Raw genomic sequence first — 52,325 nt, 5'->3', positions numbered from 1 at the left:
TCCTCCTACTCGATTTTGTGCAAATTGTCTTGAATTCTTTGAATCTAGAGCATCATCTCCAATACATAGTTCCTAGAGACAAAGTGATGTTTAAGTGCGGCACTGATATGCAGCACAATTAAACAGGCTAGGGCAATACAACTGGCACGATGTAAATAGAAAAAGAAGCCGTTGATTGCAGAATCGGTAATTAGATTATTTACGCTCACTAACCAAAATAAAGAGTACGGTTCTTTTAGCATTAAGTAGCCGGTGCTGAAAACCATAAACATCACAAGATACATCAAAGAGTGTGCAAGCTTGGCAACGCATTTTTGCCCTTCAGGCACAGAGGTTGGCATGCTTGGCGACGAGCGAAAGTGGCTCCAGATATAACGAACCACAAGCAGTGGCGTCGCAACGGTCGCCAATGACATGTTGAGCACTGACAGAAAAGAAAACAGCTCTGGATGACTGGTGACATAGTGCATCACATACCCTGAGATTGTTGCATAGATGATTACAGAAGCCATTACCCGGTGCAGTACACGGCTTACTAAATCGTATCGTGGATTATTCAAATTAACCTCGTTCTGATCGTTATTAATATAAGATTCATCTCGATGCAATAAACCATTTTTCGGTATATTCGCATCGCGAATTAATCATATAGAACAGTATTACGCGGTATTTTTATAATTTAGAAATTAATGATGTTGCTTCAGGTGTTTTATAATTATCAATGATGTTTTAGAGTGTTAATTCCAATATGGACATAGCAAACTTGTCGACTTCCTAGCTTGTATGCCTATTACGAGATACAGTTAGTCTAAAGATAAATATATAAGGAATGTATAATGCTTCGAATCTTATTGATTGCAGTTATCTCGGTGTTCAGCACGATGAGTTTTGCAAGCGAAGAGGTTAAGTACTCGGAACAAGAGTATTTGGATAGACCGCTGATGGAACGCTATATCTTGGATGAGTTGAAGCAGCTTCGAATGGAACAGCAGGATCTTGAAAGACGCTTGACCATTCAGATGACTGACCGGGAACTGACTGTGGCAGACAAGTCTCTGAATTACGCCAATGTAACCGTAACCTACTTCTTCTACATTATTGCTGGTGTGGCCTCTCTTATCGCGCTGGTGGGTTGGCAATCCATCAAAGAGCTTAAACACACAACTCAAGACATGGCTGATAAGCGACTTAATTCTATCGCTCAAGACTATGAGAAGAAGTTTAATGTTCTTGAACGGGATCTTAAGCGCAAGACCAGAATCATTTCCGACAACAACCGCGAAATTGAAATTATCAATGAGATTCATAACCTATGGTTGAGAGCACAGAACGCACAAACGGCAGAGCAAAAAATTGAAATCTACGATGAAATACTGAAGGTTCGTCCTGGAGATTTAGAAGCACTTACTGCCAAAGCTGACGCTGCTATGGATATACAGGAATACCACTGGGCAATGAGTCTTTGTAACCGTGTATTAGAAGTCGATGACCAAAATGCTCATGCCTTGTATCAACGTGCTTGCGCCTATGCTCGATTAGGGGCAGAAGGTCAAGCGATCGATGACTTAGAGCGCGCTATTGAAGCCAGTGGGTCCATGAGAGAGCTGCTAACTGAAGAGCCGGACTTTGAGATGCTGCGAGGCTTAGAACGCTTCGAAGTACTTCGTGAAGAGTAATATGAGGTAAAGATCCGTGTTAACTAAGGTGGTGGGCTTTGCATGCTCACCATACTTTCACACCTATCGCGCTATGGTTTCTTACATTTCATTTATTTTTTTGATTTAATTGTTATGTTATAACACTTTCTAAGTTCCTCGTTATAACCGCTAAGTATTTTATGAAGTTCCTCCGTATTGGTCTGATCGTTACTGCGATCAGCGCATTTTCCCTTGCTGCTTTGCTCTCTTTTCACTCCAAACCAGCACCAGAAATCTCTATCAAAATAACACCTTACCAAGGTTCTCAACCTAATGATAAGGAAGTCATCGACTCGCAAGCGACTCCCAACTCTTTGGTTAAGGTCCATTATTTTGTGAAAGTTGGCGATACCCTCAGTAACATATTCGAGTCATGGAATCTGCCTTATGAAACGGTTCATAAGATCATGGAAGCGGATCTTGAATCTTTGAAACTCGATACGATAAAACCTGGTGACCATCTAGAGTTGCTTTTGGATAGTGCCTCAAAACAGCTTGTGGAGCTGATTTATCACGAGAGTTTGGTTGAGCAAGCAGCCTTTACTCGAAACGATGATGGTAGCTTCACCTATAAATTCCACGAGATCCCAGGCGAATGGAAAGAAAAACTCTATGCGGGTAGTGTTCACGGTAGCTTTTCAACGTCAGCCTACAAAGCGGGGTTAACTACTAACCAGATAGCCAATATCACCCGCACACTAAAAGACAAAGTCAACTTCGCTCGAGAGCTGAGAGCTGGTGATAGCTTCAATGTATTGGTCAAAGAGCAGTACACGGATGATCACCTAACGGGTAAAACAGAAATTCAAGGTATCTCAATTCAATTAAGAAACCGAGAAGTCGCAGCTTTTCTAGCACCAGATGGTCTTTTTTATGACAGAGAGGGAAATAGTCTAGAGCAAGCCTTTGATAGATACCCAGTCGACAGAAAATTCCGAAGAATCACTTCTTCGTTCAATCCGACACGAAGACACCCAGTAACTGGGCGAATCTCACCGCACAATGGTACCGACTTTGCGACACCTGTTGGTTCACCTATCTATTCAACTGGTGATGGTCGAGTGGTGGCACTTCGTGACCACCCGTATGCTGGTAAATATTTGGTGATTGAACACAACAGCATATATACGACGCGTTATCTTCACTTGAGCCGCTTCTTAGTTAAGAAAGGTCAGCAAATTAAGCGAGGTCAGAAAATTGCGCTATCGGGTGCTACTGGTCGTATTACTGGCCCGCACTTGCACTTTGAGGTATTGGTTCGTGGTCGCGCCGTCGATGCGATGAAGGCGAACTTACCAATGGCAAGCTCAATTATGCCTAAAGATAGAAAAGAGTTTTTGGCTCGAATTGCCTCTTTTGATGCCATGATTTCTGAGCCAGAAGATCGTGCGAGTTAGAGATATTCAAGCCTAGTTTGGCAGCGAATACAATAACGCCCCTTAGCTAGCGATTCAGCTAAGGGGCGTTTTTCTAGGTAATCGCATGATTTAGCGAGTGATTCAGTTAAGCAACCACCACTGCCGTGCCACTAGCAGAGACCATCAACATGCCATTACCTGTTCCCAAGACTTCGTAATCAATATCTACGCCTACCACCGCGTTGGCACCCGCTTCAATCGCTTTCTGTTCTAACTCTTTGAACGCGTAGTTACGTGCTTTTTCCAGTTCTTTCTCGTAGGTGCCAGAACGTCCACCCACAAAGTCACGAATTCCTGAAAACATATCTTTGAAAACGTTCACCCCTAGAATGGCTTCTCCGGCAATAACCCCTTTGTAATCGACAATGCGCTTGCCTTCGACTGATTGTGTGGTGGTAATAATCATAATGGCCTCTTGTAAGCTTGCTGAGCTGTCACTCGCTTATTGATTGATAGTTTGGTCTTGCTCTTGAATGTCATCGTTCAGTGCTGTCTCTGAGCGTGTGAATTCATGTCTTAACCATGTTCTCAGTTTTAGCACACTTTCTTGTTTTAATTTGTTTTTTGGGCAAACAAAGTAAAAATCTTGGTGCGGGTTAGCAACCGGTTTACCCAGTTCGACAAGCATCCCGTGGCTGATGTCATCCTTCACAAACAAGCGATGTGTAACCAATACGCCTAGTGAACGAATCGCAGCTTGTACTGCTTGAATGGAGACATCGAATGTCAGGTTGCTATGGAATGTGGGCATTGGGATTTGGTAATTGTCGCACCACACTTGCCAGTCGTGTTGTCGCCTGAGGTTAAAAACGCCAATGGTCGGGTTTTGTTTGACGAGTTGTTCGACGCTCAATCCGGTCTGGTTTTTTAATATCGTAGGGCTACACACCAAGATTAGGTCATCGTCGCCCAGTTTCTCGCTGTAATATTGTTCCCACTCGTTGGGTTTGCCATGTACAAGCGCAACATCGACCCCTTCCTGCTCGATATCGAAAGGGCCAGTTAGCGTCGAAATGCGGATATCAAGTGAGGGAGCGAAGGCTTGGAAGTCGGGAACTCGTGGGATCCACCAGTGCATCGCGAGCGAATTGACCATGTTGAGGGTAATGCGGTGGTCGTTAGGCGTTCTGGCAAGCTCTTCGGTCGCCTCTATCACTTGCTCAAGTGCGGGAGCAACTTTGCGGTAATATCGCTTACCTGCGGCATTAAGAACAACACGACGACCGACTCGTTGAAACAGAGGCTTGTTGACCAGTTGTTCTAACGACTTTATCGCTTGGCTTACCGCAGAGTGACTGACGTACAATACCCGCGCGGCGTCGGTCATGCTGCCAGTCTCAGCAACAGCAATGAAAGCATAAACGGATTTAAGCGGAACGAGTTTTTTCATTGGTAAGTTTTCCTTACAGTTATAGTTAATATTACTCGCTATTTTTCATTACGTCACGCCTCTAAAATAGATGTCATAGGAGGTGATAATTATGTCTGATATTACCAAGGCGACGACTTTCATGTTGTTGTCGACGTTCAGTTTGTCTTTAAGTGGCTTGATGGCCAAGTATCTATCTGAAGTGATGCCCACTTCGTTACTCAGTTTTGTGCGTTTTTTGTTACCCAGTCTGTTTTTATTTCTTTTTCTGACTTTTTACAAAATCAGCAAGCCGACACGAGAAATGTGGAAACCTTTGGTGATGCGAGCGATCTTTATGGTGGCGTGTCAGTGGTGTTTCCTTACTTCACTGCAAACCTTAACGCTGGTTGAAGGGGTTGTGTTATTCAGTACGGGTCCTCTGTTTATTCCGTTGTTAGAAAAGTTAATATTTAGAACCAAGATTCATACAACGACGATCGTGTGTTTAGCTGTCACTTTTGTTGGCGTAGTGATGATGGCGGGGGATTGGTCGCAGTTTGAGTTGGGTTCTGAGTTCTTTAGACCTGCGCTTCTGCTTGGACTTCTCGCGGGGGTATTTAATTCTGGCTCGCAAGTGAGTTTGTACCGAGCGTCTAAAACTAGCCTGACACCCGCAGAGCTAAACGCGTGGACGTTCTTGGTCGCGGCAATCATTGTGATACCGATGGTTGTGTTTACTTCTGTTTCTGCTGTACCAGATGTACTTCAGGGGGATAGTGTGTATGGAGCTTTAACGACTTTGCTGTCGTTTGATGATTTGCGTTGGATTGGACTTGGTGCATTTGGACTCGCACTGTTTACCATCAATACTCAAATTTTCCGATCCAAGGCTTATAAGCTTGCAGACAGCGGTTCCCAGTTGGCACCACTGATTTTTACTAACATGCTGTTTAGCGCCTTATGGCAGGGTTTGTTCTTTGATGATGTGTTTTCTACTCAGCAGATGATTGGCATTAACCTGATTGTTGTGGCGAGCATTACCAACACACTATTAGCGAAGAGACACAGCAAAGAAAAAGCCAAGCAAACGCCTCGAGTCACAGGGGCTGTAGCGACTGTAGTGGACGTTGCGGTATTGGACTCGGCAGCTAAAAGCTAACCATTGAGTTATGGCTTATCCTCTGAATGGTTAATTTAAAACTTAGAACAATGAGCGTATGTATTCTTTTACTCGGTCGATGTGTTCGTGCGGGTCAATCTCGCAGCGTTGGTTCATTTCTAGGAATCGCTCAGCGTATTTATCGTAGATTTTGTTTTCCAAAAACAGTAAATACAACTTGGGATCGATATGACCGCTGGTGGCCATGTCGGTCATGATGTTGAGTGATTCGCTTAAGAGTTTACCTTTCTTATAAGGGCGATCACTAGAGGTGAGCGCTTCAAAGACATCAGCAATTGCCATTGCTCTCGACGGCAGAGGTAACTGGTCTTCGTTTAAGCCTCTTGGGTATCCCTTACCGTCGATACGTTCGTGGTGTCCGCTGGCGATATCCGGAATGTTTTGAAGGTAAGGCGGGTAAGGCAACTTGTTGAGCATGGTGAAGGTTTGGATAATATGATCGTTGATCATGAAACGTTCTTCATCGTTTAGCGTACCACGGCGTACTTTCAAATTGTGCAGTTCACCTTGGTTGTATTTAACTTCTCCGGGCTTAAGTACAAACGCTTCTTGCCATACATCGGCAGGGTTAAAGCCATTGTCCCAAGGTATTTTATGCTCCGGTTTGTCTGCAAGCAGAGGCTCCATGACAGGCAAACCCTTTTCCTGACTTGTTGGCTCAGTTCTCTCTTTCTCAACCGACTCTTTTTGGGTATTAAATCTCTCTTTTTCAGACCAAGACAAACCCAATTGATCATCCAGTGTACGTTTCCATTGGCGTTTGGCTATTTGATCTAAGCGTTCTAGCTGCTCTTCCGTCATAGATTCGCCGCCAAGATTACACTCAGCAACGAAGGCAAACTCCTCATCCAGTTCAGACAGGCTTTGTTCGAGTATTTTGAGTTGTTCTTCTTGTAGTGCACCGTTCGCCATCGCTTTCCAGTAATCGGTTTCCGCTTGCTGTTTCAACAACTCAAAACGCATTCGCACTTCGTGGATTCGGTCGTAAATGGTTTCCAGTTTTGTTGCCTTATCTACCACATATTCAGGCGTGGTCACCTTGCCGCAGTCATGAAGCCAAGCGGCGAGCATCAACTCTTCCCACTGTTTACTGTCCAATGAGAATTGCGGGTAATAGCGGTCATCATCTATGGTTGCTTGAGTTAGCCATTTGGTGAGCTCAGGCACTCGTTGGCAATGCCCGCCCGTATAAGGTGACTTGGTATCAATCGCCGATGCAATCAGCTCAATAAAGGCATTAAGCATGTCTTTTTGTTGCTGCATTTGGTCGATGTTGTCTTTCGCTATTTCCGCAAAGCTGAGCAACTCTCTTAAAAAGGCGTGCTTGTCTGCCTGCATCTTGGTAATTGGTCTCTCATAGCCAATTGCCACAATCCCTACCAACAGTTTCTCTCGGTTTAATAGTGGAAATAGGTACAGGTCTGAATTGAAGATCGAATCTTGGTAATAGTTGAGAACATTGTCTTCTCTGTTCAAATGGATCGTCTCACCAGATTTAAGCTGACACAGCAACCAAGGCGTGTGTTTGATGAAGTCATTGATGTCGGCCTTAAAAGGAAGAATGGCAAGGTTGGCTGCCGTATCAAACACGTCTTTCTCTTTGGATTGAGTGAAAAGGACAATGGTTTCTGCTTTGGTAATTAAATAGCTTTGATGAGCAATGTTCTTGGCTAAGATCGAAAACTCCTGATTCCCGGCGGTGTCTCGAAGTAGGGTAATCAGATCATGAAGCGTGTGTTCCATTAGCTCAATCGAGTGGGCGAGGTTAGCCACTTCTTGAATCATGCTTTTGGGATAATGAGTACGCCTGAAGTCGAACCGAGCGATGTTGTCGGTGAGTTGCATCAGCGTATTGAGCGGCTGAGACAGTCGATTAGCAACAAACCATACGATAGCGAAGCAGATGAACAACATCCCAATCGCAACCGCAACTTGCTTGTCTCGCATCGAGATAAGATCAGCGAGCAGCTCATTGTGTGGCGTCGCTTCTGCCAAGTATAAGGTGACATTTTGAGTCAGTTGAACCGGCGTTAGCGTTAGTGCCCAAGTGTTTAAGTTGTACTCAACGTTTTTTAGATTGAGGTTAAACTTCTCTTCATCAGAGATAAGCGGCGCAATAACGGACGCTTTCAATGCTTCCATCTGTTCACGTTTGGGCACATTAAAGAAGCTTTGGTCTTGCTCACTGCCAGAGAGATTCCCCGTCGTTTGGTTGTTCGTTTGCTCAGTTTTACTTGTGTCATCAGATTGGGAGTCAGGCTTGGGTACTGATAGCTCAAGTTGATGCTGACCGAGAAGATTAAAATGTTGATCGAACAAGGCGAGTCGGGTTTGCGGAGAATAAGCTAATTCACTGATCTGAGAAGAGAGGGAACTCAACGTAAAGTCGGCACCAACCACATGCTTGCCATCGGCAGAACGCCTAGAGAGTGTAATGCCATTGGTTTGCAGGAAATAGAATAGATAGGGCTCAGAGAGTTGTATTGAGCCATCAGGCTTTGCGTTACGAAACCAAGGACGAGTGGTGGGGTTGAACTTACTCTCTGCTTGTCGAGTACTGATCACTTGATGTGCGCCATCAAGATAGGTAATAAAGTTTTCACCGTCTAGATTGGTGCTGCTGACCATCATGGTCGCTTTAGCGGGCGCGCTGTTTTCGGCTCTCTGTTTATTGGTGCTTAATGGACGAAAGATTCTGAAGTCACCATCTTCAGAACCATAAAATAGAGCGACCAAATTGGTGTTTTGCTTGAAGATGATATCGACCGAAGCAAGCCAAGAGTCTTTTTCGACAGCGGAAGCTTGATGAGCAACAAACGGGCTCACCGCCATCACATTTAAGGTTGTGATAACAGGGGCAATGGCTTGTTTAAATACTGATTCCAGTTTGTCGCGGTGCTCATTACTGATCTCGCGCACTGTGCCTAGCAGCAGCTCTTGGGAGTGCCGATAACTAATCGAAATCAATACCGCACCGACAAGTGTTGTCAAAATTAGGAAAAGGCTAGTGATGTGGATACTCAGCGGATATCGTCTTCTTCTCATCTAACACTCCAGTTTGTAGGCTAGTTTAAGTATTGACGAACTTGGGTAGGTTGCAAAAAATTGGCGCAATTACCGAGTGTGTGCGGTTCGACTTAGATAAGACCAAGCGCTGGCTGGCTCTGGTTAGCCACGTATTCCCGTGTCGTGTAAATGAACCAGTAATAAACCTTTATGTTTGGGTGCTAATTGTCACTTTCAGCTGATAAACTGGCCGAATTGTTGCCATTAGGCATTCATTTTCTGAAGTATTCTTTTCCTGAAAGAGATTCAGAGTTACTTTCTGAAAAACGTATTTTGACCGAGCGAAGAGGGCATTGATTCATGGAACTCAAAGTAGATACTCACACCCACACATACGCAAGTGGTCATGCTTACAGCACATTGATCGAAAACGCCAAGTCGGCAAAGCAAAATGGTTTAGCCATGTTTTGTACTACTGATCATTCAGAATCAATGCCGGGCGCGCCACACTATTGGTTCTTCAGCAATCAGCGTGTGCTCCCTCGTTTTATTGAAGATGTCGCAATTATTCGAGGTGTTGAGTCAAACATCATGAACACACAGGGTGAAATCGACATTCATCCGAGTGTGGATAAGAACTTGGATTGGGTGATCGCGAGTTTTCATGAGCCAGTATTTCGCCCATCGGATGTCGCTACCCATACAGAAGCATTGTTGAATGTGATTAAGGGCGGTCGAATTGATGCGCTTGGTCACTTAGGCAATCCTAATTTTGATTTCGATTTCGAAGCCGTTATTCAATGTGCGGTTGAGAACAACGTGGCGATTGAGATCAACAACACCACACTCAAAGGCAATAGCCGAGTTGGCAGTGTTGACCGCTGCTATGAGATTGCAAGAATAGCGAAAGCGAAGGGTGCATTTATTACAACAGGCAGCGATGCGCATTTCTGTTTAGATGTCGGTGGCTTAGACTTAGTCGCAGCATTGTTAGATGAAGTGGGCGTAGATTCGAGTAAAGTGATTACCCATTCGCCAAAGCAGTTCCTAGCCTTTTTGGCCTTGCGCGGTCGTAATGAAATCCCAGAATATTCAGATCTTGTTTAAGAGAATGTCGGCGGGTTTGCATTTCGACACAATCAATTTTTGTGCCTGAAAGATTTTTGTATACACTAGCCGAAAATAATAAAGTCGAAGTGCCACAGTAATGACGGCTCTAACTTCAAAGACACCGCTTCACTTGGAGAAACAATGAAAACTCGCTCAATCCTTTTATCTGGCTTAATCGCTGCTTCAGTATTGTCTGGCAACGCATTTGCTAATGTAGACCTTAAGAAAAACATGCAAGAAATGAAGCTTGCGTTCAAACAAGCGGCAGAAGCTCAAAGCATTGAAGAGATGCAAAAGCCTATCGTTCGTTTAGATACGCTAGTGGCAGAGCTGAAAACGGGTGTTTACCCAGTCGAGAAAGAAGACAACTTCATGGAAGGCTTCAAAAAGATCAGTGCATCACTGGATAGCATTGAGCAGAAGCTAGACCAAGGTGACTTAGCGTCGGCACAGCAAGAACTTCGTACTATTGATGGCCTTCGTGAAGAGTACCATGAGAAGCGTAACCCAAGCATCTGGAGCAAGATCTTCGGTTAATTCGTTAATCATGAACGTTTGCTAGATAGGTAACAAAGAGCAAACCTCAAGATTCGATTTCTAAAACGCCGCCTTACATTACCCTCTTTCGAGGAAGGTGTAAGGCGGCGTTTTTATTGTCTCTTTTATCGAAAGCCTGCTGCAAAGAGATGAGTATTACTTTCTTAGTTTTAGTGTTGTAACCAGTATTTAACGAAAAAGAGTGTGCGTTAGCTTCAATTTTTTAACTTGCTGTTAATCTTTACGTTTACCTATATTCCAAGTCCCTCATAATAAGGGAAATTTATAAAGACTTGGAATAATGCGCCGAACCTCGTTCAACTTCTTCATGTTACTTGCAACAGCATTAAGCTGGGCGCTAGTGACATTAATGCCTGTTATCAATGCTCATGGTAATAGTGCGGGAGTATGGGCGTCGTTATGTACGGTCAATGGCTTTGAATTGGTTCAAATCGAAGAAGGCGAACCTAATACTCATAAAGGAAAGCCGTGTCCGTTTAGCCATTTTTCCACGTTTCACCAAGATGAACTTCCCACTACACTACTGACAACTCGACTGAGTTCTATTGTCTCCGACAGCTACGCTTTTTTGGCTCTAAGCGAACGCTACACGAGGCAAGCCCCGCGCGGCCCTCCCTTTGTTATTGCTTAAACCTAACCCATTAAAATAATTAAAAAATAAAGTATTAAGTAAAGTTAAACATGCTCAGATTACTTTCTGATTTTTCAGAAGGTATGTTTGCGTGTGTCAAAGGAAATTATAATGTTGAGAAATGAATCTCAAACCCCTGCGAAAGCACAAGCAACTTCGCAGTCTAAAAGCAGTGCAACAACCGGTTCGGAAACCAATATAAAAAGCAAAGACCGCAATAAAACCCTCTATTTCCTCACATGGCGCTGGCACTTCTATGCTGGGCTATTTGTTATCCCGTTTATGTTAATGCTGAGCATTACAGGTTTGGTGATGCTGTTTGATGATGAAATCGAATTGACTTTCCACCACGAAGCCCTAGAGATTGTTGCATCGGGCGAGCCGATTAAAGTGTCACAACAGTTAGCTGCAGTACAACTTCAATACCCACAAGGTTCGGTTACCCAGTTTGTTCCGAGCAAAGCTCCTGATCTGGCTAACCGCTTTTCGGTAGCACTTGTAGACGGCACATCGGTCTTCGCCACGGTAAATCAATATACGGGCGAAGTGGTCGGAGAGATTCCGCGTAGCGACAGCCTGTACCAACTCGCGAATGACATTCACGGCACTTTGTTGATTGGTGATTGGGGTGATTATCTAATTGAAGTCGCAATAAGCTTGTCTATTCTGTTGCTCATCAGTGGTATTTACTTATGGTTACCTAGAGATAACGCGAGCCGCGCTGGTTTTCTTAAGCTTCGATTTGGTTCAGGAACGCGTATTTTAATGCGTGATCTGCATGCGAACATTGGAGGTGTGTTATCGCTCGTTCTGTTGTTGTTTATTCTGTCTGGATTGGCATGGACAGGTTTTTGGGGCGGTAAGCTTGTTCAAGCATGGAGCACTTTCCCTGCTCAAATGTGGGACGATATTCCGTTGTCTGATAAGACGCACGCTTCCCTCAACCATGGCTCAGAAGAAGAGCTACCTTGGAACTTGGAGCAAACACTATTGCCTTTGTCTCAAGATAAGCCAGCAGAACACGTTCATCATGTGGAAGAGGCGACGGAACCTCATGATCACTCTAAGATGGGTGAAGATCACTCTCAACATGTGTTGTCAGCAAGCAACTTCGACATTGATGACGTTACTGAAAAAGCATACTCACTTGGTTTCACTCAATACAAGGTGAATTTCCCGCGTTCAGAAACAGGTGTTTACACGGTCACAGCCAACACTATGGGCGGTGACATCATCGATCCAACGCAGGATCGTACTACGCACCTCGACCAATACTCAGGTCGTATTCTGGGTGAGGTGACATGGCAAGATTATAACTTCATTGCCAAAACGTTAGCGGTAGGTATTTCATTGCATCAAGGTGACATCAGCATCATTAACAAGCTTCTAAATGCTTTGTTTTGTTTGGCGTTCATTGTTGTGTCCGTGACTGGCGGTGTGATGTGGTGGATACGTAGACCTTCAGGTCAAAGAAAGCTTGGCACGCCACCGAAGTTTGGCGATGCAGGGCTTTGGAAGACAGGTTTAGTGATCGTGATAGTTATTTCAGTACTGTTTCCACTGGCGGGAGCGACGATCGTGACAGCAATGCTGCTGGATTGGTTACTATTTTCACGCGTTGAGAAATTCAAGACGGCATTGAGTTAATTGATATACAAACTGACCTCCTTTTTGAGGAGGTCAGTTTCATTATTCAGATGACATGCTCTGTTTATTAAGAAGACGTTAGACTTGTACAGCTCTATATTTGATAAAGCTCTAGATTTCATAAAGCTCTAACGGAAGCCCGTCAGGATCGGCAAAAAAAGTAAATGCTTTACCTGTAAATTCATCAATTCGGATCTGTTCGACTTCGATTCTTTGTTCTTCCAAATAGCTTTTGATTTGTTGAACGTCATCAACACAAAAAGCTAAGTGTCTTAGTCCTTGAGCTTCAGGAAAGCTAGGCCTTTCTGGCGCGTTAGGGAAGCTGAATAGTTCTATTTGAGCACCATTAGGTAGCGCTAAATCAAGTTTGTACGACTGGCGAGCCTCACGATAGTTTTCGGCAATTATCTCAAGTTTCAAAATCTCAGTGTAAAAGTGTTTCGACGCGTCGTAGTTTGAACAGATTATGGCCGCGTGGTGTATTCCTTTCAGCATCAGTTTATTTCTCCTGCCAACTTGTCACCTAAGTGCTTCATGGCGTAATCAATGAATACACGCAGTCGTGCGGGCATATACTTGGTTTGAGCAAATTGCATCGCGATAGCACCATGGTAGTTACTCTTGATGGTCCAATCTTCCAACACTTGTACCACGGAGCCTTCAGCCAACGCATCTTGAATCACGAAGTCATGGAAAATACCTACACCTAGACCTTCTTTCACACCTTTTAGTCGCATTTGCGAATGGTTAACTGCGTAACGCCCACTGACGGGTACCGTGTGAAATTCATCATCTTTAAGAAAATCCCAAATGTGATCTTTGTCTGTCTCTGCAAGATACAAACAGTCGTGTTCAGACAGCTCGGTAGGGTGGTGAGGAATCCCCTTGGCATCTAAATAGTCAGGGCTTGCACACAACACGAGGTTTGTTTTTCCTAACTCTTTCAATACTAAGCTTTCGTCGGGCTTATCAGTCAGGCGGAAAGCAATGTCGATGCCTTGACGTAAAATATCGATGTCGCCGTCAGCCGCTCTCAATTTAAGTTGGATTTCTGGATACTGATTTAAGAATGGAACAACGAAAGGCTGCAATACCGAATTCAAGAAGGCTTCAGGCGCCGCTACCGTTATCGAGCCTGCAGGTTCGGTATGGTCGGAGGTAGACAGTTCAACGGCTTGTTGCGCTGCGTTGATCATCACCACACTCTGATCATAAACCAATTGACCCGCTTGCGTAATGATAAGGGTACGAGTGGTACGCTCAAACAGTTTCACCGATAGCGCTTTTTCCAAGCGGGTGATGAGCTTACTCAAGGCTGATGGTGTCACGCCTAACTGTTTTGCTGCAGCCGTAAAACTACCTTCGTTAACCACCAAAATGAACGAGGCGAGATCCGGAAGCAGGGCGATGAGTTTTGGGTTAATCATAAGTATCCAGTTAAGCTAGTTTCAACGATGAACTTAATGGTAATTGTGAGCGATTTACTTTGATTTGTGAATCAATTTCATTAATTGATTGACGTGATTGCTCTGATAGGTTGTTGTGTTTGAAGCTCATCTGTATAGCGGCGTTGCTGCTGCGCATTCTGAGATGAAAAATTGAGATTTGATATGAAAGCGAAATTAGACGGAAATTATAGCTAATTTGGCGTTTAAAAAAGCAGGTGAAGGGCGTTAATGTGCCCTATGTCACTGGGATGAACTATTATTAGTGCCTGTGGTTCATTAATGTTTTTCCAACTAAAGGGATAATCGGAACGGGGATGTTCAACTAGAATATAGGCATAAGTTTTACAGTGTAAATGATCGTGTTGAGATCGTTTACATCCCTACATAAAGCGGCGCGCGATGCTGCTAAATTATAACTAGGAAGGAATGAGACAATGTCTTCTGCATTTTACCAACAGATTCAAACTCAAATCGAAGAAGTTAAAGAAGAAGGTCTTTACAAGTCTGAGCGCATTATTACTTCTGCACAAAAAGCAGCGGTTTCTATCTCGACTGGTGAAGAAGTACTAAACTTCTGTGCAAACAACTACTTAGGTCTTGCTAACCACCCAGCTCTTATCGAAGCAGCTAAAGATGGTATGGATCAGCACGGTTTTGGTATGGCTTCAGTACGTTTCATTTGTGGTACTCAAGATTCTCACAAAGAACTAGAGCAAAAGCTTTCTACGTTCCTAGGTAAAGAAGACACTATCCTTTACACATCTTGTTTTGATGCAAACGCTGGTTTGTTCGAAACAATTCTAGGTAAAGAAGACGCAATCATCTCTGACGCACTAAACCACGCATCTATTATCGATGGCGTTCGTCTGTGTAAAGCAATGCGTTTCCGTTACTCGAACAACAACATGGAAGAGCTAGAGCAGCAACTTATCGCTGCTAAAGAAGCTGGCGCTCGTCACACACTAATCGTAACTGACGGTGTGTTCTCAATGGACGGCGTAGTGGCTAACCTTCCTGCTATCTGTGACCTTGCAGACAAGTACGACGCACTAGTAATGGTTGATGACTCTCACGCAGTGGGCTTCATGGGCGAAAACGGCGCGGGCACTCACGAGTTCCACAACGTTGTACACCGTATCGATATCATCACTGGTACGCTAGGTAAAGCAATGGGTGGCGCTTCAGGCGGTTACACTTCTGGTAAGAAAGAAGTGATCGACTGGCTACGTCAGCGTTCTCGTCCATACCTATTCTCTAACTCTGTTGCACCTGCAATCGTATCTGCGTCTATCCGCGTTTTAGATCTTCTAGCGGAATCTGGCGACCTACGTACTCAACTATGGGAAAACTCTGCTCACTTCCGTACTCGCATGGAAGAAGCGGGCTTCACTATGGGTGGTGCTGACCATGCAATCATCCCAATCATGCTTGGTGATGCAAAAGTAGCGGCTGAGTTCGCAGAGCGCGCACTAGAGAAAGGCATCTACGTTGTAGGTTTCTCTTTCCCTGTAGTACCAAAAGGTCAAGCTCGTATCCGTACGCAAATGTCTGCTGCACACTCTCGTGAGCAACTAGACCGCGCAATCGATGCGTTCATTCAAGTTGGTAAAGACATGGGTATCATCTAATTTTAAAGGGATGCCACGAGCATCCTTTAATTAGATAGAGCAACACCCAGTAGAATATATAGATTTTTGATTCTCGCCTTACAGTTAGGCGAGATGAACTAGGTAACATTATGAAAATTAAAGCACTTTCTAAGCTAAAGCCTGAAGAAGGCATTTGGATGACCGAGGTTGAAAAACCTGAAATGGGTCATAATGATCTTCTTATTCGTATTAAGAAAACCGCAATTTGTGGTACTGACGTACATATCTACAACTGGGATGAGTGGTCACAAAACACAATCCCAGTACCTATGGTAGTAGGTCACGAATACGTGGGTGAAGTTGTTGGCATTGGCCAAGAAGTTCGTGGTTTTGAAATCGGCGACCGTGTATCTGGCGAAGGTCACATCACATGTGGTCACTGTCGTAACTGTCGTGGCGGCCGTACTCACCTTTGTCGTAACACAACAGGTGTTGGTGTTAACCGCACTGGTGCGTTCTCTGAGTTCCTTGTGATTCCTGCGTTCAACGCATTTAAGATCCCTGCAGAAATCTCTGACGATCTAGCTTCAATCTTTGACCCGTTTGGTAACGCAGTACACACAGCACTTTCTTTCGACCTAGTTGGCGAAGACGTGCTAATTACTGGTGCTGGCCCAATCGGTATCATGGCTGCAGCTGTTGCTAAGCACGTTGGTGCTCGTCACGTTGTAATCACTGATGTAAACGAGTACCGCCTAGATCTTGCTAAGAAAATGGGTGTGACTCGCGCAGTAAACGTGATGGAAGAGAAGCTTGAAGACGTAATGTCTGATCTTGGCATGACTGAAGGCTTCGATGTAGGCCTAGAAATGTCTGGTAACCCATCTGCGTTCAATAGCATGCTAACTAACATGAACCACGGCGGTAAGATCTCTCTACTAGGTATTCCACCATCAGACATGGCAGTAGACTGGAACCAAGTCATCTTTAAAGGCTTGGTTATCAAAGGTATCTACGGTCGTGAGATGTTCGAAACTTGGTACAAGATGGCTTCTTTGATTCAATCTGGCCTAGATCTAACACCAATTATTACTCACCATTACAAAGTGGACGACTTCCAGAAAGGCTTCGACATGATGCGATCTGGTATGTCTGGTAAGGTGATTTTAGACTGGGAGTAGGTTACTACCGGTTTTGAATATCAGAAGGCAACAGGTAAAACTGTTGCCTTTTTTGTCGCCATTCTGTAGCCATTCTGTAGCCATTTTTAATTGGTGATAAATTTAATCTATTGATATTTAATGGTTATTTTTGTTTTTGTATATAGTGGCAAGTTTGATTCAGTCAGGGTTAGACCTGTCACCAATCATTACTCATCACTTTAAAATTGATGATTTCCAAGCAGGCTTCGATGCTATGCGTAGTGGGCTTTCTGGCAAGGTTATTCTTGATTGGGAATAGATAAACTCAGGCTCTAAATAGTAAAAGGCGACAGTGAAAACTGTCGCCTTTTTGACTAATAAAACCGCTAAATAACGGTCGATTACAGTGTGTGTCGCCATTTTGTCGCCATTAATTTTCTAATGGGTTGAGGTGTACCGCTTGTATCAAATGTTCTGGTGCAAAATGTGAATACGCCATTGTTTGCTCAATTTTAGTGTGTCCAAGAATACGCTGTAACACCAAAATATCCCCTTTGTTCATCATAAAATGCGAAGCAAAAGTATGCCGTAAAACATGCGTCGCTTGTCCACTCGGAACGTGGCCAGGTAGAGCCCTTTTAATGTAGCGCCAGGCATCCTTGTAAGTAGTGTTGAAAATTTCATGGTTGCTCACCGCGATATCTAAGATCTCTTGATATAAAGCAGGTGAGATGGGCACACTTCGATTTCTCTTACCTTTTGTCTCGGTGTAAGTCAGTTTAAATTCAGCTACCTGTGAACGGGTAAGAGTTAGAGCTTCACTTATACGGGCACCGGTGGCTAAGCAAATCTTAGAGATTACAATGAGCTGTGGAATTGAGACTGTAATGACTCGATTGCAATTTTTCAGGTTAACTAAGAACTCTTCAATTTGTGGCTTGGTTAGATATGCTAGGTTCTTCTCACTTGTTTTGATTGTTTCGATAGCTTCAAGTGGATTGGGGTATTTCCATTGATTGTACTTAATTAGTTTCTTGAACATTCCCTTTAGATAAATCAATTCCGTGTTATGTGTTGTTGGTGAAATCTTAATAGATTTATTTTTGCCACGGTAGGGTATTCGCGCTGCACGATAGTCTAAGTAGTCTCGTTCTTTAAAGTGGGAGGCAATTGGATTTCCTAATTCTTCAATTGTCTTGGCTATTAGATCCCGAGCTTGTTTACCCGATTTCAACGTATGACCGTGTATGGTCCACCAAGTGTCTAACAGTTCGCTCATTCTACGGTGATCGGGTTTACTTCCCATCCATGGCTTATCGTCAATCTCCTTCATAGTGTGAAGCTCAAAAGCCTTTGCTTCGCCCTTAGTCGTAAACTTTTTACGAACACGCTTCCCCGTTCGCCCATTCGGGTAACATTCGCAGAGCCAAGATTTAGTAGAACCATCTTTTAAATTGCGGATAGACATAATAAAGCCTAAAATTACTGTATATAAAAACAGTATAATTGGGGCTAGAACGTAGAACAATGTTTTATATCGGACAAAAAGCACAGGTTAGGCTCCTATCTCAAAGTGCTAAGAAAGCTAATAGGTTATTGCTATGTATCAATCAATTCATGTGACTGCTGGATACAGTCACTTCAAAATTAACAGTGATGGTCCAATTGGGGTAAGTAAGAAGAACCAAGGGATGATTGATGCAGTTTTGAAGCTAGGTAACCGTTTTACTGCGCCATTTGGTGGGTTTATAGAAGCAGAGAACGTGATCGGTTTGAAATGGGTGAAGCTAGTTGATATTAAATATCTGTGCACCGATGAGGAAGCCGAAACTATCGAGTACGTGATACAAAAAGACCACTATGTAGTGGGGACGTATCAAGACCGGAAGTTGTATATTTTATTGTTTGGTGGAGAGCCAAAACACCATCAGATTAAAGGTCTTGAACAAGATGGGAAAAACAATGTGTTTGGGTTGTTTTAATGTAGAGGTGATAATTTATAAATCAGTTAGACCAGAAACTTACAGTCCGTACTGTCGGCTTGATCTTCTAAATTAGCAAGTTGGCTAGCTCATTTTTGCCCCAAACTTGTTTAGAGTAATTGCTCGTAACATTTATTTTGTAATCTGTTTGCTCTAATTTTTCTCACGCATACTTATGTACTTGGTTGTGCATGTTACTATGTTGAGCTGCTTAGTTCTGGATATGCATATCCAGTCACTGAACTTTTTATCGAAAACTTGATAATTGCTTTAATGAGATATTAAAGCTCTTATACTCCTTATTTTGTGTGATATATGACTAGTTATAACAATGACCAACCTATTGCGTCTGAATGCGAAGATAAACTAAATAGACAACATTTTGCAAAAGAAATAGCTAGCCTTTTAGTTCTTGAAGCCGATGCTCCATGTTTGACGGTTTCTCTGGAAGGGAAGTGGGGACAAGGAAAGACCTCAATATTGAACATGGTGCAGGAAGTCTTTAGTCAAATGGATTTTCCCCCTGTTTTAGTTCAATACAACGCTTGGGCGAACGGTCAATCCGAGTCGTTACTTCAGGATTTTTTAATTCAGTTTACTTCTCAATTGGGCCTTGCAGATCATGCAGAAGAAGGAAAGCGAGTAGCTGAAGAACTTCTTTCTTATTCTAAGTTGTTTAGCGTAGCTAAATTGGTTCCTGGTGTGGAGCCGTGGGGCAGTTTAGTCGAAAACGTATTCAAGGGTGTCGGAGATGCAACACAATCGCTTAGTGACTTAAAGGAATTAGATATTGCAGGTAAAAAGGCACGAGTAGAAGAAAGCTTAAGAAAAATTGATAGGCCAATCGTGGTCATTATCGATGACATAGATCGTTTAACTCCTAAGGAGTGCTTTCAAGTTCTTCGTCTGGTAAAAGCTGTGGCTGACTTTCCTAGAACAGCGTTCATTTTAGCATTTGAACCTAATTACCTAGAGTCGGTATTGGCTTCTAATAATATCGACAATGCAAATGAGTATATAGACAAGATTGTGCAGTTGAGGATTCCACTACCAACAATCACAAGTAAAGATCTAGATGCGCTTGTAGATAGACATTTTGATATGATGGGAGATAACTTCTCTCTTGCCCACTACCAAGACGAACAGAATCGATTAGCATATATTTATCAACGATATCTACGATACATAATCACCAGCCCGCGTGACGTTAAGAGAGTGTTTAACCACTTTAAATTCGTCTACAACCTTGTTCAAAATCAAGTGTGTGTCACTGATCTCTTTGTTTTATCAGTTGTCGCAACAAAAGCCCACAAGATATATAGCCATATAAAGTCAAATCCAGCTCTGTATGCAGGTAAACGCAACTCTGGCTATTTTGATTATGGGTCACTTGACAAGGAAAAAGCGGCAGACCTTTGTAAGCAGCAACGCCTTAGTATCTATAATGCACTTTTGATTAATGAAAACAACGTATATGAAGACTTACTGAAGGAAATTTTCCCTTCGCTAGATTCAAAAAGCTACCAAACTTACGAAGTTTATGACGCTGATGCTTCAGGAAGAGTGGATCATATCAGTAGACTCTCTACAGCGCTCCATATTAGTACACCAAGAGGCTCGGTTTCAGACCAAGATGTGGCAACTTTTATTGAAAGCTCTGGTCAACGTATTGATATTCTTGAAAGCGCAATCTCCAATGGAGCTATCAAAAGGTTTCTTGAGTTATTCGAAATGTTTTTGGACAGAAGAAAGTTTAATGATGATGAACTTCTCCTATTAATTCGAGTTATTGTGGACACATTGTTGTCAGAAGATCTACTTGATGGGTTTGGTATTTTACACTCAGGGCTATTTGCTGAGAGCAATCTTTACGGCAATATCTGTAGGTTACTCAACCGAACTTTACGCGAATCAGAGAACAGAGAAGCTTTTGTTTGCTCAGTCATGCAAGAGTGTGTTCTGTTACCGTTTGTAGCTAGTTCAATCGTTCTGCTTAAAGCTCAATATAATGAAAGAAATTATGAACCTCCTTGGCTAGATGAAGAAACAATTAACAAAATGATTAAAGAATATATTCCTAAAGCTCGCGCAGTTTTACTTGATGATGTATTTCAATCAAAAGCTTTGGAATATCAAGTAATTAAACCATTGTGGCGTTATGATGAGGATGCAGCACTAAGTATTATTAAGGAAATAGGCCAAGACAATGTCTTCAGAGTTGGCTGGTTCCTTTTAGGGCAGATTGGTTCAGATAGTGTGAAAGGCCATTATCTCTCGGTAAATCTAGATAAAGCATGTAGTGTACTCAACTTAGATAGGCTCAAAAAAGAATCTCAGACTGTGAAAGAAAGTGAATTGTCTCGAGAAGATATCGTCATTGCACGTTCAATTGTTGATGGAAAAGCACACTACTTAGCTGACGGTGAGGTAGTTATAGATTAGCTACACAAGAGTTCAAGATCTCACTTCCCTCATCTTAACCAACCGAGCTAGAGCTTCTAATCTAGCTCATTTTTGTCCAAAATGTCTGAATCTGAATCTGAATCTGAATCTTAATATTTGTCATTCTCTAGCTCGAAAATGCCCCAAGATCGTTCAGAGTTAATACTCTATATATTTTAACGGCGTGTATTTCCCCTATCAAATCTAATCCAATTCATCAGGATTAGACCATGCGTACTTGAGGCATGAATTTGTTGAAAATCATATTGCTCAATATCGCTGGAATCAATTGAGAACTTACTTCGGCAAGTTCTGAAGTTCACATCCTAGGCGCAAGGCAATACGGGCATTAGATTGAGCGTGAGTATCATTAGCGTTATGATTGGTTGCATATAATTACAGAAAAAGTCCGTCGATAAAGCGCTGACTGTATAGGAGGTTTCGTGGATAGAGAAAAACTGTTTTCGTTTTATGAAAAAATTTACTTTCATGAAATGGAAACACGCGAAAAAATATTTACCCGTATTCAAATAACTTTTGCTCTATTTTTTACTGGGTATTCAATCGCCAGTTACATGTTAAGAATGCTTGATTTCACCTCATATAAGGAGGTGGCAACAACATTCGCAGCGTTAACAATTGTAAGTGGTTTTATTTCTCTAATCGGTGTTCGACATTTGGTTATTGCTTTTTGGGGAAGTGAATACAAAGGAATGTCGAGTCCATTAGAAACGGATAATTATCGCCTAGAGGTGCAAAAGTACGCGTCTTCGATTTTCGAATATAATGAACAATATCCCGATAATAAGCAGCCGATAGTCGATGTAGATGACATGGTTTCACAATTCATCTATGAACAATTGAGAGATTGTTCTTCTCACAATACCAAAGTGAATGATTCTAGGTTCGCACACACCCACAACTCTATTAGGTGGCTTTTAGTTTCAGCTATTCCTTTTTTAATAGCGAGCGCGCTATTTGTAAGCTTTGACCTTGATACATCATCACCACGTAAAGAAACCCTGATATATAATCGCTCGCTTGTTGAAGAAGTTGATAAACTGAGTCATAACATAGAGCAGGCAGCCTCAAATAACCAAAATTTCCAGGAGGATCAGAGAGAATGGCTACAAACTCAAAATCAGGTGTTACACCACCTCCGCCAAATGCACCAACAGCTCCAAAACCAAGAAAAATTATTGAAAATGGTAAACCACCAAAACGCTAAAGAGGACTTGAACAATGTCGAACAAGAAAAACCCACCACCACCGCCGCCACCAAGTAAGCCAGATACACGTTCAGTATTAGGAAGTGTCCCGCCTAGAGACAAAAAATAATACAGTTAACGAATAAGGATTTAGCGTTGCGTAGCCAACGTTAAATCCCAGATGTTTAACAAGCCCGAGTTGCTATATAAGTAAATTGTGCAATCTGCTCTAAAGGTTGGCGGCCTTGATGCTTTTCTCAAGGCGAGTAAGCTCACCGAATGGCAGAGACTTCATAGACCTAAAGTTTTACTTATGGCACTTTTCTAAAAAGTGCTAGCTCAGATCTGCCCCAAAATCACTTAGATTAAAGACTCTACACTATTAAGAGGGCGTGCGTTTACCCTACTAAAACTTATTCGATTGAGCTGATAACTCATCATTCCGTTACTAGGTGACATCTTGTACGCTAACTCCCCTTTATGTGGCATAAGGTATTGATTGTCAGTTGAGTTAATATGAAAATGAATGCCTCACCTAAGGATGAAAGACAACAATTTGTTGTCTAATAAGCGTTAGGGCTCTAGGAGAATACGGTGTTAAACAAAGATATCGCTAAATTTTCATACAAGTGCATGTCCGATTCTAAATGGAGAAAACTGTTCGGGGTTGTTAATGACTCAAGTTTGAAAATGGTACAATGTACGTGGAAACTTGTGGGTGAACAGCAATGCCGAAATGGCTTCGTTCCCGATTTAGAACAACTTGGTGACAATTACGTAGGCGACTGCGGCGCTTTGAATGGTCCTTTTGAATTCAGGCGTATTGAATGGCTTTTATTGCCTTATCGAGTTGAGTTTAAGCCATATAAAAATGCACCAACGCAATACAAAACGCAGGATTTAACGCCAATATTAGAGCATTTAAATATGCTCGGGAGTTTCGAAGTAGAGATGGACAAGGTAGGGTTGAGAATATATGGCTACAAGCCCTAACAAATAAGGATTAAGCGTTGCGTAGCCAACGTTAAATCCCAAGTGTTGAACAAGCCCGAGCCTCTATATAAGTAAATTGTGCGCCCTGCACTTATTGATAATTTGCTAATTTAGAAAAAGTGCTAGCACGTTTCTGTCCAAAAATGTTTCAGAACTACTTAGAGATTGCACAACGACCAATACTGGGCCAAAGAAGAAGACTGCCATAAGGTAGCCTTTTTCTTTGCAAGTGCCACTCCCCAAGAGGGGAGGCTGATAAGAGGCTCGTTAAGTATCGGTGACGCTATTAATCAAATTAGCTGCAGTGCTCTCAAACAGGTGAGTGCAACAGTTAACGCTTTTCCATTACTAACGCGACTCTACCTACAACCCTTACTTCATCTTCTTCGACGGTTAGAATCGAACCGTTAAAGCTGATTGCTAGTTTTTTGCCTGGTAAGCGCTGGATGTCGTTTAGCGAGAGTAGGCCGTCCATATTAACTAGGTATGTACCGCTTACTGCTTGGTGAGATTCTTTATTTATAAGGAACGTAGTAGTTCCATCTTTGATTGCTATTACATTACTCACATCTAACTCGTCTAGAAGAGTTTTATCGAATGCAAGTATCCCTTTCCCAACCAATTTACCGTCGTCAATAGAGAAACAGTCGATATCGAAAAGAGTTTTCGATTCGTTCTTCTTATTAATATGCTTTTGGGTTGGTGTTTTAGGGTACGGTTCGCCTTTATCGAGAAGTAACCATTCAAGTGAGACTCCAGTGCTCAAATGAGTCCTCACTGCAATTTCAAAGGGAGTAAGGTTTCTCTGTCGCCAAGTCGCGATTGTTGATTTTGGGATGCCAAATACGTCTGCTACATCCTGTTGGCGGTCTGAATTCGTGATATCTATCAACTTCTTGATAATATCCCTACCTCCCAAATACGATATTTGGTCTATTTTAAGTTGCTTGTTATTCATATGTGATCAATAATCGCAATTGAGTTCGGAATGGTGGGGTGCAACTCGTCATTCCGAAATTAAACATTCAATGACTAAACAGGATATCATTATGCTCTCATATCAAGTAGTCCTAAATACGCCTTTCATGACGTACGATCAATACTCTCAGTTCTCTGGAATGCCGAAGCGCACCATTATGGATTGGGTCGCTGATGGTCGCTTACCTATTAAAACTAAAGCAAAAGGTAAAGAAACCCCTCTCATCAATATGGTCATGTTGCTAGAAATGGCAACGCGTGAAACGTTGGAGAGAATGGGGTAAGTAGCCATGTGTTTATCTTTCATAATTTCGTCCAAAGATTTTTGTCCGTTGGGGCTAAACATTCTTGGTTGGAGTTTCGTTGTCGTCTCGTTTGTCTTCAAGTGAGTATTGGTTATGAACGGAACTGACTCAATAGGCGAGTTCTCTCGCACAAAACAAGGGGCCTTTAATGAGGCGTGTTGCGTGTTTGCTAGGTCAGAGAATATGGCTAGGCTGGCAGAGGTTATAGGGATGAGTCCGACCATGCTGCGGAATAAACTTAACCCTGAGCAGCCTCATGTCCTGAGTTGTGTTGAAGCCATCACTCTCGCCAAAGTGAGTGGCAATCATACCATCGTAAACAGCTTGCTTCTTGGGTTGGGGGTGGTCACCGCTCATATAACATCTGATAGCACGGAAGACACCTTTGTTCAAAGCGCATTAGAGAACTCGATCTATTCGGGTGAATTGTCTCGAATGGCGTTGGAGTATGCAGGAAATCATCGCCTAACTCGCACTCAAAAACATAAGATTATTCATACCGCGCACACCAGCATCAGCATTCAGGTAAAACTCATCAGGAGCCTGGAAAAACTGAATCAAGGTGGTTGTCTGCTTAAAGCCATAGAGGAGGCGGCAGACGCTAATGGTTTATTTGTTTCAAACATCAATTCGGAGCAATGATGTCTATTACTCCGTGCGATAAGTCATGTCCTGAAACGTCTGGTCATGGATTGACGGAGGAAGATAAGCGTAGAGGCCTTAGGTATATCAGGCGTATTCGACGCGAGTTATGTGATCGTCAACTTTCTTCATTATGGGTTGAGCAGGCGAGGTTAATGACCCAATTAAGGCGTTCGAACCATGTGTTTGAACAAGTACGACTGCGAATTCGTTTATTCGGCCTTGAGAAGCGAATACAAAGAATCAGACAACGTTGGCTTTGACGCATTTTAATTTTCCAGAGTTGCGTTATTGGTTTCTCAGAAGGTGAGCGTTATTTAGCCGAGGTCAACTTTATGAATCATCATGTGTTTGCGGTCGTACAGGGTAAAGTTATTCAAACCAGTATTGAAGCAGTCTTCAATTTAGTCTTAAAAGGTAAAGAAGAGTGGCGTGATGCAGTCTGTTGTCCTTCGAAAAGGCGTTCGATAAAAATTGACACCCGTGGCGGCTACGAAAGCTCGAAAGGAATGGCTTTGACTGGCTCTCAAATCTTGTCAGAGAGAGTCAAGAGGACTGATTCAGTAACGGCGCTCAACGCTCAAGACAATCTCTCTTGCTTTGTTTTTTCTAAAGGTGAGTATGGGCAAGGTGCACCGAGGGTGATGAGATGACGGCTCACTCTGAATACGCTGCGTCTTCATCCATTTCGTGTTTGAGTCGGCTACTTGAGGAAGCGCCTTATTTTTCGAGGTGCAGTGACAATAAAACCGCGATGCTCATCAGACCTCGAAACTATGCGGTCAGATGGCCGTATATGCAGGTTAATCGTAAAGATATGCAGGCGTGGATGGTGTTTGACATCGATCATGACCATCGAGCTGTCCCCAACCTCTATATTTGGCAAGATGAAGGCTTGCCACCCCCTAATCTAATCGTTCGAAACCGCACCAGTAATAAAGCCCACCTTTTTTACGCTATTGTGCCGGTTTGCACCAGCGATCAAGCACGATCCAAACCCATTCAGTACCTCAAAGCCATTTATCGCGCCTTAGCATTACGACTTGAGGCGGACTTGAGTTATTCAGGCCCTGTTGCCAAAACGCCCTTTCATCCTTGGTGGCAGACGACCGAACTCCATCGGAGTGTCTATGAACTCAATGAGTTAGCGGATTCTCTTGAGCTGGAGACAACGCGGCCATGGCTTCGTCAAGATACTGATGTCTCTTATTCTCGAAACTGTACTTTGTTTGAACACACTCGCCGATACGCGTATGACATTGTCGACGAAGAAAGAGAAAAGGGCAGTTATACGAGCTTTAAACGCCGTGTCGAGAGTTTCGCTCATTATAAAAATACCGGCACCCCGGATAAGCCGCCTCTGAAGTGCTGTGAGGTGTTGGCGGTGGTGAAAAGTGTTTCCCGTTGGACCTGGGATAAATATTGTGCTCGGTCAGACTGCCAACGAGGTGTGATGAGGTTGGATAGTGGATTAAGTCTGCAGGAAAAGCAGCGTAGAGCGGCCAGAAGAACCCATAACCTTCGTAGGACGAAGACCACTCGCCGAATTATCCGCACATGTCAGGTTTTGTTACGCAAAAATCAGGAGCTCACCATTGGTTTGGTGGCGCGTAATGCGGACCTGTGTCGCCAGACCGTCAGTCGTTACATCTATTTGTTTGAATGGGTCAAGTCTGCTTTATCCGAAAATAGGCAAAATGGGCCAGAGCATCGTGGTGATTATGCTGTTCATCAGATATCTGCCCCTATAACGTTATACTGGGCGGAGTATGAAGTAGGGAAGAAGAAGGCGGTGCTTGAGTCAGCTTTTCCTTGAGTTGAAGAATAATGAGTAACTATCGAGTCAAAATAAGATCTCTTGGTAAATTTAATAATGAGTTTGAGTCGACATAACCCCATTTTATGCGATTAATGTCTCAATTCGTGCAAATATGGATTTACACACCCCAGATTGCTGTATATCTATACAGTACATAAAGAGGGGGGATTTATGTCTTTTAAAGATACAGAGACACTGTCAACAGGAATTGAATTCATTGTTGAAGCCGTGGCGGTGAAGACAAATGGCCAAGATCATTCAGCGTTAGGCTTATACCTGATCAGCTTACTGCTCGAAGATCAAAAGATTTCCCTTGATTGTGATGATAAAAGGAAAAGGCCGGTAGTACCACTTGGTAAGTCGCGTCAAACACATCTTGATATGGGTTGGAAGTGCCCTGCTTTTTAGATTTGGTTGTGTTAGCTAATTGGGTGAACTTGATAGTGATAGTTCTTCAACTCTTCACTTGTTTGGCACAACTCAAATGTGAAATAAGGCTGGGTGACTAAGCACTGAGTGAACCTGTCTAATTCATTCGTATGTATAAACAGCGAAATTGGTGCAATCTGACGGTTTTCATTATCGAAGCAGTTATCGATATGTGCTCTGTCGATATAAACAACGTCCATTTCCTGTTTAGGGGTCTCTTCAATAAGTTTTGTTTCTAATCCGCTCTTCTCGAAGTGTTCTAACAAGGCGTAAAGCTTATCAACGTCGTTTTGACTTTCTATCGCTGAATATTGAGATAAAACGCTCTCTAAGTGTTTTTCGATTGAACCAAACTTATTCTTCATCAAACAAACCGTTTTAAGCTTTTTCTTGATAATGCTATATCGAGCTTGTTTGATTTTTGGCTTCAAGAATTCAATGATGATTTTGTTTCGTTGCTCTTCTTTAACAAAGTGACTGGCAACGTTTACTTTGAAGTAAAGGTGGAGAAGAGTGTTTTCGAAGGTCGACTTAAGAAGTTGATGATATGAATGTTCTGACATTGTTCACATTGACTATTTATTGGTGAGGGTATCTTATCATAAGAATAGCAAGGCTCTAAGGTCGAAACCAAAGTGACGCAACTTGCTACAGTGAAAACGATACAATATATCACTTTATTGGTCTGCTTTTTGAGTAACTTATGAAAGTCGAGCTCGTTACTTCCCTTAAGCGTCAAGCCACCAAAACCCTCGCGGAACTACACGATACCAAAGAGCCTGTGTTAATCACCGAATATGGCAAACCTTCCGCGTATTTGGTTGATGTGGACGACTATCAGTTTATGCAAAACCGTTGGGCTATCCTTGAAGGGATCGCTCGCGGTGAGCGCGTCATCTCAGAAGGCACGTCACTGAGACATGATGAAGCTAAGGACAAAATGTCTAAATGGCTGAAGTGATTTGGAGTGAGCCCGCGTTATCTGACCTTAAGATATCGCGGAATACATTGCCCTTGAAAATCGGGTTGCGGCCAGGCAATTGGTTTAAAATATTTTCGACGAAGTTGAAGGCCTCAATGACTTTCCGGAGTCTGGGCGCCAGCCTCCTGAGCACCTTAATTATAGTAAAGTCGTATCAACCCTTGTCGCGTTTTTTACAAGCAGAGGGTGACAAGGTGTACATCTTGTTTGTAAGGCGCGCGGAGCGAGGTTTACGTCGATTTTTGCTGAGCAAACAGTAAAGCGTTTGTGCCACTTCTGATAAGCTGATGGCCTACATCTATTAAGGCATGAGCGTGGCGAAAAAGAAAAAAGCACTCCAATCTAGACGCATCACCCAACCAGGACCTTCGTGGACGGAGGCCAAGCTAGTCACCATTCGACGACATCGTATCGAGGGCACATTAAGCTTCGGGGTGTCGACCATCTCTAGACAGCAAGTCTTACCCGATTACGAACGTGTATGGGAACAAACCATCGTCGAAGAAGCTTACCAACAAGCGATTGTCGAGTTGTTAGATCAGGGCGAGGTCGTGTTAAGAGTAGAAGACTAAATGGGCTGCTCATTGGGATGTTTTCTTTCGGGGATTGCCTTTCAAAAAATTTTTTCCGAAACTTGTAGACTACAGCGTAGTCAACCTTAGTACCAGAGAATCGGGTGTGGGTGGTCTAAATACTCAATGCGTTTATTTACTATATCCGCCGTCTTCCCATTCTTTGCAATACCGTCTTATTAATAACCGAAATGAGAAATCGATGGTGCTCAATGGCGAGCCAGCCAGGTGCTCCTGAGTTTGGTTGTTAAATCTATGGGGTAGAAGGTTCACTCCTTTTTCTTGGCACTCTGTAATAGTCGCAATGAACAATGGGATTTCACTTCCAGGGTTTTGTCAAATTCTGCCCAAGGCGCGATTTGTTGGGGCGTGACTCAATTTTGCTGTGGCGCTCAACCTGTTGGCGATGCTTCTCACGCCAGTAGGTAAAACTGAGCAATTCTTTGGGATTAAGTTCGCGCGCGGTCGACATTGATTTTAAAATCATCCCAATGATGCTCCAGCGGTAAATAACCATGCGCGAGAAGGCTGTTTATTCCCTGGGTTATCCTTATTACTGGTGGCGTGTAAATGCTTTCACTCGTACGTTGATTCTTTAAGCTCGTTCTTATGATCTACGGACGTCGACTTGTTTGTCGATATGCTCGCTCCAAATACGGCACTTGAGGAATCAGATTTATGCTTAAACAGTGTACCAGTCGTAGTTACAATATTTTCAATTTCAGAACTCGACTTTGATTCTAGTCTTGAGGTTAGGTTAAACAACAGGTATTGGTTGGTGAGAAGCCTAATAACTTAATTCAACGTGGATAGAGCTCTCGCGGCTGGTGCCATCTTCTTTAGGGTTTTTATAGCCTTGATATTATTGATTAGTAACGGCTGGATAACTTTTAATGAAAAGTGTATTACATATGTAATACATTGACAGGGCGATGTATGTTTATTATTGTGTATTACACATGTAATACATTAGGTGTCTACTATGAAAACAAAGATCATCAGCGCAGCGAACCAAAAAGGTGGTGTTGGAAAAACCACGACTCTTGTCAATTTAGGAGCTGAGCTTGCACGAAAACGAAAAGTGTTAGTCATTGACCTTGATCCTCAAGGGAACTGCTCCAAAACGTTAACGGGACAACGTGATTTTAAGTTTGAAGATACGGTTGCTGCTTTGTTTGATAAACCTAAAGTTGTGTCCATTGTCGATCTAATTCAACCTGCAAAGCTTAATGGGAACTCCATTGAAAACCTCTATGTTGCTCCCGCTGATGTTCAGTTGTCACGTGTCATCGAAACATCACTGACAAAGATTAATCGTGAACGAATTTTAGAGAAGCAATTGGCGAAGTTAGGTGATACCTATGATTTCATTCTTCTTGATACTCCACCAAACTTATCCCTAACGACTCTTAACGCAATCCAGGCCTCAGACCTTATTTTGATCCCTGTTGATTCTGGTGCATTTTCACTGGACGGCATTAGTCCTTTACTCGAAGCTGTCTCTGAAATTAAGGATGACGAGGGCAACTATCTGATTCTGAGGAACGAGGTCGATTCAAGAAACGCTATTATTAATGAGTTCATTGATGAGGAATTGGAGGTAGTACAAGATAAATTGCTACCAGTATCTGTGCGTCGTTCTGAGCATGTCGGACAAGCTAATGCCGTTTCTTCTCCTGTGCGCTTTTATAAATCGGGCTCTCTTGTTAATAACGATTACCGAAAACTCGCTGCGTTTCTTTTAAATTTAATGTAATACATAGGTAATACACATGAGCAAGTTAAAGAAACGAGGAGCTATAACAGCTATCTCTAGTGACAAGAACGAGGGTTCAAGTAAGTCGACTGGAATTACGACTGTCAAAAAGAAGGTGACGACATCTTATAAGGTGCCTCCTCTGACTCTTAGAATGTCACTGACTGATAAAGAACGGATAACTGATTGGGTAGCAAATCTGCAAGAGCAGACAGAGAGAAATGTGTCTGCAGCGAAACTGTACCGAGCCTTGGCTTTATATCGAGATAAGATCGATGATGAAGATCTCATTGAGTTGATCAACAAAATGAATTAAATATGTATTACATATGTACTACATATCTTATATAAAGGCTCGTTATAGACTTTAAGCGTTGTCATAGGGCCTACCTCGGACTTAACTTCAAACACTGATGAACATGACACTTGAAGAGTCTTGTCACCTGTTCTGAGCCTCATTTCCTTGTAAAGACAAACACTTTAAATGTGTCTTATCACGACTTTTATCGTTGCCTTAGGCGTCACCCTATGGGCTAGGCCTGACTGCCCTAAGAGTCTTAGCGCCTTGTCGCTCCCTCCTCGTTGATCTCTCTGTCTTTGAATAAGTTCGAATAAGGGCTTGTTTTCTTATGCGCCGATTTCTTTCACTCGCCTCATTTTCGGGCTCGCAGGCTGTTAACCGTCTCTCCCCACAACCTGTTTTTCAAGGGAGGCTTCGCCGCTGCGCGCCCTTGCAAAGCAGAACGATGTTGAGATAGCGGACAGCCAAGCGGCTCCGAAAAGTGATACTCAAACAGAAAGGAAACTCTCATGGCGCAACAAAACTCAACCCCAACTCTCTCTAATTCAAATTCATCGACCAGCGTTTCGCCGCTGGGGCACGAAAGCTCACCAAAAAATGATATCTCTAGTCCTTTGGCGGTATTGAAGTTGCGCTATCAAGTCAAAAAGTGTCGTGATGAGGTAAAAAGAAAGTCTGATTTTGTTTCCAAAATCCAGCGTTTGAAAATGTTCAGTCGTCGTCAGTCGCTAGAGCAACTGGCTGATATCGCAGCGTTAAAAGACCAAGGGTTCGTTGACGCTATCAAGCAGCAGTTTCCGCAATTGGTGTCGCGTCGTTTTGCTTTCCATGAAATACGTGACTTTTTCATCGAATTAAATGGCGCTGGCTTTGGTGAATGGTTTCTGCACGAGCGAGTGGATCGCATCATTATGTACACCACTTACGGGTCTGTGTTTCCAGCGTTGCGCTTTGTGACAACAGGGGAGGGAACGTTTAAGTGCTCAGGATTTTGTTTCGATGTGCGTTTTGGCGCTTAGGGGGTCACATGGCCGTTCGTTCTACAGTATCCGCTGACATATCCATGCACGTGATTTGGGTGAATTCAACCGACTTTTACTCCACCGTAAAGGCCGTCAAGGTTCATGAGATTTTGGTGAATGAGTTTGGGTATACCGACTCTTTAATACTAGAGGAAGGCAACCGAGGGAAGGGGGAGAGTATCAGTGTGTGATAACACTTGAAGTGGTCAAGTAAAACTGGCCACGGTTTTATGGGTAAACCAGAATTGTCGCTCTGATTCATTTGGTGTTAATCCACCATTGTATTGATGTGGCCGATGTTGGTTGTAATAATCAACCAGATAATCTGTTATTGCTTGGCACGCCTCTGTAAAACTTCTATCGCCATTCGTTGGCACCCATTCCGTTTTTAAGCTTCTGAATACTCGCTAGATCTTTCAGTATTAACGGGAATAGCTCTCTCGCTATATAACGTTTTAAGATGCGAGTTATTTCCTTAGTTGATAACTCTTCTGCTGTTCTTCGTGCAACATAGTCTTTTGTTCTGGGATCACTACGCATTCTAACTATTGCCACGGTCCAAAGAGAGTTATTCGCACTACGGCTACCTCCTCGATTCAACCTATGCCGGGTAGTTTTCCCCGATGACACTGGAATTGGATTAGACATAATGACCCACACGAGGTGCTAGCCTCCAATTTCGTGGGTTAGCGTAAAGCCAGAGCCATAATTAGTGTGTTCGAACAACTAAATTTGGAGGCTAGCATGAATAACGATAGCATAATTTTCATAGGCTTAGATACGCATAAGTCATTTATCCAAGTCGCCGTCTTGCAAGAACAACGCGGGACTAAACTTGAACATTTGGGACTGATAAAGTCTAACAAGTACGCACTCATTAAACTCACACAGCAACTGCAATCTAAATACCCAAAAGCCACCCTCCATTTTGTCTACGAGGCCGGGCCTTGTGGATACTGGACATACCGATTGCTCACCAGCCTTGGGCATTGCTGCTGTGTCATCGCCCCTTCCCTTATTCCTAAGAAGTCAGGGAATAGAGTCAAAACAGATAAGAGAAATGCTGTAAAACTTGCCCAGCTTTTTAAGGCTGAAGAGCTAACACCTATTTATGTTCCTGAATCTGAAGACGAGGCGATAAGAGATTTATCAAGGGCTCGAGAAACCGCGATGAAAGACCTTAAAGATGCAAAGTTCCAATTCAAAGGCTTTCTTCTAAGCAATAATGTACAAGCAACTGTGAATGATAACTGGTCTAAAAGCATCTACGGTGGCTAACCGACCTCATTATTCCCCATCACAGCCAACAAATTGTATTGCAAGAGATGATCATCACCATCAGTGAGAGGATGCAAAGATTACAACGGTTGGATAACGAGTTATTACACCAAGTCAAAAACTGGCGTTACTACCCTGTTGTCAAAGCCATCCAGGCCATGCGGGGGGGAGGCGACTACTTGTTGCTCTCGGCATCATTGCCGAGCTAGGCGATCTACGTCGCTTCGACCATCCAAGAAAACTTATGGCTTATGTAGGCCTCGTACCGACGGAAAGCTCAAGTGGCGGAAAAATGAAACGAGGGAGCCTAACCAAATGCGGAAACAGCCGAGCACGACGATTGATTATTGAGGGAGCACATACTTATAAGCACAAAGCTAATATCTCCGTCGAACTGCAACTGCGACAAGAAGGGCTGCCCAAAGAAATTGTCGATATTGCTTGGCATGCTCAGCAACGATTATGTCGCCGCTATCAACGATTACTACAAAAAGGCAAACATCGAAATGTCGTCTCCGCCGCTATCGCAAGAGAAATGATCGCGTATATCTGGGCTATCGCGAGAGAGGTGGTCGTGAGCGCAGTCGATCCAAAAACACGGATTGCAAGGCTGCCTGCATGAGAAAAGAATTAGTGTTAACGCATTTGATGGAGCATCGGGTGTGGCACAAACACCGACGGCGTTAGGATGGCAATAAAGCTCGCGCTTTATTGAACCATGAGCATAGACTGAAGACAGGTGCCACGACGAAATAAGTAAGGTAGGCGCTACTCATCACGCGATGAGTAATCCACGTATATCAGCATGAGAACCGACGAAATTACTTGCTTCATCTATGCGTTAACACTATCTCAAAATAAACAAAAGGCTCTGAAATGTGGGAGCAGAAACTTCTACGCTCTTATTGACAGTAGGGGTCATATCAACGCCACACAAGGCTGCAAACGATGATTCTTTCCTTAATCGGTTGGCGTTGTCTACAGTCGCAACTAAGAGCGTTGCAGCCACATTTGTGCCGACCCCAAACCTTGACACAAGGCTTTGAGCTGTGTTCAAAGTCAGTTTTTCAAAGCATTATCAAGAGATTTTACTTGGTCATTAAGGAAGTTCCAACGTTGTGCCAACAGCACAAGCGAAATCATTAATGGCTCGCTACTATTAGAGCACCGAGCTAAGCGTGCGGTTGCACACGCACTAGGCTTTGGCTGGTAAAGGGACTGTTTTAGCTCATCAGGACCTGATACAAGAAGAGCTCGTATATGATTCATCGCCTGAGTTCTTGCTTTGACAGCGCTATTGCGGGTCATTAGCAGGCTCCGTAATGACTCGACTGGTCCTGCATGGTTTTTAGGAACGACTGCTGCTTCTCCAGATAATACGCTTCTAGCCGCATTCTCTGAATCTATAACGTCTGTTTTGCCTTTCAGACGTATCTCCATTCGATTCATTCGTATCACTTCATATACATCAATACCATTCTTATCAAGAATTTAGTCAGTTCAGCACCAGAGCTTCCCGTACCTTCGATGCCAGCTTTTTGAAGGAACCCGTAAGACTTACACCATGCTAAGTGCTCACGATAACCTGCAAGATCGACACTAAATGACTTACTTTTAACAACCTGACTAAGCTCATTGATAAGTGTTGCAACATGAAGACCCAAATGAGTATCTACACCTAAATACAATTTGTAGCGGGGATCGTTACTGTTCATTTAATCACTCTCCTGTGTGAATCGCCCAGCAGGACGGGACACTGGAGATGCAATACAAAGCTCTTATTAAGTTACAACTGAGTCGATAGAATTGAATAGACTCTTTGAAAGACAGGTCAATACAAAGACATTTCAGCCAATCCCAGCACGGGTCAGTACAAACAGTCTGTACTTATATTCTAATCTCAGTATCCCAATAGTTACCTCGACGGCCCATGCTTTGAGTGATTCTATATCTCCATAGTAGTTGACGATATTTCTTACTCGTATAGTGTGGCAACCTTAGTCCGAGTGGAACATCACGCCAGGTGGTCTCCCTCAGCTCTCATAAGCCATGGTTAACGCCTTCCCAGTCAATGCGCTATCTGGTGAGTGATATATTGCACAACCAAGGATTTTTTGAGCGAATAAGCCAATGACAACAGCTAGATAAGGCCATCGTTGCCCCGTCCAGATGTAGGTCACATCGCCACACCAGACTTGGTTTGGCTCAGTTACCGCGAACTGACGATTAAGATGGTTAGGTATAGGAGCCTGCTCCTGCTGTGTTTTTCTGTACGTATGTTTTGGCAACTGACTAACTCTAGTTCTTTCATGAACTTACTCACACGGTAACGACTAAGCGGAATACCTTTTGTTGTCACTATGTCTGCAATGGTTCTCGCTCCGGGGGAACCATTGCTAATCTCATGAGCTTGTCGAACTTCGGCGCGAATAAGTACACGCTCTGACGCTAGAGCTTTAGTTCTATTTACCCAATAACGATAACTACTGCGATGAACCCCGAACACTTCGCAAAGCTGTTTCACCGCATAACTCTTCTTGAGTTTCTAGATCATCGAGAACCGTTCAGGGAGTCTGACATCAAGAGAGCAGTAGCGCTTTCTTAGCCAACGATTGAAGTTGCTTTTGATAGCTACCATCCAGGCGGCCTGCGGTCAGATCATCAAGCAAGCGAGTTAATCGGTAGTATCTGACCGTTTGTTGTTGGTCGCAGGAGCTGGTTGCAAGTGCGCAGCCAAGATACGTTTTACCTGCTCCTGTTGGGCCTGTGCTCAAGATGTTCTGGTGCTTGTGCGGATAACTCCCCGTCAGAAGTTCGCTCATCTTTTTGCGATTGAGGTTTCGTCCCTCTTTGTAGATGAGTTGGCTCGGTTGCGCATACACTCTCAGTTTAGCTTGTCGTTTTAAGCGTTGGATTTTGCTCTGACTACGGTTCAAGATCTCGCTTTCCAGAAGAAAGCTTAACCTCTCCTTGAAGTCCAGCTCTGCGTAAGTAGTCAGTTGCTCTTGTTGCTGTCGCCGCATGGCTCAAGCGGAGGTTTTTGAGTTGATGATTGAGTGCGTTCATATCCTTTCTCCTAGTGATAACAGTTTGGGCCTCGAACATTACTGTGAACAAGGTTCGGCGTATTCGCTTTGTCTTTACTCAGTTGCCTTTCACGATTGTTCTTGAGTAGATTGTTGACGAAAGTGTAATTGGGTTTTGTCAGTATTAGTGAATCTTTACAGGCTTGCTTTAGGCGCGACTCTCCATGGGCTTTGCTTAGGTTGAGTAAGCGCTCAGGCGACCACTTTTGATTTTGATGATTACTCGGCATGTGCTCTGGTTGAGGGCTGTTTCCGCGCTCCCTTTGGCTACGTGGGTGCTGGGCGACCAAGTTACCTTGATGGTAAATTTGCACCAGACGGTTGGAGGTTTCTAGCTCAACATGGTGACCAACAAGTTGATGAGGAACCGAGTAGTAGTGACGGCGATATTCGATGTGATAGTCAGGCCCGACTTTGGCTTGTTTGGTTTCGGTATATAGGTATCGCTGCTTAGGTAGCGGCTTCAATGCAGGTTTATCGAGTTTGTCGAACAGCGCTTTAAGACTTGCACCATACTGTTTCATCTCACGTTGGTTTAAGTCATTCATAAGCTCACGAATGGCGAGGTTCGGTTCTTTGAAGGTATGGAAGGTTTGGTGTCGTAGCCGCATCATGATCCAGAGTTCAACTAGGGGCACGGCATTCTCTGCTTTGGCTTTGTCTTTCGGTTTGTAGGGGCGAGCAGGCATCACAGCGGTTTGATAGTGATTTGCCAGTTTTTGATAGCTGTCGTTAAGTCTCGGCTCATAGCGATTGGTTTTGGTGACCGCGCTACGCAGATTATCGGGAACCAAGATCTGTGGTATACCGCCGAAGTGTTCGAACGCATTCACATGCGCCTCTAACCAGTAAGCCTTACCTTGACTAGGGAAGGCTTCAACATAGGTGTAATTTGACGCGCCTAAGGTCGCCACGAACACTTCGGCTTCGCGCACTTCACCTGTATCAGGGTTTACCACTTGAAGCCGAGGCCCGCAGTAATCGATAAACAGCTTGTCACCTGCGACATGGAGCGGACGCATGTTGCGCTTTTTGGTTTTGAACCAGCGAGTGAAGTGCTCGCAGAACTGAGTGTAAGCGTAAGCTTGTTCGTATGCGCCCCATGAACCCACGGGGCGATGTTGTTAGTGTTTGAAGTTCCAAGGTAGGAGCGCATCGATATCTGGCTCAGCCTTCGCTAGCTCTTTCATGCACTTGACCATGTAGTCGTAAAGGATAAGGCCATTGGCTTTCGCAGTCTCGACGATACTGTAAAGCATCGCGCTCGCGTCAGCGCCATTTGCAGTGGTCGAGAACAACCAGTTCTTCCTGCCAATGACCAGCGGTTTAATTGCCCGTTCAGCTCGATTATTATCGATAGATAGATGACCGTCATCGATATAGCGGATAAGTTTCGGCCATTGGCCGAGCGTATACTTAATCGCTTTACCCAACGGGCTAGACGCTATCACTTGTTGAGTTGTCATCCATTCGTACAACTCGTCCAGTATTGGCTTAGCGTACTGTTGACGTTCTGCTTTTCGTGTCTCGAGAGACGCACCTTTTAAGCGGGATTCTATCCCATAGAGCTTCTGGATTTTAGCCAGCGCTTTATCTGCTTTACCTGACTTACCTTTACCTTGAAGCTTCTTAGCATCCATGAACTTACGACGTGCATGCGCCAAGCAGCCAACATTGGTCACTTGGTGAAGGCCGTCATAGGCACCATAGCCATCGGTTTGCAGATAACCACTGTAATCCCCCAAGAAGGCAACAGGGCACGCCCTCGCGCGACTGTTTTGAGAGTCGTACAAGGCGATATTTTTCACTTTGGGAAGTGCGGCTTCTGGCGAGTCTGCGCCCGAGCAGTAGAGCCACATATAGCACTGCTTATTTTCCTTGAGCACATTGAACGGTGTTTCATCCGCTTGAACCACTACTTGCTCTAATAGGTGTGTTTTCAAGGCGGCATAAAGCGGTGCGAACTTCTCACTGACTTGGATAACCCACCTCACCATAGTAGTGCGCGATAGTTCGATACCCGATTGGGTAAATAGCGACTCTTGGCGATACAGTGGCATTGCGTATTGGTATTTGCCAAGGATAATATTGGCCAACAAGCTTTCTGTGGCAAAGCTTTTAGGGATAATGCTTTGGCGCTGGCTTTTGAACGATACGGCTGTTGTCTTCAGTTTGCTCGCACTGACGACAAGCATATTTAGGACGAACATATTCCAGCACTTTGAGTACCGCTGGCGAGAACTCTAGCTTTTCACTGCGGTCTTCACCTATTTTATGCAGGCTATGTTGGCAGCAAGCGCACTGTTTTTCGTTGTCATCTAAATCGAGTTCGATAACCTCACGAGGCAAGGTCTTTGGAAGTGGCTTACGTTTACCGCGCTTCTTCGTTGTGGTGCTCGTCGTAACCTCAACCTCTTCTTCCTTGGCAGCTTCACATTCCACTTCGTTGAAGAGGTCACCTTGAGATGCATCGTAAGGCTTTAACACCTCCGAGCGTTTAGCGAACTGGCGATCGAAGGCAAGCTTGAGTTGTTCAAGTAGCGACTGACGCTCTTGTTTCAATCGGCTTTCTGACGCCATTAGCGCTTTCACCATCGCTTGTAGCTCGGCAACATTTTGACTTTCTGGGTTGATATTTGGCGTCTTTTTCATGGCATTTATTATACTAAAGTCATGCCGTTAACGCTTGGTGGATAAGGCTTTATTATCGATTAAGTCATTGTGAAATCATTTATTCGAACGGGTTTATGGCCGATAATCGTGAAGCCTGAAAGCAGTCTATCAAGCTCAAATTGAGTTAGGGTAAACACCTCATTTTTCTCTTTTGATGGCCACTTGAACTTGGCTTTTTCGAGGCGTTTATACCAAAGAGCAAAGCCAGTTTTATCCCAGTACAATATCTTGATTTTGTCACGCTGTTTATTGGTGAACAGGAACAGTGCGCCGCTTGCCAAGGGTAAGTCGGTGTCACTTTCGATAATCGCAGCAAGACCATTGATCGACTTTCTAAAATCGACGCTGTCACGATATAGATAAATCTCTGGAGCGCTGAGCATACGTTTCATGATAGCGCACCGATGAGTTCTGCGAGATAGACCGCTGGCGTGCCTTGTGGAATGCTCAGCTCAACATCATTGACTAGCAGCGTCATGTTAGCCGTTGCTACTTGAGCTTGATACTTTGTTGTCTTTTCGACGACTTCAGCTCGGATAAAGCCTAGAGATACGTCCGTTTTATTGAGTTGCTGGCGCTTGGCATAGAACGTTGAGGGATTGAGTTCATTGAGCTTACAAAACGCGAGTGTCGACAGTGAACTCGATTCAGATTACTCGATAAGCGTTTGCCATTCTTGATTGGTGCGTCGTTTTCCCATTTCAAATCTCCTTATGGTTGGAGACTTGATCTTATTCTTCGCGCTAGGCGATTAGAATGCGGGGTTTATGACGCGCTTACGATTTTGTTCATTGGAGTTCTCTTTTTTGCCACGGTCGCTTCCTTACTTTTTTGTTTAAGAAGTAAAGAATAGCGAGCTATTGATTTAAAAGAGAAAAAGGAAGGATTTCGGGCATTCCGATCGCGGTTTTCGCTATTCCGATCACCGATTTCGGAGTTAGGCTAAAAGTGATCGGATAATCGCGGAATCAGTGATCGGTTTAAACCGAAATGGGTGATCGGATAATCCCGAAATATGCAAAATCTAAAACGTGCATAACCATTTAATGTGGTTGTTGTTGCTTTAGTTAATAAGCTCGCAAAAATAGCGTGGTCTGTTTTGGTCACAAATAAAGAATTCTCACTAAAAATTTAAACCAGATTTGCAATGATGATAAGTGATGACAAAATGGTTAGACCACCAGATTGAAACCTGTTGAGTGGACAAGCAAATTAAAATGCTTCGATGGTTATGAAGACAATCTGGCGCGGATCTCATCGCAGAGCGAAGTTGTGTAGTGACTTCATAAAAACCCTGAATACATTGGCGCAAATCAGCACGTTATTATTTACAGGGTCGGGGCGTACCATACCTTCAGTCACTCTTATAGTGGTGAACAACGTTTCATACGACTTCAGGTCGCACGGACATAAACGAGTTAATGATGTTTAATTACTCTTAATTTTTCTGCTCATATTTTTAGCTATCCTGCGCTAAATCAGAAAGTGTCAAAGTCCAAGATTACTGCTTTAAAGAGCGTAAAGCCTCACCTAGTAGGTTTTCTGGCGAAAGGTTAGAGTGAGTCTTTATTATACTTTCGATTCTCCTTGTAGACAAAATTTCACAAGCCTTTCCTTTACCATCAAAGTCCTCTTGTCTTTTGCCGTATGCAATATACACATTAATGAAAGTGCATTCCTTTTCTCTCTCTGAGCAGTTAATTTTGCGGAGTTTTTTTTGAAGACCTTCAAACATTCTATCGAGGATTTGGTCACTATTTGCCTTAGTAAAGTGGCTATAGACTTCAGAGATAGTGCTATTTATTGATAGCTCAAACCTATGTACTTCTGGTTTCATTTAAAATAACTCAAGTATTATTGGGATTTGTCTTACACATACTATAACCAAAAACACTAAAAGTTATTGGTTAATTAATTTAGTCAACTTTGGCTCTCTTTGTTATTAGCTCTTGTCGACAAAGTTAACTGCTTCTAGTTATAAAATACATCATTCCCAAAGCATTGCATTCTTTTTAGTTGGTATCAATGAGATACCAACTTTCTTTTTTAGAGCCTCATGTTGCAACAAAACTGACTTCCACACCCATGGTTTAGGGTGTATCAACATGAACAGTTAAGTGTAACTATTGCCATGTCCTCAGTTTCTGTGCATCAGTTTTTTTACTTTATCCTCTTTGATTCAGTCAGTTCTAGACATAAAGCGAATTCTTCAATATTGATAATTTCCAAGAAGGCTTTGATGCTATGCGTAGCTGGCTTTCTGGCAAGGTTATCCTTGATTTGGAATAGATAAAATGATGCTCTGAATAGCAAAAGTCGACAGTGAAAACTGTCGATTACTACGTTTGCCGCCATTAATTATCTAAAGGATTGATGTGTACAGCTAGTATCAAATATTCTGGAGCAAAATAAGAATACGCTGTAACAACAAAATATCCCCTTGTTCATCATAAAATGCGAAGCAAATGTATGCCGTTGAACATGTGTCGCTTAATACAGTGTTCGGTCTGACTATTAGTGTCCTTTGACTTTGAACGTAGTACGACAATGTCTACACATGTATTTTGCTTTTACACCTAGAAACTTTTCTATCAAAGTCCGGCGTATCCTTACAATCCATTTTTTCTTACAACAACATGTCATAACAATAACTAAAGTTACATCTGATACAAAAAGTCAAGTGATGAGATTATTGACTAAAATATCAAGAAGATAGTTAGCACCGAGAGATTTTTTGATTAAGAGTTGCTTATAGAGCAAGTGTCTTTAAATGGACTCATTGATTTTCAAGCATCAACACAGATACGCCAACTAATACGGTGTCTTTCATTCCTATCGATCTTTGGACGGATTGTTATTAGTTCTTTGCCGCGTTCCAAGCAAGAAGATGACTATAGTCCTCGCTGCTCATTTGTATTCGCTAAATCATCTTTTTACAACTTAGCTTGATATACTATATTGGCCGAACATCGATTCTTGTCGATAAAGAGATCATGCATAGTGATATTTTATCGCTACGATTTGCGCTAATAGAGAAGGGCGACATCAATAAGACGGTATAACGATTTCGGCGTTAATTCCTGACACTTCATACTGGTGGTAAGGTTTTAGCATTACGGATCTCCCCACTATCAGCCAACTCTTTGTGGATACGCATTGAGCCACCACGACCTTTACTATTGTCAAAAGCTATTTTGAATTTTTTATCAAGCTTTTGGTGTATTGCCTCACGCTGGGTGACCTTGTGGCGATGCTTAATTCAGTAATAAAATCCACTTCGTGAAGCTTCTAACACCATAGCTATGCGGAGAACATTGTAGGTATTCGAACATAAACTCATCGTAATCTACTTTAGTTTTTTGCGATGTATGGGGTCCACTCATTCTCTGCCAAACTTAAGCATCGGCAGGAAAAGTAAAATGAGGTGTCATCATGCTAAGAACTAACGGAATCGGCATAGACTTAGAGAAAAATCTATTTTAGGTTTGCAATATAAGCCCCCAGGGAGAGTTGCTCTGTAACAAAGCTATCAGCGGGCAGAAGCTTAAGGAGCTCTTTGCTAAAGCCAAACCATCCCTTGTTGATCTAGAAGGCTACTTATCACTACAGGGGGAGATACGCTGAGTCCTTCGGCCACGAAGTGCGTATAATTAGTCCTAAAAAGTGAAGGCCTATGTTGAGGGTCATAAAACTGGGGCCAATGATGCGTTTGCTAGCGCTAATGCAACATTTCAAATAAGAAGAAAATACAGCAAACCCAAATCGATTGAACAACAAACTTTGATGTATCTTGAAGCAAATCGCCAGTTTCTTTCGAAAACTATCGTGTCGTTGGGGTTGCACATGCGAAATATCATATAACGAATACGGTATTGTTAAAGGCCTAGCTGCATTAGTGACTTCAACACATTATGAAAGGGATGTTCTACCTGCAAGATGAGTTAAACCATATTCAGAAATAATGAATGCGACCACTAGCCAAATAGAACCCTGTAAAAGACTCATGGCTCTTGAAGGTGTTCGTGAGGTAACCACCACCATGCTTTATGCTAATTTGGGTGATGGGACACAATTTACTAGCGGTCGACAAGCATCAGCGTTTATCAGGCTACCACCTAAGCAATACAGTTTAGGTGGTAAAATGACAATGAAGGGACTAATAAACTTGGCAGAGTTAGGGCTCTTCGCTCGATGCTGTACCTTGGTGATATGGCATACATATATCGACAGCCATAGCACCTACTAACGAAAAACAGACGTGGCTTATCTAGTTTGTCAATAGGGTCGGTTTCAAAAGGGCTTGTATCGCATTAGCGAACAAAACAGTCAGAACAGTTTGGGCAATGCTACGCTAAAACACAAAACATCAGTCAAAGGTATTTTACTTGCTTGCAAAATGAATTAACAGATTACAAATAATTATGTTCAATGGTTAGATCAGCCTACTGAGGCCCTGACTACTTCGCAATGTTATAAAAAGTTTTTTCGCGCCAAGGACAGTAGATACGCATGCATCAAAGGTTAGAAGGTCGTTCCTTGAATGAAAAACCGAATATACGACCGGATCTTACTCCATTGCACATTCTTATCTTGTAAACTCGTAGATTCCATATACGAAGCAGGTGGCAGACCTCTTTACGATATCTTGCTCTTCAGCTTGCTCAGCCAATTGCCTTTTGAGCTTAGCAACTTCAGCTGTTAGGGTTTTTCGCACTGACTGGTATTGGTGGTTTTCCTGACGCCATTTCGCTAACCCTGGCTGTTTCGCTGACGCAGCGACTCGGCTTTGTTATGTAATTCAGTGGAACTAAATTAAGAATCTAGGGCGCATCATTACTAACGAAGCTAATAAAAACGGAACATTATTTTTATGGAGAAATTGGTACAAAAGGGCTATTGAATAGAACTAAGGGTTTCGTTAATCAAAAACTAACGTAGTTCAAAAGTTTAAAATAAAAGCAAGGAAATATAAAAATCGTAGGATTAATGTCCTATTAATCTTTGGTGAGTGTATTTAATTTCTTACATTCAAGATTTGTTGGCAGGTAGAAAAATATTTTCGGCGAGATGCTATTGCACTGACTTGGGTTTGGGATTTAAAATTAATCTAATTAGCGATAATCAGCTTGCGTCTGAAAAGTTGGATGGAAAATTCTTTTGTGTTTATTCAGTTACCAATGTTTGCATTTGCAAATGGAAGTTCGGTTACGACAATGGAAGAAAGGTGAGCGTTGGTTTGAAGGTTGATAAAAGTTAGCTGTCAATTTTCATTTTCATTTTCATTTTCATTTTCATCTTCGACTCATACGCTTGGTGAAAATAAAATTCATTGCAAAAATATTAGTTAATGAAGGTGTGTATAAATGATTTAGCAATGGGTTGTGGTATGTGCCTGTTCTTTCTGTTTGTACATTAAATGTTGTAAAATGTAAAAATGTAAAATGTAAGGTGGAAAAATGAAAAATGTAAATTTAGATGAATCAAGAATGATTGTTGGTGGGAAGTGGGAAATAAATTGTTACGCTCCTAGTTATATTAGTGGTGGGCAAGTTGTAGAACGTGGGTATAATTTCACTAGATACTCCAATGACAAAAAGATGAGCAACAAAAAAGCTAACGACGTTTGTGGTAGCGGTAATTATTCTCAAGGTTATAAAAGTATTTAGTATTTAATCATGGTGGCGTTTTAAAGAAAGGCGCCACCATTCTTATGGAAGTGAAATTTTGTTTTGTATTTATTCACTATTGGAACTGGGTGTTATGCTTTTAAAGAGGATGGCGGCTTTTTTTTATTTGATTTTTAGGGTAATCATTGGGTCTTGTAATACTTCATTTCCTAAAGTGTGTTTATATGTTTGTCTTTCGTTTAGTGCTTTATATTCACTTATTTTTTGTTTGGGTGTTAATGGGTTTAGTGTTAGAAGTAACACAAAAAAAATCGTAGGTAAACATAGTTTTTTACCTAACAAAGCATTTTTTGATATGTATTGTAAACTGTATGTACAGATGATGTGTTATGGCAATAAAGTTATTTGTAATGAAATTAACTTTTGTTCTGAAAAACTTGAAGAATCTAGAGTTGAATATAAGAACCAAACTGGCTGTGATGTTATTTTATATCCGTTGCATGTTTTTTCTGATGAAATAGCAGTGATTGTTGGCTTGGGTGCGTCAAATAATAGATTATATGTTATTAGTGATGTTGATGAAGGTGATTGGAAAAAGCGTTGGGGGGATGTCGTTGAAAAATGGAAAAAAAACAATCGAGATTTGTATTTATTCAATCCCTTTGTGAAATCGAAAACTGACGCCTCACGAGGTATAAGAAAAATAGTAAAGAAAGTAAGAAATAATACCGCTGATTTTGCAGTTTTTCCTGACGCACTACCAGAATACACCAGGAGGAGTGGTCAAAGTCACTCTTATAAAAAATCAATATTGTTTGGTAAAGAATCTAATTTACATGCTGGCCCCTTTAATTTTCCTTCTTTAATGCGAAAAGATGTATTACCATATTATATTTTTTTAAAAAATGGGCGTTTGAAAATCGAAATATTACCTATTATTGAAAAAAATAATGTTAAGCATGATCTTCCATTATTGATAGAGCATGTAATTGGAGGAATGCATTACAAGCAGTGGTTACTTTGGCATTTTCCCTCATTCTTCTATCGACAAGGTTAAATAATGAATACAGTGTGTTTACAAGGTGAAATGGCTGAGTGTGGGTTGGCTTGTGTAAGTAGTATAGCTGAGCTCCATAATAAAAATGCGCCTTTGAGTTATTTAAGAACATTATGCAGACCATCAGATCTTGGGACTAGCCTTTATGACTTAACTGAACTCTTTGGGAAATTAGATCTTAATGCTCGTGCAGTTTTATTTAACATTCAACTAATTCAAGAGTTGCCTACTCCTTGCATTCTTCATCTCAATGACAGCCATTATGTCGTATTGGAGAAGGTTAATAGTTATTGTGCAGTTGTAATGAATCCCGCTTTAGGTAGGCAGGTATTAAAACTTGGAATATTAAAAATGAGCTTATCCGGATACGCTATCGTATTGGATGAAGAAAAGAAGCTTAACGCTAATAATTCCTTTTTTAACATTTTCCAGTTTAAGAATAAAGTCATAAAACTTGACGCTCTTTTATTAATTTATGGTTTATTATCCACATTACTATCTTTGATATTGCCGGCAATAATGTTAAATATAAATAACGGTTTTAAGAACTTTGAAAACCTAGATTTTCATATGTTATTTTATCTGGCAATAGCGCAAATAATTTCTGTGGTTATAATTAGGCAAGGCTATAAGCGAACTATGATAATAGAAGGCGCAACTATGGCCAAAGAAAGTAATAAAATGTATGCTCGATTTTTAAATAATAAGATGTCTTTTTTTGAGCGTCGGACCTCAACAGATGTTGCTAATAGGGCACTTAAATTTGTAGGTGCGCAAGTTGCAAAATCGACTATTTATAACACTTTAATTATCTGTATTATTCAACTTATAATTTCATTTTTAATTGTTGGTTACATTTCCCCATATTTGGCCTTTTTTTTACTATCTGTATCTTGCATATCATCATTCTTAGCTTGGGTGTCGAGGAAGAATTTAAGTCAAATTAGCATAGTTGAAGAATCTTATCGAGAAAATATATTTAAGCATTTTGTGGAATCTTTTAATTCAATTTCTGACATAAAGTCAAAAAAGGCAAGTAAGAATCTTTGCGTAGTAAATGATTCGAAAGTGAATCAACTCGTAGACTTTAACATTGAATCTGGTTTAAAGCATCTGAAATTCCCAATAATGCAAGAAATTATTGGGATATTTGATATGATATTGACATTATGTTTGTGTTTTTGGTTGATTCAATATAATAACACCCCTTTATCATCTGTATTTTTGTTTTTTTATGTTAAGCAGGTGTTTTCTACTTCTTTTAATCGTTTGATTGAAATAAATGACTCGTTTGGCGCTTTTGATGCAGCACAGGAAAGAGGAAAAGACGTTATTGAATTTGAAAAAGATAACAGCATTCACCAGTTCGATAGCGATAGAGTCGGAGGGCTCCATCATGTAGGCATTGTCGAAAAAAAGTCTGATAGAAATTCAATTATTTTCCCCGAATTGATAATAACTAAAGGGCAGTTAGTTGCTGTTACTGGTTGCTCTGGTTCGGGTAAAACTACGTTATTAAAAATATTGTCTGGTTTATATTGTAATATTAAGTTGTTGAATGATGATGGGGGCGAGATGGATAATAACGTGATTATTTCATCAAATTATTATCATGCTACCAATCAAGACTTTATTAGTGGTTCTGTACGTGAGAATATCACAATGTTTGATGCAAATCATAGTGACTCTGATATCCTTACTTTAATAGAAAAGCTTGGTTTGGGACAGGTTATAGCATCATTACCCCAAGGTATAGATACGAAAATTAATGATTATACAAATCCCTTTTCTTCAGGAGAAAAGCAACGTGTATTATTATGTAGAGCATTACTTTCAAATAAGAATACTTTATTGTTAGATGAACCTATGAGTAATTTGGACGAGTTGAGTTGTGATTTAATTATGAGTACATTGAAAGGAACAGGAAAAACGATTGTTTTTACTAGTCATAACCCTTCTTCAATTAGGAAGGCAGATAAAATCATTGATCTTAATATTAAAAATCAGGATCATGAAAGTGAATTCTCGTGAAATTGCAACTAATAAAAAAAACACTTTTTTGTTACTTTTTATTCTAATTTTATTATGTTTTATTTATGTGAACATCATTGGCAGTCCAAATAAGTTTCAGGGACGGAAGACGCATGTTGTTTCGATTGGCAGTATCACTCGTAATGTAGAGTCTATCGGTGTGATTGAGGCCGCTAAAATGATTGATGTTGGTGCCAGTGTTTCAGGGGAAGTTACCGAATTAATGGTTGGTGTAGGCGATAAAGTTTCACAAGGTCAATTGTTGATCGAAATTGACCCTACTGTAAGTGCAAACGAGCTTAAAACAGCACAGAATGAACTGAAGATAGCTGTAGCAAATTTTGATGTGAGTCGCGAACGGTTTCTATATGAACAAGAACAGTTAGAGCTCATTGCACATTTAGTAAAGATTGGAAGCAAAACATCACAAGAGTTGAAAGAGCAAAATCTTGTATACTTGGAAAGCAAAGCGTCCTTGCAAAGTAGCAAACTTTCTAAAGAGACAGCGATGTTGGCGGTGGACTCAAAAAAAGCTCAATTGACTTACACAATGATACGTTCTCCAATTGACGGAACAGTGGTGTCAATACAGGTTGATAAAGGTCAAACTTTGGTTTCAACTCAGCAAGTAAGTAACTTGATAAAAGTTGCAAGTTCTGACCAATATATTGTGAGAATTCCTATATCGGAGTACGATATTTCGAATATATCTATTGGAGATGTTGTGGATTTCCATATCTTGGGTGTTTCAAATGAGACATATAAATCAAAAATATCGAATATTGATTTGACTCCATTAAGTAACAGTTCAACCTCAAAAGGTGTTATTTATAATGTTTCTTTCCATGTTCCCCGAGAACTGTCAGAACACGTTCGTATTGGTATGTCAGTAGGTGCGAAAATAAAAATAATGGAAGAAATAAATGTTGTTATTGTTCCTAGCCATTATGTTCGATATGACACAAATGGAGTTGCGAATATTACTGTACTAGATAATGGTAATGTTATCACCAAAACAGTCGAATTAGGTTTGTATGATTTTTTAAATTCCGAAGTGGTTTCCGGAATTGAAGTTGGTGATGTTTTGATTTTAGAAGGAATCGATTAATGCCTTTGATTAAAATTAGAAATCTAACTAAATCATTCCATAAAAATAGTAATAATACTGTTGTATTAGACAAGATTGACTTAGATATTCATGAAGGCGAGTTAGTAGCTATAGTAGGGAGTTCTGGTTCGGGAAAGTCTACATTAATGAATATTATTTCTGGCTTGGATTCTAACTGGAGTGGAGATTATCATTTAGATAGTTGTGATATGCAGTCTTATGACAATGAACAATGGGCTAAGATTAGGAGTTGTTATTTTGGTTTTATCTTTCAATCATATAATTTAATACCTTACCTTAGTTGCTTAGAGAACATTAAATTACCATTGTTATACTTTAAGTGCAAAAAACATTACTATTCGAATACCCTTGTAGAGACTATAAACCGGTTAGATATTAAAGAAGTGAGTTCTAATAAGCCAAGTGAGCTATCGGGCGGGCAGCAGCAACGGGTTTCTATTGCGCGAGCTTTGGTTAGTGAACCTCGAATTCTTTTGGCTGACGAGCCAACTGGTGCATTGGACATACGAAATAGTGAAGAAGTAATAAATATTTTAAAGGAAATAAATAAAGATGGAACTACAGTAATAATAGTTACTCATGATATGAGTATTGCTGAGTTGTGCGATAGGCAAGTTTCAATTTCGGACGGTAAGGTTATAAATGGTATTAATGAGGATTCTGTTGTTAATGATAAAATTAATCATAATGAAATACAAGGTTATAATTTTCCGTATCGTATGAAAACCGTGTTGTTAAACTTATTTTTTTTGTATAAAAATAATAAGATAAAGCTTTTTTTAAGTCTCATAGGAGTAATAGTAGGTATTGCAACTATTGTACTTAGTTTGTCTGTATCTGAAAGTGTAGAAAAACAAGTGATATCAGAGTTGTCACGAATGGGAAATAATACGGTTCAAGCTGCATCTTATGGAGAGCAAGATGGACTGCTAATAGAAGATACGTTCAATAAATTAAAAACATTTAAAGAAATTAAATATATTTCGCCATATTTACGCACGCAAAAGAAAATAAAGCGAGCCTTCAAAAAATATGATAATAATATTTCAAATGATGCCAGTACAATACTTGGCGTATCTCATGAATTTAAGAATCTAATTAAGTTACAGCTTTTAATTGGTCGGTTAATGAATCAAGAAGAGGTGGAACTTGGTCAAACTGTTGTTGTGATTAATGAAATTCTAAACAAACAACTATTTGGAACGCATGATTCAATTGGCAATAAATTGATTATCGATAACATGGTTTTTACTATTATAGGTATAGTAAAACAGAGTGACGTACGCACACCACAACCTATTGCCTGGATCCCGTATACTACATTTATCCATCGAATTAGTAATTCAAATGTTATTAACGAGTTTCACTTTACAGCAATTGAGTCTGATTTAGAAAAAATCATTATTGATTACTTATATAAGATTACAAAAGGTAGTTATACATTTTGGTCAGATAAAGAGTATGTGGAATCTCTTAATCGAGTGAAAAATTTATTTTCAATTTTTATCTTGTCAATTTCTTTTATTTCTTTGTTTGTTGGAGGATCAGGAATTATGAATATAATGTTGGCTTCGGTTAGTGAACGGTATTCAGAGATTGGATTGCGTCGTGCAATTGGAGCATCAAAAAAAAATATACTTGAACAGTTTCTGATTGAGTCCCTTTTTGTTACATTGTTAGGTGGTTTTTTAGGTGTTCTATTGTCCGTTGGTACATTAATTGTGATGAAAAATATATTAATTGATTTTGAGATTATATTGTCTTCTTATTCCATTTTTGTTGGCGTGACATTTTCCTTATTTACTGGGTTATTATTCGGCTTGTTACCTGCCATTAAGGCTTCGAAATTAAACCCTATAGAAGCGCTTTCTCGATGATTTTTAAAAAGTGTTTATATTTGTTTTTATTGCTTATCATTGGTTGTAGTAATATTAAAAGTAATTACTTTGATTACGAAAAAAAAACGAAGGTGGAAAATGAACAGGGTGATTGGTTATATGATATAGAAGAATCTAATTTGTTAACTGCCCCTTACCTTAATGAATTGTTAGCTAGTGTCATTATCAATAATTTCGAGTTAAACTTAGCTATACTAGACATCAAAAAAGGGGAACTAAATACAAAAAAGAAAGATGATGAACAGGGTGTTCAGATGAATATTAATGTTAGTTCTTCTCATTCAAAATATTTGGACCACGGAGATGAATCTAGTGGTAACTATAGTACCTCTTTTGGTTTGTCTTATGATGTTGATTTTTTTGGTAAAAAAAATATTGAAGATAAGTTGATGTCGATAGACCAAGAGTTATCGTTTTTAGACTTTTTAGGCCTTAAGAATGACATAACCACTTTAGTTATTAACGAGTATGTGTCAATATCTTCTAACAAGTTGAAGCTCGATGTATATAAAAGAATCAAAGATATCCGTATTGATATCTTGAAAATTGAAAGGGAACGATTAGACTCTGGCGTTTCTGTTGGTTCTGAGGTCCTGTCCGCTCAACAATCTTTAGACTCCGCGGTGGCTATAATTGAAAATATCAAGGAAGAAATTTTCAATTCAGTTAACAGAATTGAATTTTTTTCTGGGAATACTGAATTTATCGATATAATTAAAATTAGCGAAGTTGATGTCATAAATTTACCTGACGTGACATTTTCTGATTTGCCAAAATTCGCAGGTACACATCATAGCGTATTAGGTTCTATGCTTCAAATTAAATCTAGTGAACTAAATTTCGAACTTGAAGAAGTTGCCTGGTATCCACAATTTTCGATATCTGGGAGCATTGGTACTCAAGGTGAAAAACTGCGTGAAATTTTTGAAAATCCGTTTGGTTCTATGTCTTCATTATTGATTTTTCCTGTTATTGAGTGGCATAAGCGGACTACTAATATGGGCTTAGTTAATGCTGATTTAACAACGGCACATTTAAATTATGAAAATGTAATTAGTTCGGTCGTAGACGTTATGAACAGTTCTTTAATTAATCTATATGCAGCGCAAAGGCATTATGAAATTAGTCAAATTGAGTTATCGACAGCTAGGTTGACTAGATATTACAGTTTGAATAATTATAACGCAGGCTTTACATCAAAGTATGCAGATCTTCTTACAGAATTTGATTTTCTGAATTCCAAATTGACTGAAATCGATGCTCAGTATAATTTAGTGACTGCAAAAGTTGAGTTATGTTCAGCACTCGATTATCGTGGTTGTCTTTGATTGTCTTTGA

45 protein-coding genes and 12 pseudogenes are annotated in these 52,325 nt (G+C 41.4%); 33 read left to right on the top strand and 24 right to left on the bottom strand.

Annotation, left to right across the window (positions count from 1 at the left end):
- Nucleotides 1–44 precede the first annotated feature (44 nt).
- A complete protein-coding gene (locus AB4263_RS12365; RefSeq protein ID WP_372098284.1) occupies nt 45–560 on the bottom strand; it encodes a cytochrome b in 516 nt (171 codons plus the stop codon).
- 276 nt (nt 561–836) lie between these two features.
- Here AB4263_RS12365 and AB4263_RS12360 point away from each other — a divergent pair, with 276 nt between their 5' ends.
- Nucleotides 837–1,676 (top strand): tetratricopeptide repeat protein, encoded by an 840-nt coding sequence (locus AB4263_RS12360; protein ID WP_017069419.1) that lies wholly within the window; start codon nt 837–839, stop codon nt 1,674–1,676.
- Between the two features lie 161 nt (nt 1,677–1,837).
- Nucleotides 1,838–3,094 (top strand): peptidoglycan DD-metalloendopeptidase family protein, encoded by a 1,257-nt coding sequence (locus AB4263_RS12355; protein WP_372098283.1) that lies wholly within the window; start codon nt 1,838–1,840, stop codon nt 3,092–3,094.
- 106 nt (nt 3,095–3,200) lie between these two features.
- Here the strand turns inward: AB4263_RS12355 and AB4263_RS12350 are convergent, their stop codons facing one another.
- Both AB4263_RS12350 and AB4263_RS12345 read right to left on the bottom strand, forming a co-directional pair.
- Nucleotides 3,201–3,521, bottom strand: a complete 321-nt coding sequence (locus tag AB4263_RS12350; RefSeq protein ID WP_004730185.1) for a heavy metal-binding domain-containing protein — start codon at nt 3,519–3,521, stop codon at nt 3,201–3,203.
- Nucleotides 3,522–3,557: 36 nt separating this feature from the next.
- Entirely contained in the window at nt 3,558–4,505 is a 948-nt protein-coding gene (locus AB4263_RS12345) for a LysR substrate-binding domain-containing protein (RefSeq protein WP_102428808.1), read from the bottom strand.
- A gap of 91 nt (nt 4,506–4,596) precedes the next feature.
- On the opposite strand from AB4263_RS12345, the gene AB4263_RS12340 reads away from it, so the two are divergent.
- Nucleotides 4,597–5,625: a DMT family transporter gene (locus AB4263_RS12340; RefSeq protein ID WP_372098282.1), complete on the top strand. Its 1,029-nt coding sequence runs from the start codon at nt 4,597–4,599 to the stop codon at nt 5,623–5,625.
- 42 nt (nt 5,626–5,667) lie between these two features.
- Here the strand turns inward: AB4263_RS12340 and AB4263_RS12335 are convergent, their stop codons facing one another.
- Nucleotides 5,668–8,691: an HD domain-containing phosphohydrolase gene (locus AB4263_RS12335; protein ID WP_029236400.1), complete on the bottom strand. Its 3,024-nt coding sequence runs from the start codon at nt 8,689–8,691 to the stop codon at nt 5,668–5,670.
- Nucleotides 8,692–9,012: 321 nt separating this feature from the next.
- Between AB4263_RS12335 and AB4263_RS12330 the strand changes: the two genes are divergently transcribed.
- The 4 genes from AB4263_RS12330 to AB4263_RS12315 all read left to right on the top strand — a co-directional run bounded on the left by AB4263_RS12330 (nt 9,013) and on the right by AB4263_RS12315 (nt 12,598).
- Nucleotides 9,013–9,759, top strand: a complete 747-nt coding sequence (locus AB4263_RS12330; protein ID WP_017059533.1) for a phosphatase — start codon at nt 9,013–9,015, stop codon at nt 9,757–9,759.
- A gap of 144 nt (nt 9,760–9,903) precedes the next feature.
- On the top strand, nt 9,904–10,299 hold the full coding sequence (locus AB4263_RS12325; protein WP_017059534.1) for a cytochrome b562: 396 nt from the start codon (nt 9,904–9,906) through the stop codon (nt 10,297–10,299).
- 301 nt (nt 10,300–10,600) lie between these two features.
- The gene (locus AB4263_RS12320; protein ID WP_017064798.1) at nt 10,601–10,951 is read left to right on the top strand and encodes a hypothetical protein; all 351 of its coding nucleotides are present in this window, start codon (nt 10,601–10,603) and stop codon (nt 10,949–10,951) included.
- A gap of 111 nt (nt 10,952–11,062) precedes the next feature.
- Nucleotides 11,063–12,598 (top strand): PepSY-associated TM helix domain-containing protein, encoded by a 1,536-nt coding sequence (locus AB4263_RS12315; RefSeq protein ID WP_372098281.1) that lies wholly within the window; start codon nt 11,063–11,065, stop codon nt 12,596–12,598.
- A gap of 111 nt (nt 12,599–12,709) precedes the next feature.
- On the opposite strand, the gene AB4263_RS12310 is transcribed toward AB4263_RS12315, so the two are convergent.
- Entirely contained in the window at nt 12,710–13,093 is a 384-nt protein-coding gene (locus AB4263_RS12310; RefSeq protein ID WP_017069423.1) for a VOC family protein, read from the bottom strand.
- Complete coding sequence (locus AB4263_RS12305) at nt 13,093–14,025, bottom strand: LysR family transcriptional regulator (protein WP_065584581.1); 933 nt, start codon at nt 14,023–14,025, stop codon at nt 13,093–13,095. Before AB4263_RS12305 ends, AB4263_RS12310 begins: the two co-directional genes overlap by 1 nt.
- Nucleotides 14,026–14,480: 455 nt before the next feature.
- Between AB4263_RS12305 and AB4263_RS12300 the strand changes: the two genes are divergently transcribed.
- The 3 genes and pseudogenes from AB4263_RS12300 to AB4263_RS12290 form a co-directional block, all read left to right on the top strand.
- The gene (locus tag AB4263_RS12300) at nt 14,481–15,674 is read left to right on the top strand and encodes a glycine C-acetyltransferase (protein ID WP_102332044.1); all 1,194 of its coding nucleotides are present in this window, start codon (nt 14,481–14,483) and stop codon (nt 15,672–15,674) included.
- A 110-nt stretch (nt 15,675–15,784) separates the two neighbouring features.
- The gene (gene tdh / locus AB4263_RS12295) at nt 15,785–16,816 is read left to right on the top strand and encodes an L-threonine 3-dehydrogenase (protein ID WP_017059546.1); all 1,032 of its coding nucleotides are present in this window, start codon (nt 15,785–15,787) and stop codon (nt 16,814–16,816) included.
- Between the two features lie 139 nt (nt 16,817–16,955).
- Nucleotides 16,956–17,096: pseudogene (locus AB4263_RS12290) on the top strand (L-threonine 3-dehydrogenase); the annotation flags it as partial.
- 111 nt (nt 17,097–17,207) lie between these two features.
- Here the strand turns inward: AB4263_RS12290 and AB4263_RS12285 are convergent.
- On the bottom strand, nt 17,208–18,245 hold the full coding sequence (locus tag AB4263_RS12285; RefSeq protein WP_102332073.1) for a tyrosine-type recombinase/integrase: 1,038 nt from the start codon (nt 18,243–18,245) through the stop codon (nt 17,208–17,210).
- Between the two features lie 133 nt (nt 18,246–18,378).
- Between AB4263_RS12285 and AB4263_RS12280 the strand changes: the two genes are divergently transcribed.
- The 4 genes from AB4263_RS12280 to AB4263_RS12265 all read left to right on the top strand — a co-directional run bounded on the left by AB4263_RS12280 (nt 18,379) and on the right by AB4263_RS12265 (nt 23,402).
- Nucleotides 18,379–18,759 carry a hypothetical protein gene (locus AB4263_RS12280; RefSeq protein WP_102332045.1) on the top strand — a complete coding sequence of 127 codons (381 nt, stop codon included), beginning with the start codon at nt 18,379–18,381 and terminating at the stop codon, nt 18,757–18,759.
- A gap of 315 nt (nt 18,760–19,074) precedes the next feature.
- Nucleotides 19,075–21,201, top strand: coding sequence for a P-loop NTPase fold protein (locus AB4263_RS12275; RefSeq protein ID WP_102332046.1), 2,127 nt, complete (start codon nt 19,075–19,077; stop codon nt 21,199–21,201).
- Nucleotides 21,202–21,644: 443 nt separating this feature from the next.
- Nucleotides 21,645–22,487 (top strand): hypothetical protein, encoded by an 843-nt coding sequence (locus AB4263_RS12270; RefSeq protein ID WP_102332047.1) that lies wholly within the window; start codon nt 21,645–21,647, stop codon nt 22,485–22,487.
- A 516-nt stretch (nt 22,488–23,003) separates the two neighbouring features.
- Complete coding sequence (locus AB4263_RS12265; protein WP_235612476.1) at nt 23,004–23,402, top strand: hypothetical protein; 399 nt, start codon at nt 23,004–23,006, stop codon at nt 23,400–23,402.
- 331 nt (nt 23,403–23,733) lie between these two features.
- Here AB4263_RS12265 and AB4263_RS12260 read toward each other — a convergent pair whose 3' ends face one another.
- A complete protein-coding gene (locus AB4263_RS12260) occupies nt 23,734–24,360 on the bottom strand; it encodes a phage repressor protein CI (protein WP_102332048.1) in 627 nt (208 codons plus the stop codon).
- 91 nt (nt 24,361–24,451) lie between these two features.
- Here AB4263_RS12260 and AB4263_RS12255 point away from each other — a divergent pair, with 91 nt between their 5' ends.
- From AB4263_RS12255 to AB4263_RS12235, 5 genes are all read left to right on the top strand, one after another.
- Complete coding sequence (locus tag AB4263_RS12255) at nt 24,452–24,664, top strand: hypothetical protein (protein WP_029203682.1); 213 nt, start codon at nt 24,452–24,454, stop codon at nt 24,662–24,664.
- 114 nt (nt 24,665–24,778) lie between these two features.
- Complete coding sequence (locus AB4263_RS12250) at nt 24,779–25,327, top strand: phage regulatory CII family protein (protein ID WP_102332049.1); 549 nt, start codon at nt 24,779–24,781, stop codon at nt 25,325–25,327.
- A gap of 335 nt (nt 25,328–25,662) precedes the next feature.
- Entirely contained in the window at nt 25,663–25,980 is a 318-nt protein-coding gene (locus AB4263_RS12245; RefSeq protein ID WP_102332050.1) for a hypothetical protein, read from the top strand.
- A complete protein-coding gene (locus AB4263_RS12240) occupies nt 25,977–27,143 on the top strand; it encodes a replication initiation protein (protein ID WP_102332051.1) in 1,167 nt (388 codons plus the stop codon). The genes AB4263_RS12245 and AB4263_RS12240 overlap by 4 nt, the downstream gene beginning before the upstream one ends.
- A gap of 174 nt (nt 27,144–27,317) precedes the next feature.
- Nucleotides 27,318–27,554, top strand: coding sequence for a hypothetical protein (locus tag AB4263_RS12235; protein ID WP_102332052.1), 237 nt, complete (start codon nt 27,318–27,320; stop codon nt 27,552–27,554).
- A gap of 11 nt (nt 27,555–27,565) precedes the next feature.
- On the opposite strand, the gene AB4263_RS12230 is transcribed toward AB4263_RS12235, so the two are convergent.
- A complete protein-coding gene (locus tag AB4263_RS12230; RefSeq protein WP_102332053.1) occupies nt 27,566–28,138 on the bottom strand; it encodes a DUF2913 family protein in 573 nt (190 codons plus the stop codon).
- 140 nt (nt 28,139–28,278) lie between these two features.
- Between AB4263_RS12230 and AB4263_RS12225 the strand changes: the two genes are divergently transcribed.
- The 3 genes and pseudogenes from AB4263_RS12225 (at nt 28,279) to AB4263_RS12215 (ending at nt 29,129) form a co-directional block, all read left to right on the top strand.
- The gene (locus tag AB4263_RS12225) at nt 28,279–28,536 is read left to right on the top strand and encodes a type II toxin-antitoxin system Phd/YefM family antitoxin (RefSeq protein WP_102332054.1); all 258 of its coding nucleotides are present in this window, start codon (nt 28,279–28,281) and stop codon (nt 28,534–28,536) included.
- Nucleotides 28,524–28,817 (top strand): annotated as a pseudogene (locus tag AB4263_RS12220) (type II toxin-antitoxin system RelE/ParE family toxin). Before AB4263_RS12225 ends, AB4263_RS12220 begins: the two are co-directional and overlap by 13 nt.
- A 54-nt stretch (nt 28,818–28,871) precedes the next feature.
- A complete protein-coding gene (locus tag AB4263_RS12215) occupies nt 28,872–29,129 on the top strand; it encodes a hypothetical protein (RefSeq protein ID WP_102332055.1) in 258 nt (85 codons plus the stop codon).
- Nucleotides 29,130–29,705: 576 nt separating this feature from the next.
- On the opposite strand, the gene AB4263_RS12210 is transcribed toward AB4263_RS12215, so the two are convergent.
- Nucleotides 29,706–29,921, bottom strand: a complete 216-nt coding sequence (locus tag AB4263_RS12210; RefSeq protein ID WP_102332057.1) for a Fic/DOC family N-terminal domain-containing protein — start codon at nt 29,919–29,921, stop codon at nt 29,706–29,708.
- A gap of 190 nt (nt 29,922–30,111) precedes the next feature.
- Between AB4263_RS12210 and AB4263_RS12205 the strand changes: the two genes are divergently transcribed.
- The 3 genes from AB4263_RS12205 (at nt 30,112) to AB4263_RS12195 (ending at nt 32,205) form a co-directional block, all read left to right on the top strand.
- The gene (locus tag AB4263_RS12205) at nt 30,112–30,885 is read left to right on the top strand and encodes a ParA family protein (protein WP_102332058.1); all 774 of its coding nucleotides are present in this window, start codon (nt 30,112–30,114) and stop codon (nt 30,883–30,885) included.
- 16 nt (nt 30,886–30,901) lie between these two features.
- Nucleotides 30,902–31,201 carry a hypothetical protein gene (locus tag AB4263_RS12200; protein WP_102332059.1) on the top strand — a complete coding sequence of 100 codons (300 nt, stop codon included), beginning with the start codon at nt 30,902–30,904 and terminating at the stop codon, nt 31,199–31,201.
- Nucleotides 31,202–31,695: 494 nt separating this feature from the next.
- Nucleotides 31,696–32,205, top strand: a complete 510-nt coding sequence (locus tag AB4263_RS12195) for a hypothetical protein (protein WP_102332060.1) — start codon at nt 31,696–31,698, stop codon at nt 32,203–32,205.
- Nucleotides 32,206–32,414: 209 nt separating this feature from the next.
- On the opposite strand, the pseudogene AB4263_RS12190 reads toward AB4263_RS12195, so the two are convergent.
- Nucleotides 32,415–32,615 (bottom strand): annotated as a pseudogene (locus tag AB4263_RS12190) (IS3 family transposase); the annotation flags it as partial.
- Nucleotides 32,566–32,856 carry a transposase gene (locus tag AB4263_RS12185; protein ID WP_102332062.1) on the bottom strand — a complete coding sequence of 97 codons (291 nt, stop codon included), beginning with the start codon at nt 32,854–32,856 and terminating at the stop codon, nt 32,566–32,568. The gene AB4263_RS12185 and the pseudogene AB4263_RS12190, both read right to left, overlap by 50 nt.
- Nucleotides 32,857–32,952: 96 nt before the next feature.
- On the opposite strand from AB4263_RS12185, the pseudogene AB4263_RS12180 reads away from it, so the two are divergent.
- Nucleotides 32,953–34,108, top strand: a pseudogene (locus AB4263_RS12180) (IS110 family transposase).
- Between the two features lie 225 nt (nt 34,109–34,333).
- Here AB4263_RS12180 and AB4263_RS12175 read toward each other — a convergent pair.
- The 12 genes and pseudogenes from AB4263_RS12175 to AB4263_RS12120 form a co-directional block, all read right to left on the bottom strand.
- The gene (locus tag AB4263_RS12175; protein WP_372042840.1) at nt 34,334–34,522 is read right to left on the bottom strand and encodes a transposase; all 189 of its coding nucleotides are present in this window, start codon (nt 34,520–34,522) and stop codon (nt 34,334–34,336) included.
- Between the two features lie 23 nt (nt 34,523–34,545).
- Nucleotides 34,546–34,935: a hypothetical protein gene (locus AB4263_RS12170; protein WP_133154268.1), complete on the bottom strand. Its 390-nt coding sequence runs from the start codon at nt 34,933–34,935 to the stop codon at nt 34,546–34,548.
- A gap of 5 nt (nt 34,936–34,940) precedes the next feature.
- Nucleotides 34,941–35,201, bottom strand: a complete 261-nt coding sequence (locus tag AB4263_RS12165) for a hypothetical protein (protein ID WP_102332064.1) — start codon at nt 35,199–35,201, stop codon at nt 34,941–34,943.
- Nucleotides 35,202–35,391: 190 nt separating this feature from the next.
- Nucleotides 35,392–36,100: pseudogene (locus tag AB4263_RS12160) on the bottom strand (IS3 family transposase); the annotation flags it as partial.
- Nucleotides 36,072–36,552, bottom strand: a pseudogene (locus AB4263_RS12155) (ATP-binding protein); the annotation flags it as partial. The pseudogenes AB4263_RS12155 and AB4263_RS12160, both read right to left, overlap by 29 nt.
- A gap of 10 nt (nt 36,553–36,562) precedes the next feature.
- Nucleotides 36,563–37,663, bottom strand: a pseudogene (istA, locus tag AB4263_RS12150) (IS21 family transposase); the annotation flags it as partial.
- A 33-nt stretch (nt 37,664–37,696) separates the two neighbouring features.
- Nucleotides 37,697–39,224 (bottom strand): annotated as a pseudogene (gene tnpC, locus AB4263_RS12145) (IS66 family transposase).
- Nucleotides 39,225–39,283: 59 nt separating this feature from the next.
- Complete coding sequence (tnpB, locus tag AB4263_RS12140; protein WP_265673913.1) at nt 39,284–39,637, bottom strand: IS66 family insertion sequence element accessory protein TnpB; 354 nt, start codon at nt 39,635–39,637, stop codon at nt 39,284–39,286.
- Nucleotides 39,634–39,945 (bottom strand): annotated as a pseudogene (gene tnpA, locus AB4263_RS12135) (IS66 family insertion sequence element accessory protein TnpA). The gene tnpB and the pseudogene tnpA overlap by 4 nt, the downstream one beginning before the upstream one ends.
- A gap of 801 nt (nt 39,946–40,746) precedes the next feature.
- Complete coding sequence (locus tag AB4263_RS12130) at nt 40,747–41,082, bottom strand: hypothetical protein (protein WP_102332066.1); 336 nt, start codon at nt 41,080–41,082, stop codon at nt 40,747–40,749.
- A 517-nt stretch (nt 41,083–41,599) separates the two neighbouring features.
- Nucleotides 41,600–41,735, bottom strand: a pseudogene (locus AB4263_RS12125) (site-specific integrase); the annotation flags it as partial.
- A 575-nt stretch (nt 41,736–42,310) separates the two neighbouring features.
- Nucleotides 42,311–42,607 (bottom strand): annotated as a pseudogene (locus AB4263_RS12120) (IS3 family transposase); the annotation flags it as partial.
- A gap of 130 nt (nt 42,608–42,737) precedes the next feature.
- On the opposite strand from AB4263_RS12120, the pseudogene AB4263_RS12115 reads away from it, so the two are divergent.
- The 7 genes and pseudogenes from AB4263_RS12115 to AB4263_RS12085 all read left to right on the top strand — a co-directional run bounded on the left by AB4263_RS12115 (nt 42,738) and on the right by AB4263_RS12085 (nt 52,315).
- Nucleotides 42,738–43,600: pseudogene (locus tag AB4263_RS12115) on the top strand (transposase).
- Nucleotides 43,601–44,701: 1,101 nt separating this feature from the next.
- Entirely contained in the window at nt 44,702–44,911 is a 210-nt protein-coding gene (locus AB4263_RS12110; protein WP_102332067.1) for a hypothetical protein, read from the top strand.
- 94 nt (nt 44,912–45,005) lie between these two features.
- Nucleotides 45,006–45,929 (top strand): hypothetical protein, encoded by a 924-nt coding sequence (locus AB4263_RS12105; protein WP_102332068.1) that lies wholly within the window; start codon nt 45,006–45,008, stop codon nt 45,927–45,929.
- Nucleotides 45,930–45,932: 3 nt separating this feature from the next.
- Entirely contained in the window at nt 45,933–47,960 is a 2,028-nt protein-coding gene (locus AB4263_RS12100; RefSeq protein WP_102332069.1) for a cysteine peptidase family C39 domain-containing protein, read from the top strand.
- Nucleotides 47,947–49,068 (top strand): efflux RND transporter periplasmic adaptor subunit, encoded by a 1,122-nt coding sequence (locus AB4263_RS12095; RefSeq protein ID WP_157938690.1) that lies wholly within the window; start codon nt 47,947–47,949, stop codon nt 49,066–49,068. Before AB4263_RS12100 ends, AB4263_RS12095 begins: the two co-directional genes overlap by 14 nt.
- Nucleotides 49,068–50,966 carry an ATP-binding cassette domain-containing protein gene (locus AB4263_RS12090; RefSeq protein ID WP_102332071.1) on the top strand — a complete coding sequence of 633 codons (1,899 nt, stop codon included), beginning with the start codon at nt 49,068–49,070 and terminating at the stop codon, nt 50,964–50,966. Before AB4263_RS12095 ends, AB4263_RS12090 begins: the two co-directional genes overlap by 1 nt.
- A 92-nt stretch (nt 50,967–51,058) precedes the next feature.
- Nucleotides 51,059–52,315 carry a TolC family protein gene (locus AB4263_RS12085; RefSeq protein ID WP_162299043.1) on the top strand — a complete coding sequence of 419 codons (1,257 nt, stop codon included), beginning with the start codon at nt 51,059–51,061 and terminating at the stop codon, nt 52,313–52,315.
- Nucleotides 52,316–52,325: the final 10 nt, after the last annotated feature.

The sequence above is a fragment of the Vibrio sp. 10N.261.55.C5 genome (assembly GCF_041470505.1).
Taxonomy (GTDB): Bacteria; Pseudomonadota; Gammaproteobacteria; order Enterobacterales; family Vibrionaceae; genus Vibrio; species Vibrio crassostreae_C.
The sequence above is the reverse complement of the archived record's forward strand: the minus strand, read 5'-3'. Positions and strand labels throughout refer to the sequence as shown.

Excerpts from the sequence above, each read along its gene's own strand:
- AB4263_RS12360 (WP_017069419.1), top strand. The coding sequence starts at position 837 with ATGCTTCGAATCTTATTGATTGCAGTTATCTCGGTGTTCAGCACGATG.
- AB4263_RS12355 (WP_372098283.1), top strand. The coding sequence starts at position 1,838 with ATGAAGTTCCTCCGTATTGGTCTGATCGTTACTGCGATCAGCGCATTT.
- AB4263_RS12350 (WP_004730185.1), bottom strand. The coding sequence starts at position 3,521 with ATGATTATTACCACCACACAATCAGTCGAAGGCAAGCGCATTGTCGAT.
- AB4263_RS12345 (WP_102428808.1), bottom strand. The coding sequence starts at position 4,505 with ATGAAAAAACTCGTTCCGCTTAAATCCGTTTATGCTTTCATTGCTGTT.
- AB4263_RS12340 (WP_372098282.1), top strand. The coding sequence starts at position 4,597 with ATGTCTGATATTACCAAGGCGACGACTTTCATGTTGTTGTCGACGTTC.
- AB4263_RS12335 (WP_029236400.1), bottom strand. The coding sequence starts at position 8,691 with ATGAGAAGAAGACGATATCCGCTGAGTATCCACATCACTAGCCTTTTC.
- AB4263_RS12330 (WP_017059533.1), top strand. The coding sequence starts at position 9,013 with ATGGAACTCAAAGTAGATACTCACACCCACACATACGCAAGTGGTCAT.
- AB4263_RS12325 (WP_017059534.1), top strand. The coding sequence starts at position 9,904 with ATGAAAACTCGCTCAATCCTTTTATCTGGCTTAATCGCTGCTTCAGTA.
- AB4263_RS12320 (WP_017064798.1), top strand. The coding sequence starts at position 10,601 with ATGCGCCGAACCTCGTTCAACTTCTTCATGTTACTTGCAACAGCATTA.
- AB4263_RS12315 (WP_372098281.1), top strand. The coding sequence starts at position 11,063 with ATGTTGAGAAATGAATCTCAAACCCCTGCGAAAGCACAAGCAACTTCG.
- AB4263_RS12310 (WP_017069423.1), bottom strand. The coding sequence starts at position 13,093 with ATGCTGAAAGGAATACACCACGCGGCCATAATCTGTTCAAACTACGAC.
- AB4263_RS12305 (WP_065584581.1), bottom strand. The coding sequence starts at position 14,025 with ATGATTAACCCAAAACTCATCGCCCTGCTTCCGGATCTCGCCTCGTTC.
- AB4263_RS12300 (WP_102332044.1), top strand. The coding sequence starts at position 14,481 with ATGTCTTCTGCATTTTACCAACAGATTCAAACTCAAATCGAAGAAGTT.
- tdh (WP_017059546.1), top strand. The coding sequence starts at position 15,785 with ATGAAAATTAAAGCACTTTCTAAGCTAAAGCCTGAAGAAGGCATTTGG.
- AB4263_RS12285 (WP_102332073.1), bottom strand. The coding sequence starts at position 18,245 with ATGTCTATCCGCAATTTAAAAGATGGTTCTACTAAATCTTGGCTCTGC.
- AB4263_RS12280 (WP_102332045.1), top strand. The coding sequence starts at position 18,379 with ATGTATCAATCAATTCATGTGACTGCTGGATACAGTCACTTCAAAATT.
- AB4263_RS12275 (WP_102332046.1), top strand. The coding sequence starts at position 19,075 with ATGACTAGTTATAACAATGACCAACCTATTGCGTCTGAATGCGAAGAT.
- AB4263_RS12260 (WP_102332048.1), bottom strand. The coding sequence starts at position 24,360 with ATGAATAACAAGCAACTTAAAATAGACCAAATATCGTATTTGGGAGGT.
- AB4263_RS12255 (WP_029203682.1), top strand. The coding sequence starts at position 24,452 with ATGCTCTCATATCAAGTAGTCCTAAATACGCCTTTCATGACGTACGAT.
- AB4263_RS12250 (WP_102332049.1), top strand. The coding sequence starts at position 24,779 with ATGAACGGAACTGACTCAATAGGCGAGTTCTCTCGCACAAAACAAGGG.
- AB4263_RS12245 (WP_102332050.1), top strand. The coding sequence starts at position 25,663 with ATGAATCATCATGTGTTTGCGGTCGTACAGGGTAAAGTTATTCAAACC.
- AB4263_RS12240 (WP_102332051.1), top strand. The coding sequence starts at position 25,977 with ATGACGGCTCACTCTGAATACGCTGCGTCTTCATCCATTTCGTGTTTG.
- AB4263_RS12235 (WP_102332052.1), top strand. The coding sequence starts at position 27,318 with ATGTCTTTTAAAGATACAGAGACACTGTCAACAGGAATTGAATTCATT.
- AB4263_RS12230 (WP_102332053.1), bottom strand. The coding sequence starts at position 28,138 with ATGTCAGAACATTCATATCATCAACTTCTTAAGTCGACCTTCGAAAAC.
- AB4263_RS12225 (WP_102332054.1), top strand. The coding sequence starts at position 28,279 with ATGAAAGTCGAGCTCGTTACTTCCCTTAAGCGTCAAGCCACCAAAACC.
- AB4263_RS12205 (WP_102332058.1), top strand. The coding sequence starts at position 30,112 with ATGAAAACAAAGATCATCAGCGCAGCGAACCAAAAAGGTGGTGTTGGA.
- AB4263_RS12200 (WP_102332059.1), top strand. The coding sequence starts at position 30,902 with ATGAGCAAGTTAAAGAAACGAGGAGCTATAACAGCTATCTCTAGTGAC.
- AB4263_RS12195 (WP_102332060.1), top strand. The coding sequence starts at position 31,696 with ATGGCGCAACAAAACTCAACCCCAACTCTCTCTAATTCAAATTCATCG.
- AB4263_RS12185 (WP_102332062.1), bottom strand. The coding sequence starts at position 32,856 with ATGTCTAATCCAATTCCAGTGTCATCGGGGAAAACTACCCGGCATAGG.
- AB4263_RS12170 (WP_133154268.1), bottom strand. The coding sequence starts at position 34,935 with ATGAATCGAATGGAGATACGTCTGAAAGGCAAAACAGACGTTATAGAT.
- AB4263_RS12165 (WP_102332064.1), bottom strand. The coding sequence starts at position 35,201 with ATGAACAGTAACGATCCCCGCTACAAATTGTATTTAGGTGTAGATACT.
- tnpB (WP_265673913.1), bottom strand. The coding sequence starts at position 39,637 with ATGAAACGTATGCTCAGCGCTCCAGAGATTTATCTATATCGTGACAGC.
- AB4263_RS12130 (WP_102332066.1), bottom strand. The coding sequence starts at position 41,082 with ATGAAACCAGAAGTACATAGGTTTGAGCTATCAATAAATAGCACTATC.
- AB4263_RS12110 (WP_102332067.1), top strand. The coding sequence starts at position 44,702 with ATGAAAAATGTAAATTTAGATGAATCAAGAATGATTGTTGGTGGGAAG.
- AB4263_RS12105 (WP_102332068.1), top strand. The coding sequence starts at position 45,006 with ATGCTTTTAAAGAGGATGGCGGCTTTTTTTTATTTGATTTTTAGGGTA.
- AB4263_RS12100 (WP_102332069.1), top strand. The coding sequence starts at position 45,933 with ATGAATACAGTGTGTTTACAAGGTGAAATGGCTGAGTGTGGGTTGGCT.
- AB4263_RS12090 (WP_102332071.1), top strand. The coding sequence starts at position 49,068 with ATGCCTTTGATTAAAATTAGAAATCTAACTAAATCATTCCATAAAAAT.